We start from the raw sequence: 57,671 nt of genomic DNA on the forward strand, positions 1-57,671 counted from the left end.
GACGTACAGATGAAAAGGGACTAGCAACATTTGAATTAGGATATGGAAAGTATTATTACCAAGAGTTTGATGCACCAGAAGGATATGTTATTGATGAAAAGCTATATCCGTTTGAAATAAAAACAAGTGGTGAAATAGTAAAAGCAAGCATGACTAATAAAAAGTTAGAAGAAACAGATAAGCCAAATAATAACAATACATCTAACAACGCTTTACCGAATACTGGTGGAACTGATACTTATCTATATATGATGTTAGCATTATTAATCACTTTTACTGGATTTAGACTTTTTAGATTTAGACATGAAAAATAGTATATATAATAAAATTTAAATAACTAATTATTTTAGTAGTATTATTAAAAATATAGAATAAGTATAGAAATACCGCATTATCCAAAATAATCTGACCCCAAAAGTTAGAAAAAAGGATATGCGGTATTTTTTTAATAACTGAAAATTGAATAATGTTTGTATTGGTAAAATATGTTACAAAAATTATAAATTGTATTATAATACTAAATAAATAATATTTCATTATTATATAGATAGTAATTTGAAAGGAAAAATAAAATGATAATTAGATTAGCTACTATAAATGATAGCAAGGCATTGTTAAAGATATATTCTCAATATATAGATACTTCAATTACATTTGAATGTGTACTTCCAACAGAAGAAGACTTTAAAGGGAGGATTGCTGCTATTATTAAAGATTATCCTTATTTAGTGTGTGAGGAAAATGGAGAGATTTTAGGATATGCTTATGCACATAGGCAAATGGAACGAGAATCATATCAGTGGAATGCAGAACTATCAATATATTTAGATAGATCTTTCACCTCTAAAGGAATAGGAAAAAAACTGTATTACATATTGATAGATATATTGAAATTACAGGGAATAAAAACTGTATATGGTGGGGTCACTGTTCCTAATAAAAGAAGTGAAGGACTTCACTTGGGATTAGGATTTACAAGTCTTGGTATCTATCACAATACGGGATACAAAAATAATAAATGGCATGATGTAGAATGGTTTGAAAAGCAAATTATGCCATATAATATAGAACCAGAGCCATTTCTATCAGTCAGTAAAATAAATCAAGAAAAGATTCAAGAAATTATAAATAAGTATTAAAAGTTTAAATTTATTGATTACAATGAGGTAAATAGATTATTTAACCTTGTGAAAATAATTTTAAAATATTATTAAAATAAAAATTATAATATATTTAGGAAGTGTCTATGTACTAGGCACTTTTATTATATAAGTTCAATTAAATGATAAGCTTAGATTAGACTTGCTGATGAAATATATATATTTTATAATAATTATTAAAAATAGAAAAGGAGATTATATATTGAAAAAAGAATTTATTATATGCGAATTAAGTGCAAAAGTTGGAGAGAAAAAACAAGGATTTATTAATATATTAAATACAGAAACAAAAATGCCAGTAACAATAATAAATGGAGCTAATGAAGGTAGTACAGTGCTTATTACTGCTGGTGTTCATGGTGGAGAGTACCCTTGTATAAAAGCGGCAATAGAACTAGCGAAGGAAATTGATCCTAAGAAAGTTAGTGGGCAAATAATAATAGTTCATCCTGTTAATACACAAGGCTTTGTCGGAAGGAATGCAGCAGTTGTGCCAGAGGATAATAAAAATATACTTAGAGTATTTCCGGGAGATAAGAATGGGACTATTTCAGAAAAAATAGCCTATGTAATATCTAATGAGTTACAAGAAAAAGCTGACTTTTATTTAGATATTCATGGAGGTGATATACATGAAGATTTATTGCCACATATATATTATCCTGGATTAGCAGATAAGAGTATAATTGAGGCTTCCATTAATATGGCTAAATCTTTTAATGTACCTTATTATGTTAAATCAAATACTACAAATGGAACTTATACTTCAGCTGCAATAAGAAAGAATATTCCAAGTTTATTGATAGAACGTGGTGGCTGTGGATTATGTAAAGAAGAGGATGTAAAAGAATATAAAAGAGATATATTAAATGTTTTATCAGTTTTAAATGTTTTGGATTGTGAAATAAAAGAAAATGAGTTTTCTCCAAGGGAAATAAAAGAAGCGGTATATTTAGAGGCTTTAAATGACGGGTGTTGGACTTGCTTTGTAAAGGCTGGACAAGAAATAAAAGAAGGCGAAAAGTTAGGGGAGGTAACGGATTATTTTGGTAATATTATAGATACATATTATGCAAAGTTTGATGCAGTAGTTTTATATAATACAGTTGCTTATTCTGTTACAAAAGATAGCTCCCTTATTGCATACGGTAGAATTAATTAATATTAAAATGTAATTTATATTAGAAAAACTTAGTTGAACAGAGATAGGTGAGAAATATAGTTAGATACATAATAAAAAGAATTATAGGTACTATACCAATTTTAATAGTTGTATCATTCATATCTTTTGCATTAATGAATTTGGCATCAGGAGACCCAGCAGAAATTATATTAACTTCCCAGGGGACAGTAGTAACGCCAGAGTTGTTAGAGAGTGTAAGGGGAGAGATGGGGTTAGATAAACCATTTATAAATCAGTATTTTAGTTGGTTAAAAGGTGTCATTCATGGTGATTTAGGTAATTCATATGCAACAGGGATAGATGTGACAGAAGAGCTTAAAGAGCATCTTCCTTATACTATAATCTTGGCAAGTAGCTCAATGATATTAACGTTGATTGTTTCAATACCTTTAGGGATAATATCAGCAATTAGAAAAGATAAATTTATAGATAGTATAATAAGAGTTTTCACATTTATAGGAAATTCGATACCGGGATTTTTTCTTGCATTAATATTATTACTTATATTTTCTTTAAGGCTTAAATGGTTACCAATATTAAGTGAAAGTGGTATAAGGAGTTTAGTATTACCAACAGTAACATTATCAGTATCAATGATAAGTAAATATATACGTCAAATAAGATCTGTTGTAATAGAAGAATTAGAAAAGGGATATGTTAAGGGTGCAAGAGCAAGAGGAGTTAAAGAGAGTATTATTATTTATGGCAATGTTTTAAATAATATTATGATTACAGTTATAACATTGACAGGGCTATCTATAGGTTCACTTATGGGGGGAACAGCGGTTGTAGAATCAATATTCCTTTGGCCTGGGATTGGAAGTGTACTTTTAAATGCTATAGCAAATCGTGATTATCCAATTATTCAAGGATATGTTCTTTGGATAGCAGTTATCTTTATAATAATAAACCTAATAACTGATTTATTGTATAGAGTGTTTGATCCAAGAGTTAGGGATGTATAAGGAGAGTTCAAATGATATCATATAAGCAAAACAGTAAAGGAAGTTTTGGAATTAAAAATATAGATAAGAACAAGATTAAGCTTTACATAATATTAGTAATTTTGGTAATAATATGTGCTATCAGTTTATTTGCTTCCCAAATAGCACCTAATGATCCATATGCTATAGATTTATTAAATACATTACAATCTCCAAGTAGAGAATTTCCATTAGGAACAGATTCTTTAGGAAGATGCATACTATCTAGAATAATATATGGAGGAAGTAGAACAATATTTTCGGCTTTAATTGTAGTTATTATTACTTTTTTATTTGGAACAATTGTTGGGGTTATAAGCGGATATATTGGAGGAAAAGTTGATAGATTTATTATGAGAATAGTAGATGTATTTTTAGCCTTCCCTGGATTAGTATTAGCTATTGCAGTAGCAGGTATACTTGGAGGGGGAATGTTAAATGCAATGATAGCAATTGGAGCTATTGGCTGGACAAAGTATGCAAGAATAACTAGAAGTAAGGTATTAGAATTGAAGGAAGAAACTTTTATTAAGGCAAGTAGAATCAGTGGGCATGGTTCGATTTATATAATGTTTAAACATATTATTCCCAATATATTATCATATCTCATAGTTACAGCATCTTTAGATATTGGAACTGTTGTTATGGAAATGTCCTCTCTTTCATTTTTAGGTTTAAGTTCACCATTACCAACTCCAGAATGGGGAGCTATGATAAGTGAAGGAAAAAGTTTTATTCAATTTGCACCGTGGACTATGTTAGCTCCTGGAATGGCAATATTAATAGTAGTTATTTTGTTTAATCTATTAGGAGATGTAACAAGAGATTTATTAGATTCAAAGTAAAATATTATAAGTAGGTGGAAAGAATTAAGAAGATAAAGATAGTTTTAATATATATACTTTTACTTGCAACACAATTAATTGGATGTAGTAGTTTAAGTGAGGAAGTACAATGGGATAGTAAAGAACAATTGGTATTTGGAACAACATTAAGTACAAAGGTATTGGATCCTGCCAATGGATATTGTGGTTGGTTTCTTGTAAGATATGGTGTTGCTGAAACTTTATTTAAATTAGATGAGAATATGGAAGTTATACCATGGCTTGCAGAGAATTATGAGAAAATTGATAATAAAACATGGAAAATAGAGATTAAGGATAATATAACTTTTCAAAATGGTAAGGAGTTAAATTCAGAAGCTGTAAAAGCTTCAATAGAAAGAACATTAGAATTAAATTCTAGAGCAAAAGCAACATTAAAAATTGAAAATATAAGTACGGAAGAAAATAATATAATAATAACTACAACTGAAGAAAATCCTACTTTAATAAATGATTTGTGTGATCCATTTGTATCTATAATTGATGTATATTCAAATGAAGATATAGATACAAATCCAATAGGTACAGGACCCTTTATGGTAGAAGAGTTTAATCACAGTGGCTCAAGTTATTTTAAGAAAAATGATAATTATTGGGATGGGGAAGTTAAACTAGATAGTATTAAGGTTATTCCAATAGCTGATGCTGATACTTTAGCTATGGCATTGCAATCAGGTGAGATAGATGTAGCCCAAGGATTATCATATTATATGGTTAATTTATTTGAAAGTGATAGCAACTATAAGGTAAGTAGCATAGATACATCAAGAGTTATAGCTATGTACTTTAATCAAAATAACAAACACTTAGTAAATTCTAACGTAAGAAAAGCTATTAATATGCTTATAGATAAAGAGCTTTATTGTAAGTCAATATTAAAAGGGCAAGCATCTGAAAGCTTAGGAATATTTCCTAGTAACACTAACTATAGTTTAGAAAGTTCAGATATAATATTTAATAAAGAGGAAGCAATAGAAATACTAAGAAATGAAGGTTATAGTGATACAAATAATGATGGAATATTAGATAAGGATGGAGAAAACTTATCTTTAAATTTAGTAACATATTCAGCAAGAGCTGAACTTCCAAGTATTGCTCAAGCAATTCAAAATGATTTAAAGAATATAGGAATAGAGGTTAATATAGAAATAAGTGATAATATTACAGATATATTAGATTCGGGAAGATTTGATTTAGCTTTATATTCCAATATAACAACTGCAACTGGAGATGCTTTAGCATATTTAAATAATACAATAAGAACTAATGGGGCATCTAATTATGGAGATTATAGCAATTCAGAGGTTGATTACTTAATTGATAAATTAAAGATTGAATTTGATAAAGAAGAGCGTGATAAGCTTGCAATAGAAATTCAAAATATAGCAATAAATGATAATGCATATAATTTTATTGCACATATGAAGATGAGCTTTGTAATGAAAAATAATGTTACTGGTATAAACCCACATCCTACAGATTACTATCAATTTAATGCAAATACAGATATTATATAGGTGAAATAATGAGTAGTATATTAAAAATTAAAAATCTACATATAAATAATAAAGGAACAGAAATAATAAAAGATATTTCATTTGATATAAAAGCAGGTGAAATATTAGGGATTGTAGGGGAAAGTGGGTCTGGAAAAAGCACTTTAATTAGAAGTTTAATCAGAGATATGGAAAATGATGAAGAAATAGTAGAGGGAGATATATTTTTTAAGGAGAAAAGCCTTTTGGATATGACTTCAAAGGAATTGAGAAAAGTAAAGGGAAATAAAATAGGAATAGTTTTTCAAAATCCAGGTTCAACATTAAATCCCATAAAAAAGATTGGAAAGCAATTTGTAGAAGTATTAAAAAGTCATATTAAGATAAGTAAAAAGGAAGCTTTAAAACGTGCAGAATTAATGTTAGAAAAAGTAAATTTAAATGATGTAAAATGTATTCTAAATAGTTATCCTTTTGAATTAAGTGGTGGTATGAACCAAAGAGTTGCAATTGCTTTAGCAATGATAATGGAACCAGAGCTTTTAGTTACAGATGAACCAACAAGTGCTTTAGATGTTACAGTACAAGCACAGGTAGTAAAGGAAATGATGAATTTAAGAGATAATTTTAATACAAGTATAATAATTGTAACTCATAGTATGGGAGTAATATCTCATATGGTAGATAAAGTTGCAGTTATGTATTCAGGTGGAATTGTAGAATATGGAGATAAAGAAAGTATTTTGAAAGATCCAAAGCATCCCTATACACAAGCTTTGATTAATGCAATTCCTAAGTTAGATGGAAAATTACCAATAGGTATTAAGGGAAGCCAACCAAATTTTAATGAAAAGGAAAAAGGATGTAGCTTTGCACCACGTTGTAATAAAGCCAATAGTAATTGTAGATATAAAACGCAAAAGTTAAAAGATATTGGTAATAATAGATGGATAGCATGTAGTTACATAGAGGAAATGGAGCTGAAAAAATGAATGAAATAATCTTGCAATGTAAAAATATAAAAAAGAAATATAAGAAAAAGAACCATTATCATATAGCAGCAAATGACATAAGTTTTGAACTTAGGAAAGGTGAATGCTTAGGAATTGTTGGAGAAAGTGGTTGTGGTAAAAGTACATTAGCAAGAATTATTATGAATTTAGAGAAAGTAGATTCAGGAGAAGTTATTTTTAATGGTAAAAATATTAGCAATATAAAGGGGAAAAAGTTAAATTTGGTTTATAAAGAAATGCAAATGGTTTTTCAAGATGCAATAGGATCACTTAACCCTAAAATGACTATTGGTGAATCCATTAAGGAATATGTTTGTAGTTTATGTTCATTAACTAAAGAGGATAAGGAAGAAAAGGTAGATAAATTATTAGAGCTAGTAGGACTGCCAATAGAATTTAAAGATAGATACCCACATGAGATAAGTGGAGGACAGTGTCAAAGGGTAGCTATAGCAAGAGCTTTATCATCACATCCTAAAGTACTAATTTGTGATGAAGTAACAAGTGCTTTAGATGCATCTGTTCAGGCTCAGGTTTTAGAGCTTTTAATAAAGATGAAAGAGGAATTTAATATTTCTTATATATTCATAACTCATGATTTAGCTTTAGTAAGTAGTTTTTGTGATAGAGTAATTGTTTTAAAGGATGGAAATATAGTAGAAGAAGGTTCTGTATATAATGTTATTAATAAACCTAAATGTGAATATACAAAATTGTTATTAAAATCAATATTATTAAAATAGAGAATATAGTATGACATGGAAAACTTCAACGATTCAATTTGTTGGAGTTTTTTATTTTTTATGATTAAAGATACGCTAAGAGATTATTATTTCTTGGTAAATTTGATAGATGTACATTAAAAAAATGATTAGAATATCTTCTTAATGAGAAAATTAAAAATTCTTTAATCAAATTTAGAAAGAATTCAAACCATATATTGTAAATGGAAAGAGACTTTGATATACTTAAGATTAAAAATGGAAAATTGTGAGAAGGATAAATTAGATAATCTTAAGAATGAAATAGAACATATTATTACTTACGATAACTAAAAAAAACAAATGAGTTATTTATATAATGAGGTGGTAGTTTATGGAAAATATTATATTTAGAAATATTGAAAGATCAGATACAGAATCTTTATGGAATATGATGAATCAATTAGATTATGAAACAAAGTTTATGTTATATGAGCCAGGCGAAAGAGGTAAAAATTTAACTAGACTTCAAGGTGCTATTGATAATGCGGTTGATGGTAATGATTTATGTTTTTTAGCATTGGACGGAAATGAAATAGTTGGATATATTACAGCACAGGTTGGTAGGGTAAGAAGAGAAAAGCATAGTGCATACATAGTTGTGGGTATAAGAGAAAAGTATCGTAATAGAGGAATTGGGACAGAGTTTTTTAAAAGACTAAATGAGTGGGAAAAGGAGAAAAAGATTGTAAGACTTGAATTGACAGTACTTTGTACTAATAAAATAGCTTTAAATTTATATAAGAAAAATGGTTTCGAAATAGAAGGTATAAAAAGAAAATCACTGTATATTGATGGAGAATATATAGACGAATACTATATGGCTAAAATAATTGGATAATAGGAGTAAAGAAAAAAATAAAAGGAAGTGATGCTATGTCTCACAAAATACAAAGAATAAATGAATATGACGATATAAGATTTCCTAGAGAAGTATTATTAGAGCATGGAGCATTCCTTATAGATGATAAATATAAATGTTCATTTAAAATTACTAGTAAGAATACAGCAATGGTCGAGTTTGATAAGGAAATAAACATTGAGGAAGTAATTGATGAATTTAGATTTTATGCTGAGCATATAACTAAATTCTATGATATAAATAATAAACTTATAAAATCATTTCCCGATATTGATATCTTTAAGGTAAGTATTAAAGATATTCAACCATCACAGTTTTATGTAGATGAAAGTAAAGTTGAATCAGTATCATCATTTATTAAAAGTGGAGATAATATTTTTATTCCATTAACTAAAATTAATGATGAATTAGTTTCATTAGATGGTCATACAAGATTATATTTAGCTACTAAAAGAGATTATAAACAAGTATATGGATTTTATACCCAAGAAGAAGATTATATTGTAGATTTTGTTTTAGAAGCAAAAAGAAGAAATGTTTTAACTCCATATGATTTAACAATATTAACCCATGATGAATATAAAAAAAAGTGGAATAAGTTTTGTAATGACTTTTTTTAGAACTTGAACTAATAAATATAAAAACTATCTAGAGATAGAAAGAAATTTATATAAAGATAATTCTATTCTATATTAAATAAGGCTTTAAAAGGGGAGAAGTTAATATGTTGTCAGATAATATTGTTAGTGAAAGATTAATTCTTCGTAAAGTGATAAAAAATGACGCTAAAGATATTTGGGAAATATGGAGTAATTCTGAAAATGAAAAATATATGGGAGATCCAGTTGAATCAATAGAAGAGGTTATATCTATATGTGAAAGGAGAGAAAAGGGGAATGGGAATGGTTTCTTAACAGTTGCAATATTAAAAGATACGGGTGAAGTTATTGGAACTTGTTGTTTTGGACTTACAAATAATAAAGATGAGTGGGGATTTGGATATTCAATTAAACAAGGATTCTGGGGAAAAGGTTATGCTACTGAAATTGTAAAATCAGTAATTAAATTTGGATATAGTTTAGGAATTAAAGATTTTATTTCAGATTGTGCTATAGAAAATGTTGCATCTGGGAGAGTTTTAGAAAAATGCGGAATGCATATAGATCATAAAAGTAGCTTTAAGCAACCTAAGACAAATATTATCTATGAATCACATGTTTATAAGCTACATATAGATTAATATAAATTTGATTAAAGGGGAAATGTACCTTATTAGGAAAGGTGATATTAAGTGAAAGGCGTATATACAGAGAGAATTGAAGATATTAATCATATTAATATGTTAAAGGAAATTTTTAAGAAAATAAAACCAGAACTTAAACAAGAGGTAGATATAGAGAGATTTTACGACAAAGATAAGGGTGTTGATAGAACCTATAATGTTTATAAAGTAAAGATAGATAATTTAATATATATTTTAAAAAAGTCAGATGAAAATGAGATAGAGGTTTATGAGAACTTTCTTAAAGGTAAAGATTTACCTGTTCCTAAATTTGAGGGATGGACTTGCGTTAATAAAATAAATTGGATCTTAATTGAGTATATTCCTGGAATGGATTTAAGAAGATTTAATAAAAATATGTCTTATGAATGTGCTGATAGTCTTTCACATATTTTTAATATGTATTGGCAAGAAAATCATTTTGAAGAAAATAAGTTGGATAACCGTTTTGATAGATATTTGAGAAGAATAAATAGAAGGGCAAATTGTCTTAAAAATGAATCAAAATTATATTTTGCATATAGTGTTTTTTTAGAGAGACAATTAACATGTCCACGTACTTTATGTAATGGAGACTTTCTTCAGTGCAATGCAATAAAAAATGATAGTGGAATTATTTTAATAGATTGGGGATTTTCAGGTGTTATGCCCTATTCATTAGATATTGCACGCTTAATAGCGCATGGTTCAGAAGACTTTTTTCCATTTCCTTTTTATATGACAGATGAATATAGAAAGATTTTCTTGAAGGAATTATATAATAAGTTGTTATACAAACCTGATTATAAACAGTTTATATGGGATGTAATACTTTCATGTCTAAATGAATGCATTGAATTTATAGAAAGTGAATTGAATGATGGTACTATAGATAGAGATGAAGTCTTTAATTACTATTATAAAAATGCACAGATTTTATCAGATATTATTTTGAATGGAAAAGATCAGTTGAATGTTTAGTAAATAATAAGGAAGAAATTATCTAAAGAATTAAAAGGGGGCAGAAAATGGAGACAATATTTACTGATAGATTAATTTTAAGACCTTGGAGCATAAGTGATAGCAGTGATTTGTATGAATATGCTCAAAGTGAATTAGTTGGCCCAAATACTGGATGGAAGCCACATAAATCAGAAGAGGAAAGTAAAGAAATAATAAATATGTTCATAAGTAATAATGATTCATATGCAATAGTTTTAAAGAAAGAAAATAAGGTAATTGGAGGCATAGGATTACATAATAGAAAACCAGATATTTCTTTGGAGTGTTTAGAACAAAGAGAAATTGGATATGTTTTAAATCCAAAGTATTGGGGAAATGGATATATTCCAGAAGCAGTAAGAGCATTGGTTAAGTATGGATTTGAAAAAATGAACTTAGATTTAATATGGTGTGGGCATTATGATTTTAATAATAACTCTAAAAGAGTTAATGAAAAATGTGGTTTTAAATATAAGTTTACAAGAAAAGAAAATCTAGAACGATTAGATAATATTGAGGTTAATGCATTATATTACAACATTCTAAGATCTGAGTATGAGAATAATTAAGTAACTAATGCTCAATCTATTATATTAAGAAGTTATGAGATAAATAGCTATAATTAGAATTTGAAAAGGAGATATTAAGTGAGAGTATACGAAAATAAAGAAGAATTAAAAAATGAAATTAAGAAAACGTATGAAAAATATATTTTAGAATTTGATAGTATTCCGGAAGAGTTTAAGGATAAACGATGTGAAGAAGTTGACAGAACTCCTGCTGAAAATCTTGCCTATCAAGTGGGGTGGACGACTTTAATTTTAAAGTGGGAAAATGATGAGAGAGCAGGACTAGAAGTAAAAACACCAACTGAAAAGTTTAAATGGAACCAGTTAGGAGAACTGTATCAATGGTTTACAGATAAATATGCTCACTTATCTTTAAGGGAATTAAAAAATATGCTCGACGAAAATATTGATGATATTTATAAAATGATAGATAGTATGACTGAGGAGGAATTATTTAAACCTCATAAAAGGAAGTGGGCTGATGAAGCTACCAAAACAGCTGTATGGGAAGTATATAAATTTATTCATGTAAATACAGTTGCACCCTTTGGGACTTTTAGAACTAAGATAAGAAAATGGAAGAAATTAGAATTATAAAATTTCCTTATTTAGATAAAGCTTTTTCACAATATAATTATATAACCAAGCATTAAAGAAATTGTTATTTCAAAACATAAAGATAGATATTGGTTTGGTGAAGGTAGTATTCAGGATAATAAAGAAGAAAACTTTGCAAAATATAATGAAAAAATTATTAGTTTAGAAGAGGGGATTTAATTTAAATAATCATGAACAATATTAACTTTAAAACAAGAGTGAAATTGATATCTATAATATCTTTTATTGAAAGTATATTCTTAATTTCAACAATTATATGGGGTGTAACTAAAAATATAGATAAGGGGATAGTTGGACTTATAATATATGGTTGTTTTAAAATTTTAGAAAATATTATTTGGAGATGTCCTAAATGTAAATCAAAATTACCTAAAGGAAAATCTACTGATAATATAAAGCAATGTTCATATTGTAATTATAATTTAGATTAATCAAGAAAATAAACATATAATAGAAAAGTATATTTACGAAAAAATATTAAAAGTTATATAAACATATCTAAATAATAAAGAAGGCTATTATAGAAGAGGAGAATAATGAATAGAAGAACTATTATGATTTTTCCAGAGTTTGAAAATATAAATATTATAAATGATATACGTAGGAAATATGATCCTTTAGTAGATTTAGTATCGCCACATATTACTTTAGTGTTTCCTTTTGAGAGTGATTTGAGTAATGAAGAACTTAATTTATATATAAAAGAGTGCTTAAGTGATATACACCCTTTTAAAATTGAGTTAGAAGGCTTCAGTAAACAGAAAGATAGATATGGAAATTACTTATTTTTAAATGTAGTACAAGGCATGAATATAATTAAGGAAATTCATGATACTTTATATAAAGATAAACTGAGGGAAGTTGATTTAGGATATGATTATATTCCACATATGACAGTTGGAAAATTATCTTCCATTGAGTTGCTTAATAAAGCTTTTGATGATGTAAATAGATGTAATGATAAATTTAGTACTATTGTTAGAAAGATATCTGTTGAAATGATTAGTGAACATGAAGAATCAATTATTGTAATAGAGTACGAACTTAATTAACAAATTTCAAATATATGAGAATTATTCATAGTTTGTAAAGAAAATTTTTAGTTATTATGCAATGTAATATTAAGTATATAAATAAGCTTTGAAGGGGGAGATCAGTTAGATGAAGAGAGTTATTATTGGGGCAGGGAATACTTCTTATGAAGGATGGATTGCAACGCAAGAAAATGAATTAAATCTATTAAATATTAATGATTATTATAAGTTATTTGAAAAAGAAGAATCTGTTGATGCATTTTTAGCTGAACATGTATTTGAGCATTTAAATTATGAAGAAGGAATAGAAGCAGGAAAAAATTTATATAAATTTTTAAAACCTGGTGGATATATTAGAGTAGCTGTTCCAGATGTTAATTATAAAAATGAATGGTACTATAATATGTGCAAACCAGGGGGACCAGGGAGTATAGATCATCCAGCATATACTCATAAAGTTTTCTACGACTATAAAACCTTAATAGAAGTTTTTGAAAAAGCAGGTTTTAAAGTAGATTTACTTGAATATTGTGACGAAAATGGAAGATTTCATTTTAATTATTGGAATACCGAAGAAGGTATAATTGGGAGGTCACTAAGATTTGATACTAGAAATAATGATGGTAAATTAGGCATGGTATCAATTATTATCGATGCTTATAAGGAATAGATGATTATATTGTTAAAAATATTGGGGGAATAGTATGAATCATATAGGAACAAAACTTATTGAAACAAATAGATTAATTTTAAGGAAATTTGAAATAACTGACTCTGAAAATATGTTTAAAAATTGGGGAAGCGACTCTAAGGTAACTAAATATTTATCTTGGCAAACACATAAAGACATTAAGGATTCAGAAGATATTATTAATTTATGGATATCAGATTATAAAGACAGTAGTGTTTATAACTGGGTAATTGAGTTAAAAGAGATTAATGAAGTAATTGGAAGTATATCACTTGTTAAATTAGATAATGTTAATAAATCTTGTGAAATAGGTTATTCTATTGGAAGCAAATATTGGAATAGAGGCATTACAACTGAGGCATTTCAAAATGTAATAAATTTTCTGTTTAAAGAAGTTGGAATAAATAGAATTTGTGCAAAACACAATATAGATAATATAGCCTCTGGAGAAGTAATGAAAAAGTGCAAAATGATCTATGAGGGGACATTGAGAGAGGTCCAATTTAGAAATGATAGATTTAGCAGTTTAGCAGTTTACTCAATTTTAAGAAGTGAGTGGCTGAATACTATTTAAGTATATTATGTTTTTTTGTAGATATTCTATGGAGAAGGTATTCATGAAGTAAATTTATAAATAATATTGTAAGTGAAAATATAGTAGGGGTATAAGATGTATTATATTATAAATGAGAAAGTAGATGTTTGTTCTTTATCAGATTTACGTCAATCAGTTGGTTGGAATAGAATGGAGAATGAATTGAAAAATCCAAAATTACAAGATTTTATTACAATTGCTTGTTATGAAAACTTGAAGTTAATTGGATATGTATCAGTGGTAAGTAATGGTGTGTTAGATGCATATATACAAGATCTAATGGTTAGACCTGACTATCAAAATAAAGGTATAGGAACAGAACTAATGAACAAAACTATTAGCTATATAAAAAAGAAAGAAATTTATATGATTTCTGTAATTTATGGAGGAGAAGAACTAAGAAGCTTTTATGAAAAGTTTGGTTTTTATACAATGCTATGCGGTCAAATTGAAACATATAAAAGTGAATAGAGATTTTTAATATTAAACTATAAAGGAGACCTAAAAATTGGTTTCCTTTTATTTTTTATTAAATATGTACTATGATTTGTTAAAAATAATCTCTATTGAACTACAAGTAAAAATATAACAGTAATTTAATTATATGGTATAATAAAATGAATAATTATTATTTAAAATATAGATAAATATGAATTTGTTAAGTATTCATTGACTTAGAAAAGAAGAAAAAAATATATATAAGTGGTGATATTATGAAATTTGGAATTATAGGACCATCTGAAGATGAAATTATGCCTTTTATTGAGCAAATACAAAATAAAAAGATATATTCTATTGCAATGTTAAAATTCTATATTGGAAAATTTAATAATATAGATGTTGTAGCATTATATTGTGGAGTTTGTAAAGTTAATGCTGCAATTGCAACTCAGATATTAATAGATAAATTTAATGTAACTCATATTATCGTAACTGGAGTAGCAGGGGCAATTGATAATACATTAAGAATTGGTGATACAGTTATTTCAACAGAAGTATCATATCATGATGTTGCAGATGGAATATTAACAGAATATCACCCGTGGATGGAAAGTATATACTTCAAATGTGATAGTAACCTTATTGAATTAAGTAGACAAGTAGTAGAAGAAAATATATTTTCTCAAAAAGTGTATTTCGGAAAAATAGTAACTGGTGAAGCCTTTATAAGTGAAAATGGAAGAAAAGAAATAATTGAGAAGTATAGTCCTTTATGTGTAGATATGGAAACAGCAAGTGTTGCTCATGTATGTTATGTAAATGAGATTCCGTTTATTGCTATAAGATCTATAAGTGATACAGAAGAGGAATTTGGTGTAGAAACATTTGAAGTTAATTGTGTATCAGCATCATATAATTCTATTAAAATTTTGGAGAAATTATTAATGGCTATTAAAGAAAAGTAATATTACTTTAATTAATATAAATGTGCGGTAGTTCATTATTATAATTGTGTAGAAGTGAGAATTTTTATGGAGGTATCTATGGTAAATATATTATTAAGTAAATATAGCTTTAATGAAGATTGGGCTAAAAATGAACTCAAAAGATATATAAATAGTGATGATAAAGTAGTTATTATTCCATTTGCATTTAATGAAAAATTTATAAGTAACAATATAGAATGGCAGAATGCATACAATAGTGACTACGGGAAGTATTACAGAGAAATAGTAACTCCATTTATGGATTTTGGTATTAAGGAAAATAATATTAAATGGATTAATTACTTTGAGGATTCTAATGAAGAAATAAAAAAGATTATAGAAAATAGTAAAATTGTATTCTTAACAGGGGGGCTACCTGATAGGGCTGTTAACCGAGTTATGGAGAAAAAGTTACTAAATTATATAGATGATAGCAAAATAATTATTGGTGCAAGTGCTGGAGCATTAATGCAACTTAAAAATTATTATATATCACCAGATAAAGATTATTCGGAATTTTTACATTTGAATGGTCTTGGGATGATAGATAAAGATTTATATATTGAAGTTCATTATGAAGGTACTGAAATACAAAATGATTGTATAAAAAGAATTTTAAAAGAAAAAGATGATACAGTTTATGCAATAAAAGATAATGGAGGAATAATTATTGATGGTAATTATTTTTTAATAATTGGAGATGTTATTGCTTTTAATAATTTAAAAATATAAGTTTATTGGGGGGATTATGAACATACTAAGTGATATCAAAAGCAAGGTTCAAACTAAAGAATTAATTTTAGAGTGGATTTTTATAATAATATTATGTATGGGGATAGTTATCTACTATGAGAAATTTTATATAAAATATTCATCTGTAACCGGAATTAGTGTAGTTATATTATTAAATATTCTAAAGTTTTGTGATAAAGATGATGAGAGTATTTTTGGAAATAGAAAATCTATATTTACTTTTATTTTAGCTTACATTATAACATTATACCCAAACAAAATATTTATTTATTTATTACCCTTTATAGGAAGTATTTTCACATTAACTTTTGTAAGAATTATTATTATTATATTACCCATTTTCTCATGTTATTTTTGGAAAATTAAGCTCAGAGATTTCAACTGGAAACTTTCATTTAAGTGGTTAGTTATTATTATTGTGATTTTTTTGCTTTATTGATGCCTGAATTGTACAAGTATGGAACTTCATTATTTATGTATAGGAATTTTTCATCTTTATTTGATTATATTTTTAATATAATTATGGCGTTAATCTTTAATGCAGGTTTTGAAGAGATTATTTTTAGGGGATTTTTAATTTCGGCCTTAAAATCATTTCAATTAAGTGATACGAAAGTAAATATTATACAATCAATACTTTTTGGAATACCACACCTATATCTAGTTTCTTCTCCTCTAGGGATCTGTTGGCACATATTAATTGGATATATTTTAGGAAAAGTATATTTAAATTCTAAATCACTTACTCCAGGTATAATATTGCATTTACTAATTAACTGGGTATAGAAAATTAAAAGGAGTTGAAAAATTATGTATAAAGAAGTTCTTAAATTATTAAAATGTCCAAAATGTAATCAGAAATAAAAAGAGCTCATATTGAAGCAAATTTTAATAGTACAGATGTAATAACTATTGGAGAATCAATAGGAGAAAAGTCTGATTCTGATTTAATTCCTTTTGAGGGAGAATGGTTTGGGGTTGTTGTTGTTAAATCTGTAAAATAATGAATTTACAGATAATTTATATTAGGTTAGGGGATAGGTATATGAAAAAAGCGGCTATTATGATATTTCCACAATTCTGTATGCAAGAAATAAGTTGTCTTACAGAAATATTTAAGTGGTATGATAAAGAAATTACGGTATTTGCATCCTCTTTGAGTCCAGTTAATAGCGAAGATGGATTTAAAATATTACCACATAAGACATTTTCAGATTTTAATCGTGATGAATATGATTGTATAATTACTCCTGGGATATGGGACTTTAGAGAGGCATTAAATGATGATAAAAATATTGAGTTTTTGAAACAGTTTTCTGATGATAAAAAAATAGTTATTGCTAGTATATCAAGCTCACCAATTTTACTTGGAAAAGCAGGTTTATTAAAAAATCATAAATTTTGTTGTGGATTATTTGAAGAAGATATAGATAAATATTCTTTTATACCAAGAGAAAATATTATTAGAAAGCCAGTATGTGAAGATAAAAATTTAATTACTGCAATAGGATTTGCATTTCGTGAGTTTGCAGTTATGGTGGCTAGAAAAGTTGGTATAGACTGTGATGAAAATATTTTTGCACCAGTGGCTCGTGAATATAGTGAAGAAGAACTTATATTTCATATGCCACATGAAGTTATTAATTAATAAGAAAAAATATAAGCTATTAATATATGGTAAGTAATCAGATAGATTAATAGGAGGGGAATATTGATTTAGATTTAATAAGCAAGGGAGAAGATTACAATAAACTTGCAAAAAGTTATATTATTTTTATATGTACTTTTGATTTATTTGAAAAAGGAAGACATAAATATACATTTGAAACAGTATGTAAAGAAGATAATAATATAAAATTAAAAGATGATACTAATAAGATAATATTAAATACAAGGGGTGTAATGAAGGATATAAGTGATGAACTTATTGAATTCTTAAGATATGTAGAACAGTCAAATGATAAAATAGCAGAAGAATCTAAAGGGACTCTTGTTAAAAATGTACATAAAAAAGTACTTAAAGTTAAGAATAGTCAGAATGTGGAGGTGGAATTTATGACACTTTTAGAACGTGATAGAGAGAAGATTGAAGAAGGAAGAGAAGAAGGAAAAATAGAGGAAAGATTTGAGATAGCAAAAGAAATGCTTAAAGATAATGAGCCAATTGAAAAAATAATTAAATATTCAAAACTTAGTAAAGAAGAGATTTTAAAGATTAAACTATAAAGGAAACCTTTTTAGGTTTCCTTTTAATTTTGTTAAAATATGTATATAATATGAAGAAGGTAGCTAATAAAATATTAAATATTTTTATTAATGAGAAATAGCAATAATGTGCCATATATAATAGTGATGGAAAACTAATATTAAATGATAATATTGTAGTAGATTCATTATAATTAATATAAAAGTGTGTTAGTTCATTACTATACTAGGGTATAAAAGAATAATATATTGGTTTAAATAGGTGAAGAAAGTGAACAGATTTGAAAAAATAGAAAATGATAAAACAATAATTGAAGTTTATAATAAAATATCTGAATTTGAAGATTTAGATAAAGGATGGGCTCATCATAACTTAGAACATGTTAAAAATGTTGCTCATTTAGTTGAATCTTTATTAAAGAAATTAGATTATGATGATAATTTTATAGAGGAAGCAAAAATAGCAGCTATTTTACATGATACTGGTGCAATAGAAGGAAAAAAGAATCATGCCATAAGAAGCTATAATTTTGCAAAACAGTACTTTGAAGGTAATAATATTATATTAGAAAATAAGGAGTTAGTTTTAGAGGCAATAAAGATTCATAGTGATGGATTTGATAGTGATAATATCATTGCATTAACTCTAATTTTAAGTGATAAATTGGATATAAAATACACTAGGGTAGCAAAAGAAGGATATCATGTAAAGGGAATGAAGGAGTTACAATATATTAAAGATATTTTAGTTGATATTAATAATAATGATTTTGAAATTAAATTCATTTGTGATGATAAAATTAATAAAAATGAATTAGAGGAATTTTATTTCATAACAAAGGTTTTTAATGCGATAATAACTTTTTCGAAAAAAATGAAATTAAATGCCAAAGTACTATTTAACAATAGTGAATGGGAATTATTTAGAGAGATGTTGGAAAGATAGAAGTTTAAATGCTGATTTAAAATATATAATCGATATTTAGATTTATTAATCGATTATAAGGAAAAGTAATTTATTTGTTAATTTTTGGGCTATAATTAATATAGATATATTTATTTTGAAAGGAGGTTTATATATAATGAATAAAAAATTGACATTATCAATAGTTACATTTAGTGGAATAGTTGCACTTTTAACTGGTGAAATGGAATCTGGAATTATATATTTTGGCAATATAGCTTTGATTTACTTAGGTTGTTTATATGTATCAATTAAAAAGAAAAATAATGCTGTAAATACAATTAAATAAAAATGATTTATAAATAAATTATAGATGCTAATGCATAGCATAAACATAAGGAAAGTTAAGAATTTCAATTTATAAAATTCATCTAGATTAATTAAAATATCATTAGCTATATAAAGAGGCGTTTAGTGGGGTGATTTTATGGAAATAATTTCGATTGATAAAAATAAATATAAGGGATATAAATTTACAGCTAAATATGTAACTGATAAATATTATGATGTTATATGTTCTGAGAGTGGCTTTAACCTTGAATTAAAAATGTTTGAAAATAGTAAAACTAAAAAGCAGTTTAAAGATGAATTGTTTTCTGAGTGGTTAGAGGATCCAATTGTATTTGGAATTATTGAAAATGATATTCTTGTTGCTTTTATTGAAGGTAGTACAGAAGAATGGCACAAACTTTTTAGAATCAGTAATATTTTTGTCAGTGAGAATTTTAGAAGAAGAGGAATGGCAGATAGATTAATAGAAAAAATGATTGAATATGCCAAAATATTAAATAACTGTCGAGGCATTATTCTTGAAACTCAAACTTGTAATTATCCAGCTATACAACTATATAAGAAACATGGGTTTAAACTTTCAAGGATAGATATTAATGAGTATACAAATAATGATATTGAAAATAGGGAAGTACGAATAGACTTATTACTAAAAATATAAATTTATATTATTTGGGAAGATGGAAGAAAATAATTTAAAAGGGAGAAAGATATATGATAATGTTTTGGAATCAAAAAGAGGTTTTGGTTAGTTCTGATTTACAAAGGTTTAATGAAGTACGTGATATACTTTCTGCAAATGGAATTAATTATAAATATAGAGTAGTTGACAATACTAGTCCAAGCTTTTTTGGATCATCTAGACGAGCAAGAACTGGTACCTTTGGTGAAAATATTAATTATTCAAAAACATATTATATATATGTTCATAAGAATGATTATGATAATGTCTATGAGTTATTAAAAAAATAACTTTAGGATGCTTTAAGGGGGAAGCTATATGTTAAAGGAAATTAGTAAAAATGACATATCTAGTGCAGTCGATTTTGCTTGGGAGTTAAGTAAAATGCCAGAAACATCAAGTTATCCTTTGTATAAGGAGAAAAGAAAGCTTGAAGAAAATTTCCAAAGGAGCTTGTTAAAAGATAATAATATATTGCTTGGATACTATGAAAATAATGAACTTATTGCAGTAATTAACTTCTTTTTTATTGAGACTGAAAAATATCTTCAGACTACTGGGGTTTATATTTCTTCAAAATATAATGAAGTTATAGATGATTTAATGGTTATGTTAAAAAGTAAGTATCCTAATTATAGAGCTTTGTTTGGTTTTCCCAAAGAAAATATAAAAGCTAATAATTATTTTATTGAAAATAGCTATGAATGTATAGATTCTTGTTTAGATATGAGATTGAGCACAGCTGACTTTAAAGGAACAAAATGCAATGATAATATTTTTAAAATCTGTAAATCTGACTTTGATTCTTATAAGCCTTTTCATGATAAGCATTTTCAAGGGATTTACTGGACAAGCAACCGGTTAAGAGAAGCATTAGATGATTGGCATATTTTTGTTTATAGGAAGAAAGGTATTATAGAAGGTAGTGTTTTTATTACAGAATGTGATGAAAACACAATAGAGGTTTTTGGACTTGCAGTTTCAGATAAGTATAAAGGAAAGAGGATTGAAGAGGCATTATTATCACAAGGGGTATATAAATTATTTAGCGAGAATCCTTCTATAAAACAAACTATTTTCTTTATTGATGATATTGAAGATGAAGAATTAGATATGGTGGGAAAAATTGGATTTAACTATTTTAGTAGTTATCGTTGCTATCAGGTAAGATTATAAATTTAACTGAGACTCTAAATCTTTGATTTAGTCAGTCGAAGTTACTCCTACGAAGGAATGTGAGTAGTGAGTTTCCTTTATAAGAAAGTTGACATCAAGTATTTATTAGGACTTATGATATTATTTTTAAAAGAAACTTTAAAATAAGAAGTATCTTATTTAGATTTTGAAGATAAATTGGATAAAAAAATTAATGAAGAGTAATGGGGGAGAGAGTTTGTATATTAAAGCATTATCAGAAAGTGAAAAAATACAGTTAAAACAAAGATCTAATAAAATAAAAGAGTTACAAGAGCAAGGGATATGCTTTGGGTGTTATAATTTTGAAACACAAGATATATTTCCAGGAGAAGGATTAATCATTTATGAAGATGATAAAGTAAGGTGTCAATTTGAAAAATTTCCACGGGCAACTGGTCAGACAACTATAGTAGCAAAAGATCATTATGAGGATATTTCTGAAATGCCACTAGAATTAGGGACTCATATATTAAAAATATCAAATGCAATTATAAAGTTGCATAAAGAAATTATAGGGGCAGAAAAAGTATACATGTGTACATTGTGTGATGGTAAAAGAAATCACTTACATTTTTCTTTATTTCCACGATTAAAAGGTGAGACAATTGGTTTCAAAAACTTTGTCAAAGAAGATGGTATTTTAATGGATTATCATGAAATTGTTGAAATATATAAAGAAAAAATAAAGAAGTTATTATAATTATATAAAATATAGATACTAAACTTATATAAATATTTTGCTCCACTAAATCTTACAAATGAGAAAGAGTTAAGAAGATATATGATAATATTATAATTGTTATTAAACCATAGATTTATAATAATTTTAGAGGTAATTCTAGAAATATTATCCTAATTTAAATAATTCGATAGTCATAGTTATCCTCTAAAATATTATATCCTATTTTCTTATAAACTCCATTAGATATTGGATTTTTCTTGTCCACGAAAAGACTGCAGAATTTATTACCTCTACCTAGATATTCCTTGCTTAAGTTATATACTATAGCTAATCCATAACCTTTTCCTCTAGCTTCTTTACTTGAATAAACTAAGCTTACTGATACACCATTAACAAGCTGTCTTGTAGATGCTATCATCGCCATTGGTCTATGTTTCTCATCCTCGAAAATATAAATACTATTATTTTCAATTCGTGCATTTAATTTGTCTTTAAACTCCTCATAGGATATTTCTTTCTTTAAGGCTTCCTTTGCAAATTTTATGTGCCAATCTATTAATAATTTCTTATCTTCCCAGGTAGCTACTCTAAAATTTCCTTTAGGTAAAATAACATCATTATTAAGTTCAGTTATCGCCATAACATCCATAGCTAAATATTCTTTAAAAGCACATTTTGTTTTATATCCATAATAATCTATAAACTCGTCACAGATTTTTTTATTGGCATTAATGCCTTTTAAATCTATTCCATCTTTTATAATGTAATCAGCTAAGGATTTAATAGCATCCAACGTATCATTATCTAAATTATAAATTAAAAGATTATAAGGTTTGACATTAGCAAATATAAGCTTTGTATTCTCTTGTTCATCATCTATTCTTCCAAATATCAAATCCATATTAGTATCTTTTTCTTTGCTTACAAAAGCATTATGAAGAATTAATTGAGTTACAGACTATTTTTCTAAAAGTGATTCTTCATTTTCTTTTAAAAAACCTTGTACTGTATCGTATATCTTTATTTTCATATCCAAGCCCCCTAAAATTCAATTACTTAAAATACTACTAATTTCAACTATGACTCAATTATATATTATTTTTCTTTAATAGTATTCCCATGATTTTTCTATTTAATTTTTATGATATTGTATTAACAAGTATTCAGCTACTATAACTAATATCCATAATGTTAGTTTTAATGGACTATGATTAATGTAAAAATTAATTATATAAAGTAGAATAAAACAAATGAATGATTCTAATATTATGAACTTATATTTTTTAGGTTTGTTAAATAATTTTCTCATAAAATCCCCCTAACTTTAATTTTAAAAATAAAAACATAACACACTAAATATAACATATTTTACCAAATAATGCTATTCAATTTTCTTAAAAACCACACTATAGTATATAATTATAGTGATTATACCCATAAAATTTTTAATATATGCTGAAAAGTGGAATTTGTATTGATATAAATCATTAAATTATGGAAAAATTATCTTTAAATAACATAATATTACTTAATTTATGTTATAATTAAAATAACTAAATAAAATGGAAGATTAAACATAGAGTTAAGGGTTCACTTTTACCATAATAATTTAAAAGTGTGGTAAGGAGGGTAAGAGTTTTGAAGAAAAGAGCTATATATTTTGGAATATCAATTATAGCAATTTGCTTAATTTCATTTAGTGTTTATCAGTATAATAAAATTAATACTCTTAGAAGTATTTTGAAAAATACAATTAAATATCATATTGAAATGTTTGCATCAAGTCCAGTAAATTTAAATGATGAGCTTGCTTATTCTCAAAAATATGGGAATATTGTTGCGGCACAAAGTGCATATATTGCTTTAAAAGAAGGTAGGGATGTACCATCAAAAGGTTATGATATTAGTTTATCTAGATTATTTATAGAAATTAAAGGTATTATGATAAATAATGGAGAAAAGATTGAAAAGATAACTGATGATAGAGATATGAGAGAATTAATGTTAAATATAGCAAATAATATTGAAGATACAAATTCTATAGAAAGAATACTTGAAATAATACAGTAAATAATATAATAGCTAGTAGGATTTAAAATTAATATTCTTAAGCTAGAAGAAAAGTTGATAGAAATATGAAAGATTAATTCAAAAATATTTATAAAAAAGAGTGTATCATTTTATAGATACACTCTTTTGATATATAATTTATATATCAAATTTTGCATTACCAAGCCAACTTACAGTTTGTGGATCAGTATGAGAGAGGAATAGACTTTCCTTTGTGTCTAGTTGATAGATATTCTCCATATCCTCAAGACTTAACTCAAAATCAAAAACATTAAAGTTTTCTTCTATACGTTCTTTATGAACTGACTTTGGAATACATACAACATTACGTTGAACAAGCCAGCGTAAAATAACTTGAGCTACTGATTTATTATATTTTTCACCAATACTCTTAAGTATTTCATTTTGAAATATGTTATTTTTACCTTCAGCAAAAGGTCCCCAAGATTCTATTTGCACACCTCTTTCTTCCATAATCTTCTGATCCTCTATTCTTTGGAAGAAGGCATGAGTTTCTATTTGATTTACAGCAGGAACAACGTCATTATGATCAATTAAATCTATTAGTCTATCTGGATAGAAGTTACATACACCAATTGCACGAATCTTTCCTTCTTTATAAAGTTCCTCCATAGCACGCCATGCTCCATAATAATCATTAAAAGGTTGATGAATTAGGTATAAATCTAAATAATCTAATCCTAAACGATTAAGAGATTTTTGAAATGCTTTCTTTGTACTTTCATAGTTTGCATCTTGAATCCAAAGTTTAGTAGTAATAAATAATTCTTCACGTGGAATACCACTTTTTTTTATGGCACGTCCAACTGCTTCTTCATTCATATATGCTGCAGCAGTATCAATTAAACGATAACCAGTCATTAATGCATCGTAAACTGCTTGTTCGCATTGTACAGGATCTTCAATTTGATAAACACCAAATCCTAAAATAGGCATTTCAATACCATTATTTAAAGTTACATTTTTCATTATAATCACTCCTAGTTTTTTCTAGTATTGGATTTACGAGGATAAATATCTCGTGATATAATTACTTTAATAGATTAGAGTAACTCGAAGTCAAGAGTTTTTTAGAAAGTGAGAGATTTTATGTATACAGTAAAAGAAGTAGCTAAATTAATGGATTTAACAGAACATACTATTCGTTATTACACTGATAAAGGTCTTGTACCATCAGTTAAGCGTGATAAAAATAATAATCGATTATTTGATGAAGAGTCGCTTAATTGGTTAACTGGTATAAAATATCTAAAAGCAACTGGAATGTCTATTGAAGCTATAAAAGAGTATGTTGAACTATGTCTTAAGGGAGATTCTACTGTTCCAGAGCGTTATGAAATTATTTTAAAGCAAAAAGAAATAGCAGAGACTCAATTAGAGGAAGCAGAAAAGCGTGTTAAGTATATGAAACAAAAAATTAAACATTATTCTGACATTGTGAATAATAAAATTCCTGACGATACTAATCCAGGTCAATGGGATAAAAATTTTATATCTAAAATATCATAAATTTATAATAAGTTAATAAAGATAAGAAGTGTAAGATTTATTTAGAATGTAGTAAATATTAATAATATAGATTGGGGATAGAATTTATTGAAATACGAAGAACTAATATTAAATCTAGAAAATGAATTATTAAAACCAGAGATTAGAAAATCAACTGAAAAATTAAGAGAATTGCTATCAGAGGATTTTATAGAATATTGTAGTTCAGGAGTTATTTATAATTATAATATTGACGACACTTTTTATGAGGAGAATGTAGAATTTAAAATAATAGATTTTAATTCAAGAAAATTATCAAATGATTGTATTTTAGCAACATATAAGATAAATAAAATCTATCATAATGACAATACTGTAAAAAGTTCACTTAGAAGTTCTATTTGGAAGTTGTATGATAACAAATGGAAAATGATATTCCATCAAGGAACAATGGTTAAATAGATTTTTAGTTAGAATAATGGAGGGTATATATGAATAGAATTTATTTTGTGAGACATGCTAAACCTGATTTTTCAGTAAAAGATGATCTATTAAGACCTTTAAGCGAAGAAGGAATTAATAATAGTAAAAAAGTAACTGAATATTTAAAAGATAAGAATATAACTAAAATATATTCAAGTCCCTATAAAAGAGCAATTGATACTATAGGGGATTTTGCGGCTAATTTAAATATGGATATTAAAGTAGTTGAAGATTTTAGGGAAAGAAAAATAAGTAGTGAATGGATAGAAGAATTTAATGGATTTTGTGAAAAACAATGGAGGGACTTTAATTACAACCTTAATGATGGGGAATCTTTAAAAGAAGTACAAGATAGAAACATAAAAGAATTACAAAAAATTCTTAATGAAAATGAGGAAGAAAATATTGTGATAGGTACACATGGAACTGCATTAAGTACAATAATTAATTATTATGATAGTAATTTTAATCACTCTTCCTTTAATAAAATTAAAGATGTAATGCCTTTAATTGTAGTATTTGAATTTGAAGATATTAAATTGAGAAATATAAATTACATTTTAGAAATTTAATTCAAAAAATTTATTAAAGAAAGAGGACAAGCAAAATATATAAATATATTTAATATGGGAGGGATAATAATGGAAAATAAATTTGAACTTTTATGTAGTGATAGTAATAAGGCATTAAAAATCAATGCAACTAGAGGAGAAGAATATGTAATTGAATCAGGGGCTATGGTTTCTATGAGTCCGGTATTTGAGGTTAAAGCTAAAACTGGAGGTTTAGGTAAGACGTTAGGGAGAATGTTTTCTGGTGAAGGATTCTTTATTCAAAGATTTAGAGCTAAAGAAGATGGAGAATTAATATTAGCTCCTCAATTTTTAGGAGATATTAAATTAGTAGAAATGGATGGTAGCATTTCTTATAGACTTGGTCGTTCAACCTTTTTAGCATCTACTTCAGGAATAGATGTAACTACTAAATCTGGTGGGATAAGTGGTATGTTTTCAGGCGAGGGATTAATTCAAATGCAAGCTTCTGGAGTAGGAACTTTAGTTATTAGCTCTTATGGTGCAATTATTAAAAAGGAACTTCAGCCAGGTGAAACATATATAGTAGATAGTAATCATATGGTACTTTGGGATAGTAGAATGAAGTATAGCACAGAATTTATGTCTGGAGTATTTAGTTCAATTGCTGGTGGTGAAGGTTTAGTATGTAAATTCCAAGGACCAGGAGAATTATGGATTCAAACTAGAAATCCTGCAATGCTACTTCAGACCTCGAAATAAAGGGGATTTGAAATAATTCTTCAAAAATATTATTTAAAAAATTTTATATATAAGATTAAAAATATTTATTTTGATATTTAGTCTAGAGAATAGCACTTAGCTTATGTTGGGTGTTATTTTTTTGTTCTTTAGGAAATTATAATGAGGTTACCCTGTGAATAATCTTTTATAATTTCCATCCTTCAGTTTTGAAGTATTAAAATATCATAGCAAGGTGACTTGGAGCGAAGCGACGGAACCTAGATATGATATTTTAATACTTTTTTATTGAAATTTTTTTATGTAGTATAGTCAACTTACATCTATATTAAATCCAATGTCAAAATATTAACAGCAAATATTGACAACGTTTGCATTGGGTAATAAAATATAAGTAAGCAGTACTTATTAATGAAATCCATCAAACCCAGTGTAACTTTCAAAATACATAAAACTCTGATATTAATAAGTATTGCGTATATAGATCAAAATGCACAAAATCTAAAGATAATAAATAAATTCAAGTATCCAAAGAATTTTCTTCTTGAAGTGAAAAATCTTTAAATAATATAAAAAGTGAGAAAGAGGTCGTATCAAAATTGATTTATAAAATCAATCTAATACAGCTCCTTTTTTATTTTTAACGATAATTATTTAATTAGTTAATATTAATAATTATTTCATTTTTAAGGTTAATAATTAATACAAAATAAAAAGCTGTCCTAAGACTGACTGTGATATAAAATAAAATCATATACTGGAATAACATTTTGTAAATAATTCTTAATCTTTATTCTTTAATTGAATTTCAATAATTAATTCGTCGAGTTTCTTGCTAAGTTCCACAACTTTTTCCGTAAGGCCTTCTTTTATATAAAGCTCTTCTAATTCTTTTCGTAATTGTTCTATTTTATCCATAAATCCCCCTGTTAAGAATTATAGGGAATTAGTTTATTTAAAATCAATAGGAAATTGGAGGTAAATATTAGATTAAAATGGAAAAGTATTGGATTAAACTTTTAATTATTAAGTTCAATAATTTTCTACATTTTCTGGAATTTAGAGTGTATAGTGAAAATATATAGTGATATAATATTAAGTACTCTTTGCAAAGGAGGGATAATATGAATTTAAGAAATATGATAAACTCATTATTAAAATTAGGATCTAGTATTTCTAAGAATAATGGAAAAAGTTTATTTAAAGCAGGTTTTGTTAATAAGGTTATAAGTAAAAAGATTGATAATACCTATCATATTTATGGAAGAGTGTTAGATAATAAAAATGAATATAGTACTCATATAAAGTTTAATTTAAATGATGAAGTTAAAGAAGTTAAATGTACTTGCAATCAGTTTGAGGAAAATAGTAGAGAAATAAGAAATTATACCTGTAGTCATATAATTGCAACTATGTATAAGTTCTACTATGAAGTTTCTAACAAAGTTAAAAAACAAGAAATAAAAAATATAAAAGATTTAAATAAGTCTTTAAATCTTAATATAAAATTAAAGCAAGTTAAGACTAATAATAAAAATGAATATTATCTTGAATTAAGGGCAGGAAAAGAGGGAACTATAGCAATTGAAGCTTTAGGAAAATTCTTATTTGATGAAGATAATAAATTTAAATATAAGGATTATTTAATTATAGAATTTTTAAGGGAAAAGTTTAAAGAAGATAGAAGCAGAATTGTTAATGGAAGAAGTTTTAAGATTTATGATAATGAGCTTAAGAAGATTTTAGTATTAATTGATAGTAAAAAGATTATTAATTTAAATTTTGATTATATGAATTATACATCTCAAATTTATAAGGAAGATATTCCTTTAATTTTTACTATAAAGAAAAAGGGTGAAGCAATAGTAGTAAAATCTCAAAAGAAAAGTGTAATTCCTTTAGATAGTAATAAAGATATATGGCTTTATGATAAGAAAATATACTTACCCTCAGAAAAACAATTAAAATATTACAAAGGTATTTATGAAAAATTAAAAGAAAAAGATAATTTAGTTTATAAAAGTACAGATGAAAATTTAAAAAAGATAGTATTTATTTTAGGTGAAGTATCAAAAGATATAATTATAGATGAAAGTATTAAGGGTGAAGTAAATAAGATTAATACACCTAAGTTTTATATAGAAAAAGAAGGGCCTAATATTTTTTGTACTTTAAAAATAGAATATATTAATAAATTAGATGGTATTAGGGATGAAAGAGCTATTGAAAAGCTAGAAATGGCTCTTGAAAGATATAAGTTTATAAAGAAAGATGAAAGATTTATTTTTATAGGAAATGAAGAAGATAATTATATATTACTAAAAGAAGGACTAGAATTTTTAAATAAAATAGGAAGAGTAATATTATCTAAGGATTTTAAAAATATTAAGTTAATAGATTCTAAAAGTATTACTAGCTCATTAAGAGAATATAATGAAGGATTTTATTTTGATTATAGAATAGATGGTTTAGAATACGAAGAAATTCCAGAAGTATTAAGGGAAATAAAAATGGCAAGTCCTTTTTATAGAACTAAAAAAGATAGTTTCTTAGATTTAAAGGATTTAAGAGTAACTGAATTTTTTAGAACATTAGAAGAATTAAATTTATTTAATAATATTTATAAGGAAGAAATAGATATAGATAAATTTGATTTAATTCGCTTAGAAAATAAAATAAATAATAAAAAGCTTCCATTTATATCTGGAGAAGAAAAAATAAATATTTTATTAGAAAAGTTGAAAAATAAAAATAAAGAATATATTGTTCCAGAAAATTTAAATGCAAATCTTAGAGAATATCAAAAAGTAGGGTATAACTGGCTAAGATCTATTGAAGACTTAGGTTTTGGAGGAATTCTTGCAGATGATATGGGACTAGGAAAAACTATTCAAACTATAGCATTATTACTATCTAAGGAAGGAAAAAGGAGTTTAATAATTACACCTACTTCTGTTTTATATAATTGGAAAAATGAGTTTGAAAAATTTGCACCAAGTTTAAAAGTTGGGATTATTCATGGTAGTTTAAAGGAAAGAAATATTCTTTTAGACAGTTATAAAGATTATGATGTTTTATTAACTACATATGGAACTTTAAGAAGAGACTTGCTTTTGTATGAAGATAAGGATTTTGATTTTTGTATAATTGATGAGGGGCAAAATATTAAGAATAAAGCTTCAAAAATTTCAGAAGCTGTTAAATCTATAAAAGCTAATTGTAAAATAGCTTTAACAGGAACTCCTATTGAAAATAATTTACTTGAATTATGGTCAATATTTGATTTTATAATGCCTATGTATTTATTTTCTGTAGAGAAGTTTAAAGATAAATTTGTTAAGGGAAATGATGAAGATTTAAAAGAATTAAAGGAGCTTATTTCTCCGTTTATATTAAGAAGATTAAAAGAAGAAGTATTAGATGAGTTACCTGAGAAAATTGAAAAAGAATATATAATTCCAATGTCAAGTAAACAAAGACAAGTTTATAATTCCTCTATGAAGGAAATTAAGATTAGGCTTAAGGAAAATAAAGATAATAAGATATTAATATTATCTTACCTTACAAAATTACGCCAATTATGTTTAGATCCTTCGCTTTTAATAGAAGACTTTAAAGAAGAAAGTTCTAAGCTAAAGGCAATAGAAGAAATAGTTAATGAAGGTATAGAAGCCAATAAGAAGATAATTATATTTTCACAATTTACATCAGCTTTAAATAAAATAGGAAATAAGTTAAAAGATAATAATATTGAATATTTATATTTAGATGGAAGTATAAATGCAAAGGAAAGATTAAAACTAGCTGAAGAATTTAATGAAGGTAAAACAAATATATTTTTAATTTCTTTAAAAGCAGGTGGAGTAGGACTAAATTTAACATCTGCAAATATAGTTGTACATTTTGATCCATGGTGGAATCCTGCAGTAGAGGACCAAGCTACAGATAGGGCTTATAGAATAGGACAAAAAAATGTAGTAGAAGTTATAAAGCTAATTTCAAAAGATACTATAGAAGAAAAAATTATAAAGTTACAAGAAGAAAAGAAGGAATTAATAAGCAAAATTATTGATGGAAATATGTTAAATGGCAATAAATTAAATTCAATTACAGAGGAGGAATTACTAAATCTTTTTAGTTAGTAGAAGAATATGGATATATATACTATAGGTCATTCAAATTATACAATGGAAAAGTTAATACAGATGCTAAGATATTACAATATTAATACTGTTGTAGATATTAGAGGAACTCCTTATTCTAAATATAATGTTCAATTTGATAAGGAAAGAATAAAATATACTTTAACAAAGGCAGGCTTTATATATATTTATATGGCTAAGGAGCTAGCAGCAAAGAGAATAAATAAGATTTCTTATAATAAAGAAGGATATTCTGACTTTGAAAAAGTAGTAGAAGAAGAGGATTTCCTTAATGGCATAGAAAGACTTAGGGATGGTTGTAATAAGGGATATAGAATTGCTTTACTTGGAGCTATGCAAGATCCTATAAGATGTCATAGAAGTATTTTAGTTGGTAGAGCTTTAAAGAAAGCAGGCTTTAATGTTATGCATATTTTAGATGATTTAAGTATTAAAGATCAAGATTACATAGATGAAAGAGTTTTAGATAAGTATTTCCCAGATAGATCTCAGTTAACTATAGATGCTTTATTAGGCAATGAAATGAGTAGAGAAGAAATGATAAATGAAGGTTATAGAATGGCAAATAAAGAAATTGGTTATAGGATTGAAAATTTGCCTATAAATAAAAACTAGAAGCTAAATAAGAAAATTGAGCTACCGCAATAGTAGCTCAATTTATAATTTTCAAAACTCCTTTAGGAGTTTTTTTCCTTAATTTTTAATTATTCATCATTCATTGTGCTAGCGAAGCGAAGCACTAAATTACTCGCCAAGGTTCTTCTATTTTTTCTTCTACTATAGTGTATTCAATTTCTTTTGATTCTTCTCTAGGAAGTTTAAGTTTTTTTAATTTAGTTGTAAATTCTTCAGAAAATACTTTTATAGATTTCCCTATATTTTTTGCTGATGAATTAAATATCTCTAAAGGAGTTAAGAAGTGTTTATTGTCTCTAAATTCATCCAAAGATTTTGCTGCTTCCTTTGATGCTTCAAGTGCTATATTATTAATTTCATCTATCATATCCTTATTAAAACTTTCAGGATATTTAACTTCTAGAACTATTCTATAACTTATAGTTCTTCTTTGTTTACATGGTATTTTTACAGTTAAATCATTTCCTTCTACTTCTCCTAAGTAATTTTCTAAAAAGTCATTTCTTTCTTCAGGTATTTCAATAGAAGATAAAACCTTTGAATAAGTATTTTTAATATTATCTGTTGTAAACTCTTTCTTAGCAGTGGTTAATGATTCTTTTCTTAAACCATTCTTATCATTTACTTCACTTCTATAGCATATAAATGAGTCTATCCTATTTAGGTCTACACCAAAGTAAACCCATCTTCCTCTAAACCAACGTAATCCAGAAACACTTCTTCTATCTACATTTAATAAGAAGGCCCAGTAATTTCTACCTCCTCTTTCCCATATATAAGTAAATTTAAATAAGCAAAAGCTAATGGAGCCTGGACTTACAGCCTTAGTTTGAGAACCACTTCCTTTACTCTTTCCAGTTGAACCTTGATTTAAACTTTTAACTTCAGCACTATCCTTAGAAGGAATAAAATTAGGTGGTGGACCTATATTTAAGTTACTTCCTTGAGATGGACCACCTGGAAATCCGGGAATAGGATTAGGAATCATTGGATTGAAGTTTGTAAATTGAGGTGGTCTTAACATAGAATCATCTTGATAAAGAATTGAGTCATCATCGTTATAATTCATAAATAAACTCCTAATGTAATACTTTATAATTATTATAGGTAAAAAAATTAATAATGTTACATACAATAATTGTTAATTAAGGATTTTATATTGATATATCAATGGGGGGATTTTATGGGGTAAATATCAGGCTTGCTAAATTAAGTGATTATAGGAATATAAGTAGTATTTCAAAAGAATTGCATTTATATCATGTAAAGAATAGACCGGATATATATAAGGAAGCTAGGAAAACTATTTATAGAACTTACTTTAATGAACTACTAAAGGATAGGGAGATAGAAATATTGGTTATTACATTAGATGAAAAAATAGTTGGCTATGCAATTGTAAGGTACGTAGATTTAAAAAATGTAGATTTATTAAAGGATAAATATTTTGCTTATATAGATGAAATTTGTATTAGAGAAGATTTTAGAAGACAGGGCTTAGGTAAAAATTTATTTGAATATATTTATAAATTAGTAAAAAGTAAAGGTGTAGATACTTTAGAACTTGGTGTATGGAGTTTTAATAAAAGTGCATTAGAATTTTATAAAGCAATGGGGATGGTAGAGAAAAATATAAGAATGGAAAAGAAATAAAAGAGAATTTATATATTAAATTATAAGTGGAGAAATTTTGTTGTAAATCAACTATAGTTTTTATAGTAAATAAGCAATAGGATATTTTTCACTTTATTTATTTAAATATATCTATATAATAGAAAAAACGTTAGAATATATTGACATTTATAACTATACTGTATATAGTATACATATACAGTATTTACGGATAATACAGTTTAAGAGGTGAGACAATGAAGATATTAATTAGTAATTCCTCAAAACTTCCAATATATGAGCAAATAGTTAATTCAATTAAGGAAGCCATTATAAGTGGAAGTTTAGAACCAAATGAAAAATTACCTTCTATTAGATCCTTAGCAAAGGATTTAAATATTAGTGTAATAACTACTAAAAGAGCTTATGAGGAACTTGAAAATCAAGGCTTTATAGAAACAGTAGGAGGAAAGGGCTGCTATGTATCTTATTTTAATAAGGAATTAGTATATGAAGAAAAACTAAAGGAAATAGAAGAAAAACTAGAAGATATTTTGAATATAGCTAGGTCTATAAAGATAAGTAAAAATGATATTAAGAGTATGATAGATTTATTGTATGAAGGGGATTAGTATGATTAGATTGGAGAATATCAGTAAAAGTAGGGGAAATTTTAAGCTTGAAAATATGTCTTTTGAATTAAAAGAAGGATATATTATGGGATTAATTGGACCAAATGGTTCAGGAAAAACAACATTAATTAAACTTCTTCTTGGGTTAATAAAACCTGATGAAGGTGAAATTAAGGTTTTCAATAAGGATATCTTTAAAGAAGAGGTTTATGTTAAAGATAATATTGGTTTTGTTTTTGATAATTTTAATTTTTATGAGCACTTAAATATTAAAGATTATAAAAGAATATTAAAGAAGTCCTATTCTAAATTTGATGAAAAGTTGTTTGATTCATATATTGAAGGCTTTGGAATTAAAAATAAAAGTTATATTGGTAACCTATCAAAGGGGGAAGCTATTAAGGTTATGCTTGCAGGTGCCTTATCTCATGATGCAAAACTAATAATTTTAGATGAGCCAACAGCAGGCTTAGATCCAATAGTTAGGAAAGAGATTTTAAAGCTTTTACAAGAAGTAATTGAAGAGGGAAGTAAGAGTATTATTATTTCAACTCATATAACTTCAGATTTAGATGGAATTGCAGATTATATAACATTTATTAATAAGGGAAAATTAGTTTTTACAGAAGATATGGAATGGATAAGAGAGAGATTTAGACTTTTTAGAGGGTCAAAAGAAGAATTAGAAAATAGTGATTTAAATTTTATATCTATTAAGAAAAATAAGTATTATGAAGAGGGATTATTTATAAACAAAAAAGACTTAGTTTTAGAAAATATAAGTACACCATCTTTAGAAGATATTATGTATCACTATATAAAGGGGGAAAAGTAATGCTTCAATTGATAAAAAAGGATTTATTAGTATCATTTAAAATAAAGTCATTAAAAGCAGTTATATTAACCTTTATAGTTGGGTTATTTTTACTAAGTATATTTTCATATATATTTCCGACTATTCTTCCTATAATTATTACTTATGTGGTAGTTATGAATAGTTTTTATTATGATAGTTTAAATAATACTGAAAGCTATATGTTAAGCCTTCCAAATAAAAGAGAAGATGTAGTTTATTCAAAGTATATATTAGTACTTTTAATATTATTTTTATCTAATATACTAATGTACATCTTATTTGGAATAAATATTTTAAACTCAACAAGAGTTATGGTGCTTCATGATGTTATTGTAAGTAGTACAACTATATTATTTAGTTTTTCAATAATACTGCCTATTATTTTTAAATTTAAGTATAAAGTGGGAAGAGTGTTAGCTCCATTTATTACCATATTTATTGGATACTTAAGTTTTAGAAGCAATGCTAATACTATTAATAATTTTATTGAAAGCGGAAAAGAGACAGTCTTAATTAGTTTATCTAGGAAAATTGGAGTTTTAACTTATAATATATTTAAATTTAACAATTATGATTATAAAGTTATAGCAACCACTATATATATTATTTTATTATTCATAATAGCAATAATTCTATTCTTGGTTTCAAATTATATAACTTTAAAAATATATGAAAATAGAGATTTAGGATAGGAGGCTAGAAGATGAATAAAAAGTTTATATTAGTGAGTTTAAGTATTTTCATTTTAAGCTTTATCTTTATATTAGGATTTAAATTTGCTTTAGATGATAAGGTTTTATATGAAGATTCAGTGAATTATGAGCAGGATAAGCCAATGATAAAATATGTTGGATTTGAAGAAGAAGATGATTTTTACAAGATAAAAATAAGTGTAAAGAATAGCACTGATTATTATGCTAGTTTTTATGATATTAATTTACAATTTTCAAACAATTCTTCTGTATATTTAGGAAATGCTGGTCCTATATTTAAGGGATATGATAATGATGAAAGAAAAGCATTATTGAATTATAAAGAAGGAGATAAGTATGATTTTAGTTCTTACTTTGGACCTAATGAAGAAAGGGAATATGTATTTGAAATCTCTAAAGGATTAAAATTTGATAAAGAAGTTTTTGATACAAATAGAATGACTATTTCGTATAATATTCAATATTTTAAGTATAAGATTAATAAAAATACTGTAGTTGGAAATGCTTTTTCTAGTAGTAGCGTAGAGTTTATAGATAATACAATAGACCCATATACAATAGAATAATATATAGTAAAAAAGTAGGAGCAATTGCTTCTACTTTTTTTATAAATTATTCAATTAATATATTTAAGCAAAATTTATAAATTAATTTTGCTTTTCTTTTTTTCCATAAATTATATCATATGCATTTTGTTCTTCATTTATATTTTTTACAATTTCTTGTGACTTTTCTCTTCTACATTTTTTACTAAGCATGCATGCTAATCCATCCATAAATAACACCCCTTTATGTTTTATTGTATTAGTATACTATATTATAATCATATTATTAATAAAAGTTACATAAAAATGATAGTTATTAATTTATCAAGTCTGATATTTATTAGATTATCAAAAGTATGATTTATGCTATAGTAAATATTTTAATAAAATTTAGTATATCCAGATTTATAAAAAAATATTTATATGTTATATTCACTTTTTTTCTGATTTTAGCATAATAATAAAAAATCAAAAGGAAGTTTTTGATAAAAAATATTTGTCATATATAAACAAGGAGGATGAATATATTTTATAAAAAGGAGGGGAGTCATTTGAATTTCAAGGAATTTATTAAAAGTGATAGAGATAGCAGAAATAAGGAAAAATTTGAAGGAACATTTCTAGATTATTTAGAAATAGTTAAAGCTAACCCAGATATAGCTAAGCTTTCACATAGAAGAATCTATGACATGATAGTTAGTAAGGGTGTTGAAGTACTAAAGGGTGATGAGAATCCGAAGATTAAGAAGATATACGGTAATGATTCTATAAGAAAATATGGATTCTTTAAGGATGATTTCTTTGGTATTGATAAGATAATTATGAAATTAGTTAATTATTTCCATTCAGCATCTATGAATGGAGAGGAAGCTAGGCAAGTATTATATTTAGTTGGACCAGTTGGAGCAGGTAAATCTTCTTTAGTTGAAGCTTTAAAAAAAGCTTTAGTTCAATGTGAACCTATATATTCAATAAAGGGATGCCCTATGCATGAAGAGCCTCTACATTTAATACCAAATCATTTAAGACCAGAATTTGAAAAATTATTGGGAACAAGAATAGAAGGTGACTTATGTCCAGTATGTAAGTATAAATTAATAAATGATTATGATGGAGAATATGAAAACTTCCAGGTTGAAAGAAAAGATTTTTCTATTAGATCAAGAAAAGGAATTGGTGTAGTACCACCTGTAGATCCAAATAATCAAGATACTTCTATTTTAACAGGTGCAGTAGATATTTCTAAAATGGATATGTATTCAGAAGATGATCCAAGAATTTTTTCATTAAATGGTGCTTTCAATGTTGGAAATAGAGGTTTAGTTGAGTTTATTGAAGTATTTAAAAATGATGTTGAATATCTTCATACAATAATTACAGCAACTCAAGAAAAATCCATTCCTTCACCAGGAAAGGGTTCTATGATTTACTTTGATGGACTTATAATTGCTCACTCTAATGAAGCTGAGTGGAATAAGTTTAAATCAGATCATACTAATGAAGCTATATTAGATAGAATTGTTAAAATTGAAGTTCCATACTGCTTAGAGCTTGATGAAGAAGTTAAAATTTATAAAAAGATTTTGAAGAAGAGTAACTTTAACGCGCACATTGCTCCGCATACAATAGAAGTGGCAGCTATGTTTGCAATTCTTTCAAGATTAGCCCCTTCAGCAAAGGTTGATCCTATAACTAAGCTAAAGATTTATAATGGGGAAGACATAGTTGAAAAAGGTGGCACCAAGAGGATTGATATTAGTGAGCTTAGAGAAGAAGCAGGTGCTTATGAAGGAATGAAGGGAATAAGTACAAGATTTATAATTAAGGCTATAGATAATGCTTTATCTAGCTCTGAATATAATTGTATTAATCCTTTAAGCATAATGGAAAGTATAGTTAAATCTGTTAAAGAATTAGATATAGCAGCAGAGGATAAGAAAAAGTATTTAGGATTTATTCAAGATACAATAAGAAAGGAATACAATAAGATTTTAGAAAAGGAAATTACTAAGGCATTTATACATTCATTTAGAGAACAAGCAGAAAGCTTATTTGATAATTATATAGATAATGCAGAAGCTTATGTAAATAAGAGCAAGATAAAGGATACATCTACTGGTGAAGAATTAAATCCAGATGAAGAATTTATGAGGAGTATAGAAGAACAAATAGGGGTTTCAGAAAATTCTTCTAAGGGCTTTAGAGCAGATGTTACTTCTTATATGTTCTATTTAGTTAGAAATGGAAGCAAGATTAATTATACTTCTTATGAGCCATTAAAAGAAGCAATAGAGAAGAAGCTTATGGCATCTGTTAAGGATCTTTCAAGAATAATAACTAAGTCTAGAGTAAGGGATTCTGAACAAGCAGAAAAATATAGTTCTATGGTTGAGGAAATGCAAAGGAATGGATACTGCCTACATTGCTGTGATGTAACACTTAAATATGCAGCAAACAACCTATGGAAGGATTGATATAATGGCAATCTTTAGAGATAATGCAGACAATCCATTAGAGCATGATAGATCTATAGAAGATAGAAGAAGACATAGACAATTAGTTGAAAAATCTATAAAGGAAAACTTGGGAGATATCCTTTCTGAAGAAAGTATAATTGGTGAAAGTAAAAATAAGAAGTTTAAAATTCCTATTAAAGGAATAAAAGAATATCAATTTGTATTTGGAAAAAATAATAAGGGGGTTGCTACTGGAACTGGTTCAGAAAAAAGAGGTGATAAACTTGGTGACGGTAGCAGTTCAGGCTCTGGCAAATCAGGAAATAAGGGTGCAGGTAATAATGCTGGAGATGATGTATATGAAACTGAAATAACATTAGAAGAGCTTATGGATTATATAGTTGAAGATTTAGAACTGCCAAACTTAGATAAAAAGAAGTATTCAGAAATAATAACAGAAAGTGCAGGTAGAAAGCGTGGTTATCAAAGATATGGAATAAATCCAAGGCTTGCAAAAAAGAAAACCGTAATAGCTAAGATGGCTAGGAAGCAGGGAAAGAAAAGGGCTTTAGCAGAGGCTGGAATAGATAATGAAATTGCAAGATTTCCATTTAAAGAAGAAGATCTTAGATATTATAGGGTTAAGAAAAAACCTAAAAAAGAAAGTAATGCAGTAATGATATTTATTATGGACGTTTCTGGATCTATGGATAGCACTAAAAAATATTTAGCTAGATCCTTATTCTTCGTTTTATCTAGATTTATTAAAAGAAAATATAATAATATTGCTTTTGAGTTTGTATCTCATACAACTGTTGCAAAGGTAGTTAATGAATTTGAATTTTTCCATAAAGCAGAATCAGGAGGTACCTATATTTCTAGTGGAATAAATACAGCTTTAAATTTAATTAAAGAAAAATATCCACCAGAGATGTGGAATATTTACCCTGTTTATGCAAGTGACGGAGATAACTGGAGCGAAGATAATGAAAAAGCTATGAAATCTGTAAAAGAGTTGTGCAATATAAGTAATATGTTTGGATATGCAGAATTATTACCTTCTACTTATTCAACGACTATGTATTATAGGTTCAATAAGGAAATTGATCATAAAAATTTTACTTCTGTAATGGTTAAAGAAAAAAAAGATTTATGGGGAGCCTTGAAGATAATGTTATCTAAAGAGCTAAAGGAGGAATGACCATGGAATACAGTGTTAGCACTTTAGAAGAGTGGAATAAAATAATAGAAAAAAAGGCAATAGAATTTGGACTTAAATTTTATCCACAAGAATTTGAAATTATAGGCTTTAATGAAATGTTAGGGTATGAGGCATACGTTGGTATGCCTTCTAAATATCCTCACTGGAGTTATGGTAAAGCCTACGATAAAAATAAAACACTATATTCATTAAATATGACAGGATTACCTTATGAAATGGTAATAAACTCTGAACCATGCTTGGCTTATTTAATGAGAGAAAACACATTATTATTACAAGTATTAACTATGGCTCATGTATATGGGCACAATGACTTTTTTGCAAACAATAGACTTTTTGTAGAAGGAACTAAAGCTAAGAATGTTATAGAGATGTTCAAGTTAGATGCAGAAATTATAAGAGGATATATTAATGATCCTAATATAGGCTATGAAAAGGTGGAAAAGATACTAGATGCAGCTCATGCTATTAGATATCAAATACCTAGAGTAGTTGGAGTAAAAGAATTGTCTGATAATGAGCTTAGAGAAAGTTTAATTTCAGATTATAATTATAAAAAAGAAAATAAGGGCCTATTAGATGTAGATGAGGAAATTGATTTCCCGGATATATCCAAAATACCTTTAGAACCTTGTGATGACGTTTTAGGATTTATTATAAAATATAGTTCTTTAGAAGAATGGGGAAAAAATATATTAAAAATAGTTAGAAGAGAAACTGAGTATTTCATGCCTCAAATTGAAACTAAAATTATGAATGAAGGATGGGCTAGCTTTTGGCATTATAATATATTAAAGTCCCTTGAATTAGATGATGGGCTACATTTTGAGTTTTTAAAGAGACATAATGATGTAGTTGCACCAATTTTAGGAGGGATGAACCCTTATTATATAGGCTTTAAAGTATTTCAAGATATTGATGAAAAATATGGAAGAGAAAAAATATTTGAAGTTAGAAAAACAGAAAGGGATAGTTCTTTCTTAAGAAGATATTTGACTAGAGAGCTTTGTGAAGAGCTTAATTTATTCCAATATGCTAAAAAGAGTTTTGATTATGTAGTTAAGGAAGTTCCTGATGATGAAGGATGGAAAGAAATAAGAAACAATTTAGCAGATACTTGTGGAGTTGCTTCTATTCCATATATAAGGGTAACTAATCTAAATAGAAGAGATTTAAGTTTAACTTTAGAACATTGTTTTGATGGAAGAGAACTAGAAATTTCATATGCAAAAGAAACTTTAAAATATGTACAAGATCTTTGGGGACATAAAGTTATATTATTATCAAAAAACAAAGATGGAAAGTCTGTAGAACTTGTTTGCAATGAGGATAGAAATATTTTTGTGAATTAGCATAGGTAAAGTTTTTAAGTACACAATTAAGTTAAGCCTTGCATAATGTATAAGTGTATAAATTTTTAGGAGAATAAAATGGATCTTAAAGGAAGTAAGACAGAACAAAATCTTTATAGAACCTTTGCTGGTGAAGCAAGGGCAAGAACTAGATATAATTTATATGCTGAAAAAGCAAGGCTTGATGGATATCAGTGGGTTGCAGAGATATTTGATGAAACAGCACATAATGAATTAGCTCATGCAAGAGAAGTTTATGGAAGTTATCTTAATTTAATAGGATGTACTAAAAATAATTTACTAGATAGTGTTTTAGGGGAAACTGAAGAATTTGAAAATATTTATAAAAAATTTGAAGAAGAAGCAAGGGCAGAAGGATTTAATGATATAGCTGATTTTTATAAGGAATTAACTGAGGTAGAAGAATCTCATTCAAAGAGATTTAAGGAGCTTTATGATAAAATCGAAGATGGAACTATGTTTAGAGGTCCTGCAGGATCTTTATGGGTATGTATGAATTGTGGTTATATTCATGAGGGAGAAGAAGCACCTTTAGTTTGTCCATTATGTAAGTATCCAAGAGCATATTTTAAGCCTTATTGTAAGGTTTCTAATGTTTAAGGAGGGTGCTTATGTTTATTTCAATACCAAAAGAGTTTTTTGTTCCAGTATTATTTAGTGAAGATTTTAGTTATAACTTTCAAAGTGACACAATGGAATATGATACTTCAGTAAGAAGTAGAACTCCTAATATTAGTAATAGAGAAAAGCTTGCTGATATTGATTTTATAAATGATATAAGACAAGATGGGGAATTTACAACTAATTATATAGAAAACATAAAAGATAAAGATATTGAAGAACAATTAATAAAGTATATAAAAGGTTTTATGAAATTTATAAATGAGCTTAAAAATGCTAATTGTTTAGGAAAAAGTGAAGATGAAATTATAAAATTAATAAATTACTATGCAAGAAGTTTTAAAGATATTTATGATGATTATGTTAAGAAAATTTCAAATGTGAGAAGGCCTTTATATACAGCTGATATAGAAGGTTTTGTAGATCATTATATTGGTAGACTTGAGGATTTGTATAATAGGAATTTATCAGAGCTGAATTGTGAGAATTTAGATTACGATACTATTGAAATGACTATAGATGAAATAGTAAATGATGCAAGAAATATATTAAGAGAAGAAATAAGAAATTTTAATTGTAATTTAGTTAATAAAGAAAGTTCTTGTAAAAGTTATAATAATATAGAAAAAGCTTTTAAGGAAAGTGATAATATCTATAATACTATTGACAATGAATTTGTACAGGGAATGTCTAAATAGTTAAATAAGCAGGTGATTAAATGACCTACAGGCATTTAATAAAGGATCAATACAACGATGTAAATAACTTAACAAGTCTTTTAAACTCATTAGTTAATTCCTATAGATTATTAATTGGAGGAGCATATGAACTTAATAATATATCAGAGGCTAGAAAAAGCGATGTAAAGGAAGCAGTAAAAAGGGCAGATAATCTAGGTGAGATAATTGATGAGATAATAAAGACACTAGATGATTGTAATACTTCTTATGTTAAGTATTGTAAGATGAAGAAAAGTTTTATTGATGATAAAGCTATTAAAGATAATATCTTAACTGAAATAAATAAAGATTTGGATTTTAAAAATTCTTCAGGTAGAGAAGAAGATGATGATGAGTATGAAGATGGAGACTATGATGAATAAAGAGCTGTCCAAAGGACAGCTCTTTATAATTTTTTTAATTTAAATGTACTAACCATAAGATATGCTCCAATTATTAATAGTACAATTGGAATCCATGGTGATATTTGATGGTTTATTGTAAAGAATACGAAAATAGCCATAAAACTACCAGCTATAGTTATAGGTACTCCTGTGAATACTCCATCAAAAGTTGAAGTATTGTATCTTGCTAATCTATAAGCTCCACAAATTGGGAATGCTAGTAAAACTATAATTCCAATTATTCCTGCTGGTCCTACTTCATTTAATTCATACATTAAAAATGTAAGTATAGATGGAGCAACTCCAAATGAAACTAGGTCTGCTAGAGAATCTAATTCTTTTCCAAGTTCACTAGAAACATTTAGCCATCTTGCAACTCTTCCATCATATCTATCAACAAGTGCTGCTATTAATATAAAAAAGCAAGCAAATAAATAATTTTGGTTAAAAGTGTATAAAATAGATATTATTCCACATGATAAATTGATAAATGTAAAAACATTTGGGATACAACTTTTTTTCATATAATCACTCCTGCTATAAGGGTTAGAAGAAATTTATTTGTCTTACCCTATTATCATTGAAATATTATATCATAGTTTAACAATAAATATAAGGTATTTAAATATTAAATTAATTATTTAGAAAATTTAAAATAAATTAAGATAAAATTAAGAATTTGGACTTATATTGGATTTGCATTATATGTAAAATGAAATATACTATATAGTATATTTCATTTTATGGAATTATTATATTTTTTATTATTAAAAACCAAGGAGTGGTAGTTTGAAAAAGGTTAAATTTATTTATAACCCATACTCAGGTGAAAATTTAATACTAGATCAGCTTGATAAGGTTATAAAAATACACCAAGAAGCAGGATATACTATTGTCCCATATAGAATAGATAAGAATGTAGATGTAATTAATGCTTTTAATGATTTTAAGGATAACAATTACTATTATGTTTTAATTGCAGGTGGGGATGGAACTATAGATAATGTAGTTAATGCTATGGCTAAGTGTGGAATATCAGTTCCAATTGGAATATTACCTGTTGGAACTGCTAATGATTTTGGAAAATTTTTAGGTATGCCATCAGATATAAGCAAGGCTTGTAAACAAATTTTATCTTCGGAAGTTACGTCAGTAGACTTAGGAAGTATTAATGATAAATATTTTGTAAATGTAGCAAGTACAGGATTATTTACTGATGTTTCTCAAAAAACAGATGTTAATTTAAAAAATACTATTGGAAAACTTGCATATTATTTAAAGGGTCTTGAGGAATTACCTAACTTTAGAAAACTTGCAATAAAAATTAGTTCAGAAGAGATGCAGTATGAAGGAAATATGTACTTTATGTTAGTATTCAATGGACAAACAGCAGGTAACTTTAAGTTAGCAACTAGAGCAAATGCAACAGATGGATTACTTGATGTTATTATATTTAAAGCAATACCTATTATTGAATTAATACCTTTATTTGTTAAGGTATTAAAAGGAGAGCATTTAGATTCAGATAATATAATATATTTTAAAACTAATAACATATATATTGAATCACAAGAGGATATAGTAACAGATATTGATGGGGAAAAAGGACCTGATTTCCCACTTAATATAAAATGTATAAAAGGTGGACTTAAAGTTTTAGGTGTTAAAAATTAAATATAAAAATAAACTTTAAAATGTAAAAGTTAGTATATAAAGTTATTATTTTTAAATTGGCTGTCATTTAGGCAGCCATTTTTAATTTTTTTTGATTTTAACTCTTATTTGTTAATTTATAAGTTGCCTTTTTAGTTAAAATTAATATAATATAGTATTGGAAAGAATGTATAATATATTTAAAAATAATTTATTCTAAATAAATAAGGGGTGAATTTAAATGGAGGGTGTCCCTCAGAGTAGTAATTTAATAAAATTGAATATTAGATTTTTAGAGGAGATAAACTTCATTATAAATTAGCATTTTTAAATTTCTCCTCTAAAAAGTGAGGAGGAAAAGATATGAAGAAGCTATCAGTATTTCTATATACTAATATCCTAGGAAAGAAGATTTATGATGAGTTTGATGAAAGTATAGGCGAACTTAAAGATATTTATGTAACTACTGAAGATGGTTATCCTAGGGTTATTGGTTATAAGATTAGAAGGGATGGATCTACTTTTCACTATGAATTTAGAACTATAAACTTTTATCAACAAGATAGTAATAAGATTAAAATAGTTACAAGAGGAAGTAAGGAAATACTACCAAGGACATATTCTTACCTATTATCTGAAAATTTACTAGATAAAAAAATAGTAGATATTAATGGAAAACAAGTAGTAAGGGTTGATGATTTAAGAATTGCAGAAATTGCTGGTGAATATAGAGTTATAGCAGTTGAAACAGGACCTTATGCTAGATTTAGAAGACTTAATTGTGCAAAGTTTGGAGGCTTAATATATAAGGTTTTAAGAAAGGATTATGAAGATAGAGTTTTAATGTGGGATGATGTTGAATCATTAGAAATGGTAAATAACAATTTACAAATTTCAGTTCCATATAAAAAGTTATCTACATTGCATCCAGCTGACTTAGCTGATATATTAGAAAACTTAGATGCAAGTTCAAGAAAGCAAATATTTGAATCTTTAGATGAAGATTTAGCAGCAGATACTTTAGAAGAAATTGATCCAGAATATAAGGGTAGCATAATTAAAGATTTAAGTGAAACAAAAGCAGCAGAACTTTTAGAAATAATGTCTAATGACGAAATTGCAGACGTATTAGATGAACTTGATGATGAGGAAAGAGAAAAAATTCTTGTTAATTTAGAAAAAGAAGATGCTGATGAAGTTAAAGAAATACTTGAATATGAAGATGAAGCTGTAGGTAGTATAATGAGTACAGACTTTATTTCCTTTAATTTAGACATAACTGTAGGAGAAATTATAGATATATTAAGAGAAATGGAAGAGTTAGAGGAAGAAGAGCTATATAGAATTTATATAACTGATGAGGAAGAAAGAATTCTAGGATCCATTACTCCAGCTGATTTAATATTAAATAAACCTGAAGTTAAGGTTAAGGATATAATGAAAGAAGAAATTGAAGTTTTAAGAAATGATATGAATGTAGAAGAAGCCATAGAGTTAACAGCTAAATATGATTTATTAAATATACCAGTTGTAGACGAAGAAGATAAGTTAATAGGTGCTGTAAATGCTCATGATATAATAGATGAAGTTCTATATCCAATATGGAAGAAAAAAATAAGATAATAAGTGAAATATTGACAATAAATATTTTCGTCTCTATAAAACTTAGAGACGAAGTTTTTTTTATCAATATTGGGAGGATTATATGATTTACAGTAATGCATTAGATTTAATAGGAAACACTCCAATTCTAAAACTAAATAATTTAGTTAATAAAAATAGTGCAGATGTTTATGTTAAACTAGAAAAATATAATTTAGGTGGAAGCGTTAAAGATAGAGCTGCTTTAGGGATGATTGAAAAAGCTGAAGAAGAGGGTTTATTAAATAAAGATTCAATTATAGTTGAACCTACAAGTGGTAATACGGGCATTGCATTAGCTATGATAGGAAGACTTAAGGGGTATAAAGTTATTATAGTCATGCCAGATACTATGAGTAAAGAAAGAAGAGATTTAATTAAGGCTTATGGAGCTGAGCTTATATTGACAGATGGAGCAGAGGGAATGAATGGAGCTATTGAAAAGGCCAAGGAACTTTCAAAAAAAGATAATTATTTCATGCCTCAACAATTTGAAAATTTAGCAAACAGCAAAAAGCATTATGATACTACAGCAGAGGAAATATATAATGACTTGAAAGATTTAGACGTATTTGTTGCTGGAGTAGGAACTGGTGGAACTGTAACAGGGGTAGGAAGTAAATTAAAGGAGAAAATTAAAAATATAAAGATAGTTTCAGTAGAGCCAACTAAATCACCAGTATTAAGTGGCGGAAGAGCAGGTGCTCATAAGATTCAAGGTTTAGGATCGGGATTTATACCGGAAATTTATAATCCTGGAATTATAGATGAAGTAGTTAATGTTTCAGATGAAGAGGCATTTAAGATGACTAAATTAGTTGCTGAAAAAGAAGGTATATTGCTTGGTATATCATCAGGAGCAGCTATATACGTAGCTGTAGAAATTGCTAAAACATTAGGAAAAGGTAAGAAGGTTTTAGTAATATCACCAGATGGGGGAGAAAAATATATTTCCATGGGTATATACGATTAGTAGCAATAAGTAATTATAATAAGGAAACTCACTATTTATATTTGTTCATAGGAGTGAGTTCAATTTACAAAATCAAAGATTTTGAATTTCACTTAAGGGAGGATCAACTGTGTTTAATAAATTAAAATACGATATAAATAATATATTAGAGAACGATCCAGCTGCGAGAAGTAAGATTGAAGTATTTTTATTATATCCTTGTATTCATGCATTAATAGCTTATAGGATTGCACATTTTTTATACAGTCGTAAAAGATTTTTTTCTGCTAGATTAATATCACAAATTGCTAGATTTATTACAGGAATAGAAATTCATCCAGGAGCAAAAATAGGGAGAGGCTTATTTATAGATCATGGAATGGGAGTAGTTATTGGAGAAACTAGTGAAATTGGTGATAATGTAACAATTTATCATGGCGTTACACTTGGGGGAACTGGAAAGGAAAAGGGAAAGAGACATCCAACTATTGAAGATAATGTTATAATTGGAGCAGGAGCAAAAGTTCTTGGACCTATAGTTTTGAAGAGTGGTAGTAGGGTAGGTGCTAATACAGTTGTTTTAAAAGATGTTCCAGAAAAGGCAACTGTGGTTGGTTGTGCAGGACGAAATATAATTAAAAACGTAAATGATATAATTGAAGTAGTAGATGAAGATGGAAATAGAAAAACCATATATAATAACATGATGATTTAGAGGTTTATTATGAAGAAAGATGAAATTATAAAGTTTTGTAATTCTTTAGGTTTAGATACTTTAGGATTTATAAAGTGTAGAGAATTTACAGAGCTTAAAGACTTCTTTTATGAAAGAAAAGAAAAAGGCCTTGAAAATGAATTCGAAGAAAAGGATGTATTAAAAAGAATAAATCCTTTTAATTATATGGAAGAGGGAAAGACTATTATTTCGATAGCTTTCCCTTATCTGCATGATGTTAATTATTTTGATAATGGTTTTTCAGTTTATACTAGAGGAACCGATTATCATAGAGTAGTTAAATCTTATTTAAGTAAGATATGTGAGTTTATAGAAGGTATTGGAGGGAAGGCTCTAGCTTTTGTAGATAGTAATTTTTTACCTGAAAGACATATAGCATATTTAGGAGGTATAGGATTTATAGGAAAGAATAACTTAATAATTACTAAGAAGTATGGGTCTTATGTATTTTTAGGAGAAATTATAACAGATTTAGAAATAGAAACTAATGAAAGAAATTATAAAGAAATTCAAGACTTCAAAGAATGTGGAAATTGCGAACTTTGCTATAAAGCTTGCCCAAGTAAAGCAATTAATCCATATAAAAAAAATAGTAATATTTGCGTTTCTTATTTAACTCAAAAAAAGGATTTAGATGGTAAGCATATAAAATTATTAAAGGGAAGAGTTTTTGGATGTGATAGTTGTCAAAGTAGCTGTCCATACAATGAAAAAATTGAATTTTCTAAAATAGAGGAATTTTATCCTTATGATTTTATGAATAAAGAGAATAGCATTCAATTAATAAATTCTAGCACAAAGGAATTCAAAGATAGTTTTTTCAAAACTTCTTGTGGGTGGAGAGGAAAGAATGTTCTAAAAAGAAATGCTTTAATTAAAATTAATAATGATAAGGGAGATATTAGTGTAGTTAAAACAGATTCTCCATATTTAAAAGATTATGTTGATAGACTTTTAAATAGTAATAAAATATAATATTAAATATAAAGCTAGGAAGTGAGGGAAAATAATGTTATCACCAACATTAGTAAAGGTAATAAATGCATTACCAGAGTCAGTAGTAGTAAAGATAACAAAATTTATTGTAAATAAGTATTTTAAAAAATATGCTAATATTAAAATAGAGGGATTTGAAAATATAGAAAATGCTAAAGGACCTATAATTTTTATATGCAACCATTTAAGCAATGCAGATGGCCTAATTTTAGATAAGATACTTAAGGAAAAATATGATCCAACCTTTGTAGCTGGAATAAAATTATCAAATGATCCAGTAACTAAATTTGGTACTATGATGGTTAAAAATATAGGAATTAAACCTAATTCAGCTGATAAAGAAGCAATAACCAATATAGTTAAATTAGTTAGAGGTGGAGAAAATCTTATGATTTTTCCAGAAGGAACTAGAAGTAGAACAGGAGCCATGATAGAAGGTAAGAAAGGTATATTATTAATTGCAAGACTTACTAAGGCAACAATAGTTCCAATTGGTATGACTGGTACAGAAATTCTTCTTCCTATAAATGATAATGGAGATATGGGAGGAGAAAAATTTAATTATTCAGATGTAAATATTAAATTTGGAGAACCTATATCATTGCCAAGTAAAGAAAAAGAAGAAGGCAAACATGAATATGATGAAAGATGCATGGAATACATAATGAAGTCAATTGCAAACTTACTCCCTGAAAAATATAGAGGAGTATATAAGTAGGTGATTTAATGAAAAAAAGAACTAAAGCTATTTTAGATATTTTAAAAGAGGATTATCCGGATGCTAAATGTGAGCTAAATCATGAATCTCCATTTCAGCTTTTAGTAGCTACTATACTTTCTGCACAAACAACTGATAAGAAGGTAAATGAAGTTACTGAAACTTTATTTAGAGATTATCCAGATCTAGATGCTTTTTTAACTCTTTCAGTAGAAGAACTTGAAGAGAGAATTAAACAAATAGGATTATACAGAAGTAAAGCTAAAAATTTAATTATGATGTGTAATCAACTTAAAGAAAAGTTTAATGGAGAAGTTCCAAAGACGATGGAAGAAATAACTTCATTAGCTGGAGCAGGAAGAAAAACTGCAAATGTAGTTTTATCAAATGCATTTGGTGTTCCATCTATTGCAGTAGATACTCATGTTTTTAGAGTATCAAATAGGTTAGCTATGGCTAATTCAGATAATGTTTTAGAAGTTGAAATGCAATTACAAAAAGAACTTCCAAAAAAGGAATGGAGTTTAACACATCATTTATTAATTTTCCATGGAAGAAGATGTTGTATAGCTAGAAATCCTAAATGTGAAATATGTAATTTAACTCAGTATTGTAAGTATTATAAAGAAGTTAAGAAAAAGGAAATTAAGAAGAAATAAAAAATAATTTAAATAAAATATTTTTAGTAAATTTTGATGTTGGAGGAACTGTATATATGAAAATAGGAGTTTTAATGGGGGGAATTTCTTCAGAAAGAGAAGTATCATTAAGTAGTGGTAAATCTATGATTCAACATATCAACAAGGAAAAATATGAAGTAGTTCCAGTTGTTATAGATAAGAAAGAAGATGTATTAGAAAAAGTTAAGGGATTAGACTTTGCTTTACTTGCTTTACATGGAAAGTTTGGAGAAGATGGAACAGTTCAAGCTGTATTAGAAACTTTAGGAATTCCTTATTCAGGTTGCAATACTTTAAGTAGTTCTTTATGTATGGATAAGGATTTAACTAAAACTATATTAAAGGCTAAAGGAATTAGAACTGCAAGATGGATAAATGTATCTTCAGTTGATGAAATAGATTATGATGCAATAGAAAAGATAGGATATCCAGTATTTATTAAGCCTACAAACGGTGGATCAAGTGTTGCAACATTTAAAATAACTAATAAAGAAGATGTTGAAGCCGCTGTTATAGAAGGATTAAAGTGGGATAAAGAAGTTATGATTGAGGAGTTTATAAAAGGTGATGAAATAACTTGTCCGGTGTTTGATAATGAGTTATTTCCAGTACTTGCAATAAAAGCGAAGACAGATTTTTATGATTATGAACAAAAATACTCTGCAAATGGAGCAGAACATTATGCTATAGATTTAGAACCAAAGATTTATGAAGAAGTTAAAAAAATGGCTTTAGAAACTTATAAAGCATTAAAGTGTTCTGTTTATTCTAGAATTGATATGATTATTACTGAAGAAGGAGTACCATACGTATTAGAAGTTAATACATTACCAGGTATGACAGCAACTAGCCTTTTTCCACAAAGTGCAGGGGAAAAAGGAATAAACTACTCTGAATTCTTAGATATGATAATAGAATATTCTTTAAGGAAAAATTAATAAAACTTTAGAAAAAAATATAAATAAGCCTAAGACAAAAATAAATAAACCAAAGTTATTTAGTAAAAATTGGAACATATAATAAAGTAAGGGTAATTATTTTATATATAATGGGAGGAATTTTTATGAATTTTATTCTTTGGGTTTTATTTGGATCTGTTTTAGGTTTATTTTTTTCAGCTTATCAGGCAAGAATAGTTATGAAAGCTGATGAGGGAAATGAAAAAGTAAAAAGCATTTCTGCTAAGATTAGAAAAGGGGCAGATGCATATTTAAAAAGACAATATAAGGGTGTTGCAATATTTTTTGTTTTAATGTTTCTTATATTTTTGCTAATGAGTTTTTTCGGATATGTTTCAATATTTTTACCTTTTTCTTTTGTTATTGGTGGATTTTTATCAGGGCTTACTGGATTTATAGGTATGAAGGTAGCAACTCATGCCAATTCAAGAACTACTACTGCAGCTAAGAAAAGTTTAAATGGAGCTTTAAAAATTTCATTTAAAAGTGGTTCTATAATTGGTATAGTAGTAGTTTCTTTAGGACTTTTATATATAGCATTAGGTTATTTATTCTTAGATTGGTATTATAGTGATTTAGTAGAAGTAGAAAGACTACTTCAAGTAACCACAAATATTTTAACTTTTGGAATTGGTGCTTCTTCAATGGCTCTATTTGCAAGAGTTGGTGGAGGTATATTTACAAAGGCAGCAGATGTTGGTGCAGATTTAGTTGGAAAAGTTGAAATTGGAATTCCAGAAGATGACCCAAGAAATCCAGCAGTTATAGCAGATAATGTTGGGGATAATGTTGGAGATGTTGCAGGTATGGGTGCAGATCTTTATGAATCTTATGTTGGTTCATTAATATCTTCATGTGCTTTAGCAGTAGCAGCTGGATTATCAACTGAAGGAGTAGCAGTTCCTTTATTAGTAGCAAGCTTAGGAGTAATAGCCTCTATATTCTCAACTTTCTTCGTTAGCGCTAAGGAAGATGCAAGTCAAAAAAATCTTTTAAGTGCATTAAGAAGAGGTACTTATATTTCTTCATTAATTGTAGCTATAGGATCATTCTTTATTGTAAGAGAATTATTAGGATTAGAAAACATAGGAATTTATTTTAGTATATTATCAGGACTTATTGCAGGAATGCTAATAGGATACTTTACAGAGTATTATACTTCAGATAATTATAAACCAACTAAAAAGTTAGCTGATATGAGTAAAACAGGACCAGCAACTATTATAATAGGGGGACTTTCTTTAGGAATGGCATCTACTACAATTCCGGTAATAATAGTAGCAATATCGGTGTTAATAAGTTTTAATTTATCAGGAGGAGCACAAAATTTTAATTTGGGATTATATGGAATAGCGATTTCAGCAGTTGGAATGTTATCTACATTAGGGATTACTCTTGCAACAGATGCTTATGGGCCTATTGCAGATAATGCAGGAGGTATAGCTGAAATGGCAGAGTTAGATCCAGAAGTTAGAAAGAGGACAGATGCTTTAGATTCTTTAGGCAATACTACTGCTGCAACAGGAAAAGGATTTGCTATAGGTTCAGCAGCCTTAACAGCTCTTGCATTTATAGCTGCATATAAGGATTCCATTGAAAATATAGTTAAAAGTGGAGCATACAATTTTGAATTTGATTTATCTATATTAAACCCACAAGTATTAATAGGATTATTTATTGGTGGGATGGTAACATTTTTATTTTCAGCAAAGACGATGGATGCAGTAGGACGAGCTGCCTCTAAGATAGTAGTAGAAGTAAGAAGACAATTTAAAGAGATTCCAGGCATTATGGAAGGAAAAGGACAACCAGATTATGAATCTTGTGTGGATATTTGTACAAGGTCTGCTCAACAAGAACTTATTACAATAGCAATAATTGCAATTGCAAGTCCAGTAGTTGTAGGATTAATTCTTGGACCTAATGGAGTAGCTGGGTTACTTGCTGGTTCCACTGTAACAGGATTTGCAATGGCAATTATGATGTCAAACTCAGGTGGAGCATGGGATAATGCTAAAAAATATATTGAATCAGGAGTTTTAGGTGGAAAGGGATCAGATTGCCATAGGGCAGCAGTAGTTGGTGATACAGTAGGAGATCCATTTAAAGATACAACTGGTCCATCTATAAATATATTGATAAAATTAATGTCAATGGTATCAATAGTATTTGGTACACTAATACTTGCTTTCGGAGCATTATAGAAAAATAAAATACATATTACCTTATAGAATATAATAATAGTAGAAGAAATAATAAGGTAATATGTATTTAAAGAGAATGGAGAATTATTTTGAAATTTAATTATAAACATACTATGTATGCATCTTTTATAGGTTATATTGTACAAGCAATAATAAATAACTTTATTCCTTTATTATTTTTAACTTTTCAATCAAGTTATAATATACCTATTTCAAAAATAACTTTCTTAGTTACATTTAATTTTGGAATACAGTTATTAATAGATTTATTATCGGCAGGATTTATAGACAAAATTGGATACAAAGCATCAGTAGTTATAGCTCATATTGCATCAGCAGCAGGTCTTATAGCACTAACTATATTACCAGAATTATTTAGTGATCCTTTTGTTGGATTACTAATTTCAGTAATGATTTATGCTATTGGAGGAGGATTAATTGAAGTACTTATAAGTCCTATTGTAGAAGCATGTCCAACAGATAATAAAGAAACTGCAATGAGTCTTTTACATTCTTTTTATTGCTGGGGACATGTAGGTGTTGTATTAATATCAACAATATTTTTTTCTATCTGTGGAATTTTAAATTGGAAATGGCTAGCAATATTCTGGTCCATAATACCAATAATAAATTCAATATTTTTTATTAAAGTACCTATTTCTAAATTAAATGAAGATGGAGAAAAGGGCTTGACAATAAAAAATCTTATTTCTAACAAAATGTTTTGGATAATGGTAATATTAATGATATGTGCTGGAGCAAGTGAACAATCTGTTAGTCAATGGGCATCTACATTTGCTGAAAAAGGTCTTGGTGTTAATAAGACTATAGGAGATTTAACAGGACCTATGTTTTTTGCAATAATGATGGGAATTTCAAGAGTTTTATATAGTAAATTTGGAGAAAAAATGAATCTTGAGAAATCTATGCTATATAGTGGAGGGCTTTGTTTAATTAGTTATTTTATTATCTCCATATCTCCTTGGCCTGTATTTTCCCTTATAGGATGTGGGCTATGTGGATTATCAGTTGGTCTACTTTGGCCAGGAACCTTTAGCATGTCATCTTCAAAAATAAAAGGTGGTGGAACAGCAATGTTTGCTTTTTTAGCCCTAGCAGGAGATATAGGTTGTTCCATTGGTCCAACAGTTGTAGGAACAGTATCTGGAATGTTTAATGATAATATTAAAGTTGGAATTATAGCTGCAAGTATGTTTCCTATAGTATTAATTTTAGGTCTTATTATTAATATTTTTACTATAAAATCAGATTATTATTGACAGCTATTGATTACAAACGTAAACTTTAATTAAAGATTACGTTTGTAATTAAAGGAGAGGGTATTATGTATAAGCTACCTAAAATATCAGATGCAGAATGGGAAGTAATGAAAATTATATGGTCAAAGAAAGAAATAACAGCTAATGAAATAATTGATAGTCTTAATGGAAAACAGGAGTGGAAAAACACAACAATAAAAAGTCTTATTAACAGACTTTTAAAAAAAGAAGCAATAGGCTTTAGAAAAAATGGAAAAGAGTATTTTTATTATCCATTAATATCAGAAGAGGAATGTATAAAAGAAGAAAGTCAATCATTTTTAAAGAAAGTATTTAATGGATCTTTAAATGAAATGCTACTTAATTTAGTTAAAAGTGAAAAACTTACTAAAGATGATATTAATGAATTAAGAGAGATGTTAAATAATAAGTTAGATATGGAGGATAAAAAATGAGTTATATTGTAGAATCCTCTATAGTTGGATGTTTATTAGTAGGGGTGATTTTATTAATCAGATTATTCCTAAAAGAACATATGAAGAAGTCTATAATATATTATTTATGGTTTATATTAATTATAAAATTATTAGTTCCATTTGGACCTGAAAGTAAGCTTAGTTTATTTAATTTAATAAATATCAAATCAAAGGAAGAGACAAATCTATTAGTTAACAATTATAAATTACCAAATGAAGAAATAAGTAGTGAAACTTCTAATCTTATAAGTTTACCCTTAGACACTAGAATTGATTTAAATACAGAAGATAACAATATAATTTCAAATAATGAGGTAGAAAATAATGAAAGTGAAATAAATATAAAATTTTCATATAAGAAAATTTTATTTGTTATATGGATTGTTGGAATAATTATAATAACATCTAGAATATTAATTTCATATTTAAAGTTAAAACTAAGTATAAGTAAAGAGTATAAAAAGTATAGAAATTACAATTTTAATGTAGATATTATAAGAGAAAGAAAAACTTTAAATATAAAGAGAAATATAGAAATTAGAATCACTAATCAAGTTAATACTCCAAGTTTATGTGGAGTATTAAAGCCTAAAATCCTAATTCCAATAAATATGATAAGTAATATTAATAAAGAAGATATAAGATATATAATGCTTCATGAACTTTGTCATTATAAAAGAAAAGATGTTTTAGTTTTATGGTTAGCTTATATTGCTAAAACTGTACATTGGTTTAATCCAATAATTAGCTTAGGCGTAAATATAATGAGATATGATTGTGAATCAGCTTGTGATGAAATGGTTTTATCAAAGTTAAATGATAAAGAAAATATTAAATATGGAAACACACTACTTAATGTTCTTCATTTAATTAATATAAAAAATACTATTCCAGGAACAACTTCTATGGTTACTAATAAAAAACGACTTAAAGGTAGAATTAAATTTATTGCAGAAAATAAAAAAATTACTTATAGGACTATGCTTTTAGGAGTTATAACTATAGTAATTTTATCGGCATTAGTATTAACAAATAAATTAACAAGTGAGAATTTAAGTTTAGTAGATAGCTCTAAAATAAAAGAAGCAAGTGTAAGTTTTATGTCGTCATCTCCTAAAGGTAAAAATATATATAATAAAGAGGATGTTAATAAAATTGTAAAATATATTAATTCTATAAAAGTAAAAGATAAGACGCAGGGAATTTATAAAGGATGGGAAGTTAAAATAAATTTAACAGGAGAAGAAAATTATGAGATCTGTTTTATAGATAATTATATTAATATTAATGGAATACAATACACTGTAAATAGTAAAGAAATTGATAAAATTAGATTTCTTTATGATAGCTTGGATTATGAAGAAAGATATATTGAATCAAATGAAGTAACTGATGATGGAAGTGAAAATTTAAACTTTCATTCTGTTATTAAGGAGATTGTGAATAAAAACTTAGAAGTTAAATTAATTGAAGAAAAATCATTATCAACTAAGGATAATGGATATTCTGCAAAAAGTTATACTATAAAAGTAAATAATGAAGAGTTAAAGATTTATGAATATGATGATAAAATGGCTACATTAAGTGAAATTTCTTTACTTAATGAAGAGGCATTAAGTGAAATTTTCTATGACACAGATTATGCTTTAATAGATAAGGAAGAGCTAAGAAATGCTAAAGAAGTTTATTTTAAAGATAAAATAATATGTTTATACAATGGAAATAATGATGAAATCAAAAATACATTAAATTCAATTTTAGAAGAACCTTTAGCTA

Annotated in this window: 66 protein-coding genes (1 of these 66 cut by a window edge); 60 read left to right on the forward strand and 6 right to left on the reverse strand. The window is 26.9% G+C overall.

Annotated features, from left to right (window positions below; genetic code table 11):
* The 30 genes from ACQPVP_RS05715 to ACQPVP_RS05860 form a co-directional block, all read left to right on the forward strand.
* Window positions 1-314, forward strand: a 314-nt coding sequence (locus ACQPVP_RS05715; RefSeq protein WP_430848048.1) for a SpaA isopeptide-forming pilin-related protein, incomplete at its 5' end; no start/stop codon positions are given.
* A gap of 258 nt (window positions 315-572) precedes the next feature.
* Window positions 573-1,139, forward strand: coding sequence for a GNAT family N-acetyltransferase (locus ACQPVP_RS05720; RefSeq protein ID WP_430848050.1), 567 nt, complete (start codon window positions 573-575; stop codon window positions 1,137-1,139).
* Between the two features lie 223 nt (window positions 1,140-1,362).
* Window positions 1,363-2,322: a M14 family metallopeptidase gene (locus ACQPVP_RS05725; protein WP_430848052.1), complete on the forward strand. Its 960-nt coding sequence runs from the start codon at window positions 1,363-1,365 to the stop codon at window positions 2,320-2,322.
* A 47-nt stretch (window positions 2,323-2,369) separates the two neighbouring features.
* Window positions 2,370-3,308: a nickel ABC transporter permease gene (gene nikB, locus ACQPVP_RS05730; protein WP_430848053.1), complete on the forward strand. Its 939-nt coding sequence runs from the start codon at window positions 2,370-2,372 to the stop codon at window positions 3,306-3,308.
* Between the two features lie 11 nt (window positions 3,309-3,319).
* On the forward strand, window positions 3,320-4,171 hold the full coding sequence (gene nikC, locus ACQPVP_RS05735; RefSeq protein ID WP_430848055.1) for a nickel transporter permease: 852 nt from the start codon (window positions 3,320-3,322) through the stop codon (window positions 4,169-4,171).
* 14 nt (window positions 4,172-4,185) lie between these two features.
* The gene (locus ACQPVP_RS05740; RefSeq protein WP_430840531.1) at window positions 4,186-5,727 is read left to right on the forward strand and encodes an ABC transporter substrate-binding protein; all 1,542 of its coding nucleotides are present in this window, start codon (window positions 4,186-4,188) and stop codon (window positions 5,725-5,727) included.
* An 8-nt stretch (window positions 5,728-5,735) separates the two neighbouring features.
* Entirely contained in the window at window positions 5,736-6,698 is a 963-nt protein-coding gene (locus ACQPVP_RS05745) for an ABC transporter ATP-binding protein (RefSeq protein WP_430840532.1), read from the forward strand.
* Window positions 6,695-7,462 carry an ABC transporter ATP-binding protein gene (locus ACQPVP_RS05750; RefSeq protein ID WP_430840533.1) on the forward strand — a complete coding sequence of 256 codons (768 nt, stop codon included), beginning with the start codon at window positions 6,695-6,697 and terminating at the stop codon, window positions 7,460-7,462. Before ACQPVP_RS05745 ends, ACQPVP_RS05750 begins: the two co-directional genes overlap by 4 nt.
* Before the next feature lie 352 nt (window positions 7,463-7,814).
* Entirely contained in the window at window positions 7,815-8,321 is a 507-nt protein-coding gene (locus ACQPVP_RS05755; protein ID WP_430848057.1) for a GNAT family N-acetyltransferase, read from the forward strand.
* A 35-nt stretch (window positions 8,322-8,356) separates the two neighbouring features.
* Complete coding sequence (locus ACQPVP_RS05760; RefSeq protein ID WP_430848059.1) at window positions 8,357-8,962, forward strand: hypothetical protein; 606 nt, start codon at window positions 8,357-8,359, stop codon at window positions 8,960-8,962.
* 104 nt (window positions 8,963-9,066) lie between these two features.
* Entirely contained in the window at window positions 9,067-9,582 is a 516-nt protein-coding gene (locus ACQPVP_RS05765; RefSeq protein ID WP_430848061.1) for a GNAT family N-acetyltransferase, read from the forward strand.
* Window positions 9,583-9,633: 51 nt separating this feature from the next.
* Window positions 9,634-10,584, forward strand: a complete 951-nt coding sequence (locus ACQPVP_RS05770) for a phosphotransferase (protein WP_430848063.1) — start codon at window positions 9,634-9,636, stop codon at window positions 10,582-10,584.
* A gap of 47 nt (window positions 10,585-10,631) precedes the next feature.
* Window positions 10,632-11,174 carry a GNAT family N-acetyltransferase gene (locus tag ACQPVP_RS05775; RefSeq protein WP_430848064.1) on the forward strand — a complete coding sequence of 181 codons (543 nt, stop codon included), beginning with the start codon at window positions 10,632-10,634 and terminating at the stop codon, window positions 11,172-11,174.
* A 78-nt stretch (window positions 11,175-11,252) separates the two neighbouring features.
* Window positions 11,253-11,771, forward strand: coding sequence for a ClbS/DfsB family four-helix bundle protein (locus tag ACQPVP_RS05780; protein ID WP_430848066.1), 519 nt, complete (start codon window positions 11,253-11,255; stop codon window positions 11,769-11,771).
* 224 nt (window positions 11,772-11,995) lie between these two features.
* A complete protein-coding gene (locus tag ACQPVP_RS05785) occupies window positions 11,996-12,223 on the forward strand; it encodes a hypothetical protein (RefSeq protein WP_430848068.1) in 228 nt (75 codons plus the stop codon).
* A 105-nt stretch (window positions 12,224-12,328) separates the two neighbouring features.
* Window positions 12,329-12,844: a 2'-5' RNA ligase family protein gene (locus ACQPVP_RS05790; RefSeq protein WP_430848070.1), complete on the forward strand. Its 516-nt coding sequence runs from the start codon at window positions 12,329-12,331 to the stop codon at window positions 12,842-12,844.
* 109 nt (window positions 12,845-12,953) lie between these two features.
* Window positions 12,954-13,496, forward strand: coding sequence for a class I SAM-dependent methyltransferase (locus ACQPVP_RS05795; protein WP_430840542.1), 543 nt, complete (start codon window positions 12,954-12,956; stop codon window positions 13,494-13,496).
* A gap of 34 nt (window positions 13,497-13,530) precedes the next feature.
* Window positions 13,531-14,091 carry a GNAT family N-acetyltransferase gene (locus ACQPVP_RS05800; RefSeq protein WP_430848072.1) on the forward strand — a complete coding sequence of 187 codons (561 nt, stop codon included), beginning with the start codon at window positions 13,531-13,533 and terminating at the stop codon, window positions 14,089-14,091.
* A gap of 96 nt (window positions 14,092-14,187) precedes the next feature.
* The gene (locus tag ACQPVP_RS05805) at window positions 14,188-14,583 is read left to right on the forward strand and encodes a GNAT family N-acetyltransferase (RefSeq protein ID WP_430840544.1); all 396 of its coding nucleotides are present in this window, start codon (window positions 14,188-14,190) and stop codon (window positions 14,581-14,583) included.
* Window positions 14,584-14,825: 242 nt separating this feature from the next.
* Window positions 14,826-15,518: a 5'-methylthioadenosine/adenosylhomocysteine nucleosidase gene (locus tag ACQPVP_RS05810; RefSeq protein WP_430848074.1), complete on the forward strand. Its 693-nt coding sequence runs from the start codon at window positions 14,826-14,828 to the stop codon at window positions 15,516-15,518.
* A 78-nt stretch (window positions 15,519-15,596) separates the two neighbouring features.
* Entirely contained in the window at window positions 15,597-16,271 is a 675-nt protein-coding gene (locus ACQPVP_RS05815; protein ID WP_430840546.1) for a Type 1 glutamine amidotransferase-like domain-containing protein, read from the forward strand.
* A gap of 495 nt (window positions 16,272-16,766) precedes the next feature.
* Window positions 16,767-17,078: a CPBP family intramembrane glutamic endopeptidase gene (locus ACQPVP_RS05820; protein ID WP_430848144.1), complete on the forward strand. Its 312-nt coding sequence runs from the start codon at window positions 16,767-16,769 to the stop codon at window positions 17,076-17,078.
* 259 nt (window positions 17,079-17,337) lie between these two features.
* Window positions 17,338-17,940 carry a DJ-1/PfpI family protein gene (locus ACQPVP_RS05825; protein ID WP_430840548.1) on the forward strand — a complete coding sequence of 201 codons (603 nt, stop codon included), beginning with the start codon at window positions 17,338-17,340 and terminating at the stop codon, window positions 17,938-17,940.
* Between the two features lie 128 nt (window positions 17,941-18,068).
* On the forward strand, window positions 18,069-18,518 hold the full coding sequence (locus ACQPVP_RS05830) for a hypothetical protein (RefSeq protein WP_430848146.1): 450 nt from the start codon (window positions 18,069-18,071) through the stop codon (window positions 18,516-18,518).
* Window positions 18,519-18,768: 250 nt separating this feature from the next.
* Window positions 18,769-19,443: an HD domain-containing protein gene (locus ACQPVP_RS05835; RefSeq protein ID WP_430840549.1), complete on the forward strand. Its 675-nt coding sequence runs from the start codon at window positions 18,769-18,771 to the stop codon at window positions 19,441-19,443.
* Between the two features lie 136 nt (window positions 19,444-19,579).
* Window positions 19,580-19,750 carry a hypothetical protein gene (locus ACQPVP_RS05840; RefSeq protein ID WP_430840550.1) on the forward strand — a complete coding sequence of 57 codons (171 nt, stop codon included), beginning with the start codon at window positions 19,580-19,582 and terminating at the stop codon, window positions 19,748-19,750.
* Between the two features lie 138 nt (window positions 19,751-19,888).
* Window positions 19,889-20,413, forward strand: a complete 525-nt coding sequence (locus tag ACQPVP_RS05845) for a GNAT family N-acetyltransferase (RefSeq protein WP_430840551.1) — start codon at window positions 19,889-19,891, stop codon at window positions 20,411-20,413.
* A 53-nt stretch (window positions 20,414-20,466) separates the two neighbouring features.
* Window positions 20,467-20,724: a hypothetical protein gene (locus ACQPVP_RS05850; protein WP_430840552.1), complete on the forward strand. Its 258-nt coding sequence runs from the start codon at window positions 20,467-20,469 to the stop codon at window positions 20,722-20,724.
* A gap of 28 nt (window positions 20,725-20,752) precedes the next feature.
* On the forward strand, window positions 20,753-21,610 hold the full coding sequence (locus ACQPVP_RS05855) for a hypothetical protein (protein ID WP_430848076.1): 858 nt from the start codon (window positions 20,753-20,755) through the stop codon (window positions 21,608-21,610).
* A gap of 217 nt (window positions 21,611-21,827) precedes the next feature.
* Entirely contained in the window at window positions 21,828-22,331 is a 504-nt protein-coding gene (locus ACQPVP_RS05860) for an HIT family protein (RefSeq protein WP_430840554.1), read from the forward strand.
* 157 nt (window positions 22,332-22,488) lie between these two features.
* Here the strand turns inward: ACQPVP_RS05860 and ACQPVP_RS05865 are convergent, their stop codons facing one another.
* Window positions 22,489-23,214 carry a GNAT family N-acetyltransferase gene (locus ACQPVP_RS05865; protein ID WP_430840555.1) on the reverse strand — a complete coding sequence of 242 codons (726 nt, stop codon included), beginning with the start codon at window positions 23,212-23,214 and terminating at the stop codon, window positions 22,489-22,491.
* A gap of 737 nt (window positions 23,215-23,951) precedes the next feature.
* On the opposite strand from ACQPVP_RS05865, the gene ACQPVP_RS05870 reads away from it, so the two are divergent.
* Window positions 23,952-24,383, forward strand: coding sequence for a hypothetical protein (locus ACQPVP_RS05870; protein ID WP_430848078.1), 432 nt, complete (start codon window positions 23,952-23,954; stop codon window positions 24,381-24,383).
* Between the two features lie 138 nt (window positions 24,384-24,521).
* On the opposite strand, the gene ACQPVP_RS05875 is transcribed toward ACQPVP_RS05870, so the two are convergent.
* Entirely contained in the window at window positions 24,522-25,373 is an 852-nt protein-coding gene (locus ACQPVP_RS05875; protein ID WP_430840558.1) for an aldo/keto reductase, read from the reverse strand.
* A 120-nt stretch (window positions 25,374-25,493) separates the two neighbouring features.
* Here ACQPVP_RS05875 and ACQPVP_RS05880 point away from each other — a divergent pair, with 120 nt between their 5' ends.
* The 4 genes from ACQPVP_RS05880 (at window position 25,494) to ACQPVP_RS05895 (ending at window position 27,670) form a co-directional block, all read left to right on the forward strand.
* Window positions 25,494-25,913 carry a MerR family transcriptional regulator gene (locus tag ACQPVP_RS05880; RefSeq protein ID WP_430848080.1) on the forward strand — a complete coding sequence of 140 codons (420 nt, stop codon included), beginning with the start codon at window positions 25,494-25,496 and terminating at the stop codon, window positions 25,911-25,913.
* Window positions 25,914-26,000: 87 nt separating this feature from the next.
* Window positions 26,001-26,354 (forward strand): DUF4440 domain-containing protein, encoded by a 354-nt coding sequence (locus tag ACQPVP_RS05885; protein WP_430840560.1) that lies wholly within the window; start codon window positions 26,001-26,003, stop codon window positions 26,352-26,354.
* Window positions 26,355-26,383: 29 nt separating this feature from the next.
* The gene (locus ACQPVP_RS05890) at window positions 26,384-26,947 is read left to right on the forward strand and encodes a histidine phosphatase family protein (RefSeq protein ID WP_430848082.1); all 564 of its coding nucleotides are present in this window, start codon (window positions 26,384-26,386) and stop codon (window positions 26,945-26,947) included.
* Window positions 26,948-27,016: 69 nt separating this feature from the next.
* Window positions 27,017-27,670 carry a TIGR00266 family protein gene (locus ACQPVP_RS05895; RefSeq protein ID WP_430840562.1) on the forward strand — a complete coding sequence of 218 codons (654 nt, stop codon included), beginning with the start codon at window positions 27,017-27,019 and terminating at the stop codon, window positions 27,668-27,670.
* Window positions 27,671-28,432: 762 nt separating this feature from the next.
* Here ACQPVP_RS05895 and ACQPVP_RS05900 read toward each other — a convergent pair.
* Entirely contained in the window at window positions 28,433-28,567 is a 135-nt protein-coding gene (locus ACQPVP_RS05900) for an aspartyl-phosphate phosphatase Spo0E family protein (protein ID WP_430842342.1), read from the reverse strand.
* A 206-nt stretch (window positions 28,568-28,773) separates the two neighbouring features.
* Between ACQPVP_RS05900 and ACQPVP_RS05905 the strand changes: the two genes are divergently transcribed.
* Window positions 28,774-31,791 (forward strand): SNF2-related protein, encoded by a 3,018-nt coding sequence (locus tag ACQPVP_RS05905; protein WP_430848084.1) that lies wholly within the window; start codon window positions 28,774-28,776, stop codon window positions 31,789-31,791.
* A 9-nt stretch (window positions 31,792-31,800) separates the two neighbouring features.
* Window positions 31,801-32,427, forward strand: a complete 627-nt coding sequence (locus tag ACQPVP_RS05910) for a DUF488 family protein (protein ID WP_430848086.1) — start codon at window positions 31,801-31,803, stop codon at window positions 32,425-32,427.
* 124 nt (window positions 32,428-32,551) lie between these two features.
* Here the strand turns inward: ACQPVP_RS05910 and ACQPVP_RS05915 are convergent, their stop codons facing one another.
* On the reverse strand, window positions 32,552-33,517 hold the full coding sequence (locus ACQPVP_RS05915) for a hypothetical protein (RefSeq protein WP_430848088.1): 966 nt from the start codon (window positions 33,515-33,517) through the stop codon (window positions 32,552-32,554).
* 101 nt (window positions 33,518-33,618) lie between these two features.
* Between ACQPVP_RS05915 and ACQPVP_RS05920 the strand changes: the two genes are divergently transcribed.
* The 5 genes from ACQPVP_RS05920 to ACQPVP_RS05940 all read left to right on the forward strand — a co-directional run bounded on the left by ACQPVP_RS05920 (window position 33,619) and on the right by ACQPVP_RS05940 (window position 36,826).
* Window positions 33,619-34,101 (forward strand): GNAT family N-acetyltransferase, encoded by a 483-nt coding sequence (locus ACQPVP_RS05920; protein ID WP_430842334.1) that lies wholly within the window; start codon window positions 33,619-33,621, stop codon window positions 34,099-34,101.
* Window positions 34,102-34,316: 215 nt separating this feature from the next.
* Entirely contained in the window at window positions 34,317-34,691 is a 375-nt protein-coding gene (locus tag ACQPVP_RS05925; protein WP_430842332.1) for a GntR family transcriptional regulator, read from the forward strand.
* A gap of 1 nt (window position 34,692) precedes the next feature.
* Window positions 34,693-35,526: an ABC transporter ATP-binding protein gene (locus ACQPVP_RS05930; protein WP_430848090.1), complete on the forward strand. Its 834-nt coding sequence runs from the start codon at window positions 34,693-34,695 to the stop codon at window positions 35,524-35,526.
* Entirely contained in the window at window positions 35,526-36,239 is a 714-nt protein-coding gene (locus ACQPVP_RS05935; protein WP_430848092.1) for an ABC-2 transporter permease, read from the forward strand. Before ACQPVP_RS05930 ends, ACQPVP_RS05935 begins: the two co-directional genes overlap by 1 nt.
* Before the next feature lie 11 nt (window positions 36,240-36,250).
* Window positions 36,251-36,826 (forward strand): hypothetical protein, encoded by a 576-nt coding sequence (locus ACQPVP_RS05940; RefSeq protein ID WP_430848094.1) that lies wholly within the window; start codon window positions 36,251-36,253, stop codon window positions 36,824-36,826.
* An 81-nt stretch (window positions 36,827-36,907) separates the two neighbouring features.
* Here the strand turns inward: ACQPVP_RS05940 and ACQPVP_RS05945 are convergent, their stop codons facing one another.
* On the reverse strand, window positions 36,908-37,036 hold the full coding sequence (locus ACQPVP_RS05945) for a hypothetical protein (RefSeq protein ID WP_430848096.1): 129 nt from the start codon (window positions 37,034-37,036) through the stop codon (window positions 36,908-36,910).
* Window positions 37,037-37,356: 320 nt separating this feature from the next.
* On the opposite strand from ACQPVP_RS05945, the gene ACQPVP_RS05950 reads away from it, so the two are divergent.
* From ACQPVP_RS05950 to ACQPVP_RS05975, 6 genes are all read left to right on the forward strand, one after another.
* Window positions 37,357-39,279 carry a PrkA family serine protein kinase gene (locus tag ACQPVP_RS05950; protein WP_430848098.1) on the forward strand — a complete coding sequence of 641 codons (1,923 nt, stop codon included), beginning with the start codon at window positions 37,357-37,359 and terminating at the stop codon, window positions 39,277-39,279.
* 4 nt (window positions 39,280-39,283) lie between these two features.
* Window positions 39,284-40,462, forward strand: a complete 1,179-nt coding sequence (gene yhbH, locus ACQPVP_RS05955; protein WP_430848100.1) for a sporulation protein YhbH — start codon at window positions 39,284-39,286, stop codon at window positions 40,460-40,462.
* 2 nt (window positions 40,463-40,464) lie between these two features.
* Window positions 40,465-41,835, forward strand: a complete 1,371-nt coding sequence (locus tag ACQPVP_RS05960) for a SpoVR family protein (RefSeq protein ID WP_430848102.1) — start codon at window positions 40,465-40,467, stop codon at window positions 41,833-41,835.
* Between the two features lie 78 nt (window positions 41,836-41,913).
* Window positions 41,914-42,456 carry a rubrerythrin family protein gene (locus ACQPVP_RS05965; RefSeq protein WP_430848104.1) on the forward strand — a complete coding sequence of 181 codons (543 nt, stop codon included), beginning with the start codon at window positions 41,914-41,916 and terminating at the stop codon, window positions 42,454-42,456.
* An 11-nt stretch (window positions 42,457-42,467) separates the two neighbouring features.
* Window positions 42,468-43,175, forward strand: coding sequence for a hypothetical protein (locus ACQPVP_RS05970; protein WP_430848106.1), 708 nt, complete (start codon window positions 42,468-42,470; stop codon window positions 43,173-43,175).
* A gap of 20 nt (window positions 43,176-43,195) precedes the next feature.
* The gene (locus ACQPVP_RS05975) at window positions 43,196-43,579 is read left to right on the forward strand and encodes a hypothetical protein (RefSeq protein WP_430848108.1); all 384 of its coding nucleotides are present in this window, start codon (window positions 43,196-43,198) and stop codon (window positions 43,577-43,579) included.
* A 23-nt stretch (window positions 43,580-43,602) separates the two neighbouring features.
* Here ACQPVP_RS05975 and pssA read toward each other — a convergent pair whose 3' ends face one another.
* Window positions 43,603-44,124, reverse strand: coding sequence for a CDP-diacylglycerol--serine O-phosphatidyltransferase (pssA, locus tag ACQPVP_RS05980; protein ID WP_430848110.1), 522 nt, complete (start codon window positions 44,122-44,124; stop codon window positions 43,603-43,605).
* Window positions 44,125-44,389: 265 nt separating this feature from the next.
* Here pssA and ACQPVP_RS05985 point away from each other — a divergent pair, with 265 nt between their 5' ends.
* From ACQPVP_RS05985 to ACQPVP_RS06040, 12 genes are all read left to right on the forward strand, one after another.
* Window positions 44,390-45,274 carry a YegS/Rv2252/BmrU family lipid kinase gene (locus ACQPVP_RS05985; RefSeq protein ID WP_430848112.1) on the forward strand — a complete coding sequence of 295 codons (885 nt, stop codon included), beginning with the start codon at window positions 44,390-44,392 and terminating at the stop codon, window positions 45,272-45,274.
* Window positions 45,275-45,616: 342 nt separating this feature from the next.
* Window positions 45,617-46,876: a magnesium transporter MgtE N-terminal domain-containing protein gene (locus ACQPVP_RS05990; RefSeq protein ID WP_430848114.1), complete on the forward strand. Its 1,260-nt coding sequence runs from the start codon at window positions 45,617-45,619 to the stop codon at window positions 46,874-46,876.
* A gap of 82 nt (window positions 46,877-46,958) precedes the next feature.
* Window positions 46,959-47,867, forward strand: coding sequence for a cysteine synthase A (cysK, locus tag ACQPVP_RS05995; protein ID WP_430848116.1), 909 nt, complete (start codon window positions 46,959-46,961; stop codon window positions 47,865-47,867).
* A gap of 109 nt (window positions 47,868-47,976) precedes the next feature.
* On the forward strand, window positions 47,977-48,561 hold the full coding sequence (epsC, locus tag ACQPVP_RS06000) for a serine O-acetyltransferase EpsC (RefSeq protein WP_430848118.1): 585 nt from the start codon (window positions 47,977-47,979) through the stop codon (window positions 48,559-48,561).
* A 9-nt stretch (window positions 48,562-48,570) separates the two neighbouring features.
* Entirely contained in the window at window positions 48,571-49,557 is a 987-nt protein-coding gene (gene queG, locus ACQPVP_RS06005; RefSeq protein WP_430848120.1) for a tRNA epoxyqueuosine(34) reductase QueG, read from the forward strand.
* A gap of 34 nt (window positions 49,558-49,591) precedes the next feature.
* On the forward strand, window positions 49,592-50,296 hold the full coding sequence (locus ACQPVP_RS06010) for a lysophospholipid acyltransferase family protein (RefSeq protein WP_430848122.1): 705 nt from the start codon (window positions 49,592-49,594) through the stop codon (window positions 50,294-50,296).
* Window positions 50,297-50,304: 8 nt separating this feature from the next.
* Window positions 50,305-50,955, forward strand: coding sequence for an endonuclease III (nth, locus tag ACQPVP_RS06015; protein WP_430842294.1), 651 nt, complete (start codon window positions 50,305-50,307; stop codon window positions 50,953-50,955).
* Window positions 50,956-51,011: 56 nt separating this feature from the next.
* Window positions 51,012-51,914, forward strand: coding sequence for a D-alanine--D-alanine ligase (locus ACQPVP_RS06020; RefSeq protein ID WP_430848124.1), 903 nt, complete (start codon window positions 51,012-51,014; stop codon window positions 51,912-51,914).
* A gap of 125 nt (window positions 51,915-52,039) precedes the next feature.
* Window positions 52,040-54,139, forward strand: coding sequence for a sodium-translocating pyrophosphatase (locus ACQPVP_RS06025; protein ID WP_430848126.1), 2,100 nt, complete (start codon window positions 52,040-52,042; stop codon window positions 54,137-54,139).
* Window positions 54,140-54,228: 89 nt separating this feature from the next.
* Window positions 54,229-55,419 carry an MFS transporter gene (locus ACQPVP_RS06030; protein WP_430848128.1) on the forward strand — a complete coding sequence of 397 codons (1,191 nt, stop codon included), beginning with the start codon at window positions 54,229-54,231 and terminating at the stop codon, window positions 55,417-55,419.
* A 65-nt stretch (window positions 55,420-55,484) separates the two neighbouring features.
* Window positions 55,485-55,874, forward strand: coding sequence for a BlaI/MecI/CopY family transcriptional regulator (locus ACQPVP_RS06035; protein WP_430848130.1), 390 nt, complete (start codon window positions 55,485-55,487; stop codon window positions 55,872-55,874).
* Window positions 55,871-57,671, forward strand: the 5' portion of a protein-coding gene (locus tag ACQPVP_RS06040) for a M56 family metallopeptidase (protein WP_430848132.1). Its footprint extends 698 nt past the window's final position; the window shows 1,801 of its 2,499 coding nt (coding positions 1-1,801); the start codon lies at window positions 55,871-55,873; its stop codon lies beyond the right edge, outside the window. Before ACQPVP_RS06035 ends, ACQPVP_RS06040 begins: the two co-directional genes overlap by 4 nt.

Origin of the sequence: Clostridium nigeriense (genome assembly GCF_050585265.1) — a bacterium.
In the GTDB taxonomy this organism is placed as follows: Bacteria; Bacillota; Clostridia; order Clostridiales; family Clostridiaceae; genus Clostridium; species Clostridium nigeriense_B.

What these genes read in the sequence shown, in the direction of transcription:
- ACQPVP_RS05990 (WP_430848114.1), top strand. Translation starts at nt 45,617, where the DNA reads ATGAAGAAGCTATCAGTATTTCTATATACTAATATCCTAGGAAAGAAG.
- ACQPVP_RS05920 (WP_430842334.1), top strand. Translation starts at nt 33,619, where the DNA reads ATGGGGGGATTTTATGGGGTAAATATCAGGCTTGCTAAATTAAGTGAT.
- ACQPVP_RS05805 (WP_430840544.1), top strand. Translation starts at nt 14,188, where the DNA reads ATGTATTATATTATAAATGAGAAAGTAGATGTTTGTTCTTTATCAGAT.
- ACQPVP_RS05775 (WP_430848064.1), top strand. Translation starts at nt 10,632, where the DNA reads ATGGAGACAATATTTACTGATAGATTAATTTTAAGACCTTGGAGCATA.
- ACQPVP_RS05750 (WP_430840533.1), top strand. Translation starts at nt 6,695, where the DNA reads ATGAATGAAATAATCTTGCAATGTAAAAATATAAAAAAGAAATATAAG.
- ACQPVP_RS05755 (WP_430848057.1), top strand. Translation starts at nt 7,815, where the DNA reads ATGGAAAATATTATATTTAGAAATATTGAAAGATCAGATACAGAATCT.
- ACQPVP_RS05720 (WP_430848050.1), top strand. Translation starts at nt 573, where the DNA reads ATGATAATTAGATTAGCTACTATAAATGATAGCAAGGCATTGTTAAAG.
- yhbH (WP_430848100.1), top strand. Translation starts at nt 39,284, where the DNA reads ATGGCAATCTTTAGAGATAATGCAGACAATCCATTAGAGCATGATAGA.
- ACQPVP_RS05905 (WP_430848084.1), top strand. Translation starts at nt 28,774, where the DNA reads ATGAATTTAAGAAATATGATAAACTCATTATTAAAATTAGGATCTAGT.
- nikC (WP_430848055.1), top strand. Translation starts at nt 3,320, where the DNA reads ATGATATCATATAAGCAAAACAGTAAAGGAAGTTTTGGAATTAAAAAT.
- ACQPVP_RS05945 (WP_430848096.1), bottom strand. Translation starts at nt 37,036, where the DNA reads ATGGATGGATTAGCATGCATGCTTAGTAAAAAATGTAGAAGAGAAAAG.
- ACQPVP_RS05960 (WP_430848102.1), top strand. Translation starts at nt 40,465, where the DNA reads ATGGAATACAGTGTTAGCACTTTAGAAGAGTGGAATAAAATAATAGAA.
- ACQPVP_RS05815 (WP_430840546.1), top strand. Translation starts at nt 15,597, where the DNA reads ATGGTAAATATATTATTAAGTAAATATAGCTTTAATGAAGATTGGGCT.
- ACQPVP_RS05890 (WP_430848082.1), top strand. Translation starts at nt 26,384, where the DNA reads ATGAATAGAATTTATTTTGTGAGACATGCTAAACCTGATTTTTCAGTA.
- ACQPVP_RS05880 (WP_430848080.1), top strand. Translation starts at nt 25,494, where the DNA reads ATGTATACAGTAAAAGAAGTAGCTAAATTAATGGATTTAACAGAACAT.
- ACQPVP_RS05915 (WP_430848088.1), bottom strand. Translation starts at nt 33,517, where the DNA reads ATGAATTATAACGATGATGACTCAATTCTTTATCAAGATGATTCTATG.
- ACQPVP_RS05900 (WP_430842342.1), bottom strand. Translation starts at nt 28,567, where the DNA reads ATGGATAAAATAGAACAATTACGAAAAGAATTAGAAGAGCTTTATATA.
- pssA (WP_430848110.1), bottom strand. Translation starts at nt 44,124, where the DNA reads ATGAAAAAAAGTTGTATCCCAAATGTTTTTACATTTATCAATTTATCA.
- ACQPVP_RS05925 (WP_430842332.1), top strand. Translation starts at nt 34,317, where the DNA reads ATGAAGATATTAATTAGTAATTCCTCAAAACTTCCAATATATGAGCAA.
- ACQPVP_RS05965 (WP_430848104.1), top strand. Translation starts at nt 41,914, where the DNA reads ATGGATCTTAAAGGAAGTAAGACAGAACAAAATCTTTATAGAACCTTT.
- ACQPVP_RS05745 (WP_430840532.1), top strand. Translation starts at nt 5,736, where the DNA reads ATGAGTAGTATATTAAAAATTAAAAATCTACATATAAATAATAAAGGA.
- ACQPVP_RS05935 (WP_430848092.1), top strand. Translation starts at nt 35,526, where the DNA reads ATGCTTCAATTGATAAAAAAGGATTTATTAGTATCATTTAAAATAAAG.
- ACQPVP_RS05865 (WP_430840555.1), bottom strand. Translation starts at nt 23,214, where the DNA reads ATGGATTTGATATTTGGAAGAATAGATGATGAACAAGAGAATACAAAG.
- ACQPVP_RS05910 (WP_430848086.1), top strand. Translation starts at nt 31,801, where the DNA reads ATGGATATATATACTATAGGTCATTCAAATTATACAATGGAAAAGTTA.
- ACQPVP_RS05975 (WP_430848108.1), top strand. Translation starts at nt 43,196, where the DNA reads ATGACCTACAGGCATTTAATAAAGGATCAATACAACGATGTAAATAAC.
- ACQPVP_RS05825 (WP_430840548.1), top strand. Translation starts at nt 17,338, where the DNA reads ATGAAAAAAGCGGCTATTATGATATTTCCACAATTCTGTATGCAAGAA.
- ACQPVP_RS05875 (WP_430840558.1), bottom strand. Translation starts at nt 25,373, where the DNA reads ATGAAAAATGTAACTTTAAATAATGGTATTGAAATGCCTATTTTAGGA.
- queG (WP_430848120.1), top strand. Translation starts at nt 48,571, where the DNA reads ATGAAGAAAGATGAAATTATAAAGTTTTGTAATTCTTTAGGTTTAGAT.
- ACQPVP_RS05895 (WP_430840562.1), top strand. Translation starts at nt 27,017, where the DNA reads ATGGAAAATAAATTTGAACTTTTATGTAGTGATAGTAATAAGGCATTA.
- ACQPVP_RS05760 (WP_430848059.1), top strand. Translation starts at nt 8,357, where the DNA reads ATGTCTCACAAAATACAAAGAATAAATGAATATGACGATATAAGATTT.
- ACQPVP_RS05800 (WP_430848072.1), top strand. Translation starts at nt 13,531, where the DNA reads ATGAATCATATAGGAACAAAACTTATTGAAACAAATAGATTAATTTTA.
- ACQPVP_RS05840 (WP_430840550.1), top strand. Translation starts at nt 19,580, where the DNA reads ATGAATAAAAAATTGACATTATCAATAGTTACATTTAGTGGAATAGTT.
- ACQPVP_RS05845 (WP_430840551.1), top strand. Translation starts at nt 19,889, where the DNA reads ATGGAAATAATTTCGATTGATAAAAATAAATATAAGGGATATAAATTT.
- ACQPVP_RS05850 (WP_430840552.1), top strand. Translation starts at nt 20,467, where the DNA reads ATGATAATGTTTTGGAATCAAAAAGAGGTTTTGGTTAGTTCTGATTTA.
- ACQPVP_RS05940 (WP_430848094.1), top strand. Translation starts at nt 36,251, where the DNA reads ATGAATAAAAAGTTTATATTAGTGAGTTTAAGTATTTTCATTTTAAGC.
- ACQPVP_RS05970 (WP_430848106.1), top strand. Translation starts at nt 42,468, where the DNA reads ATGTTTATTTCAATACCAAAAGAGTTTTTTGTTCCAGTATTATTTAGT.
- ACQPVP_RS06035 (WP_430848130.1), top strand. Translation starts at nt 55,485, where the DNA reads ATGTATAAGCTACCTAAAATATCAGATGCAGAATGGGAAGTAATGAAA.
- cysK (WP_430848116.1), top strand. Translation starts at nt 46,959, where the DNA reads ATGATTTACAGTAATGCATTAGATTTAATAGGAAACACTCCAATTCTA.
- ACQPVP_RS06010 (WP_430848122.1), top strand. Translation starts at nt 49,592, where the DNA reads ATGTTATCACCAACATTAGTAAAGGTAATAAATGCATTACCAGAGTCA.
- ACQPVP_RS05855 (WP_430848076.1), top strand. Translation starts at nt 20,753, where the DNA reads ATGTTAAAGGAAATTAGTAAAAATGACATATCTAGTGCAGTCGATTTT.
- ACQPVP_RS05930 (WP_430848090.1), top strand. Translation starts at nt 34,693, where the DNA reads ATGATTAGATTGGAGAATATCAGTAAAAGTAGGGGAAATTTTAAGCTT.
- ACQPVP_RS05820 (WP_430848144.1), top strand. Translation starts at nt 16,767, where the DNA reads ATGTATAGGAATTTTTCATCTTTATTTGATTATATTTTTAATATAATT.
- ACQPVP_RS05810 (WP_430848074.1), top strand. Translation starts at nt 14,826, where the DNA reads ATGAAATTTGGAATTATAGGACCATCTGAAGATGAAATTATGCCTTTT.
- ACQPVP_RS05765 (WP_430848061.1), top strand. Translation starts at nt 9,067, where the DNA reads ATGTTGTCAGATAATATTGTTAGTGAAAGATTAATTCTTCGTAAAGTG.
- ACQPVP_RS05795 (WP_430840542.1), top strand. Translation starts at nt 12,954, where the DNA reads ATGAAGAGAGTTATTATTGGGGCAGGGAATACTTCTTATGAAGGATGG.
- ACQPVP_RS05790 (WP_430848070.1), top strand. Translation starts at nt 12,329, where the DNA reads ATGAATAGAAGAACTATTATGATTTTTCCAGAGTTTGAAAATATAAAT.
- ACQPVP_RS06020 (WP_430848124.1), top strand. Translation starts at nt 51,012, where the DNA reads ATGAAAATAGGAGTTTTAATGGGGGGAATTTCTTCAGAAAGAGAAGTA.
- nth (WP_430842294.1), top strand. Translation starts at nt 50,305, where the DNA reads ATGAAAAAAAGAACTAAAGCTATTTTAGATATTTTAAAAGAGGATTAT.
- ACQPVP_RS06025 (WP_430848126.1), top strand. Translation starts at nt 52,040, where the DNA reads ATGAATTTTATTCTTTGGGTTTTATTTGGATCTGTTTTAGGTTTATTT.